Below are 44,388 nucleotides of genomic sequence, written 5' to 3'. Positions count from 1 at the left end.
CTGAGAACGACTGCGCCGGTGCTGCCGACGTAGCGGGGGCCGTAGCGGTCGGCCAACACGCCGGTCGGAATCTGGATGGCGGCGTAGATGTAGAAGAAGGAGGCGTGCAGCGTTCCGAGTTGGGCGGCTGACGTGTCGAAATCCGCCGTGAGCTGCTCGGAGAGCACGGCCGTCGAGAGCCGGTGCAGATTGGCGAGCAGGAAGATCGTTGCGAGCGCGCCGAACGCCAGCCACCGTCGCTTCTTCGGGTCGGATAGAACGTTCACTTCTGACACGTTTTCCACAGGTTGTGGTAAGTGTTGTGCCGCCAGTCCCGAACGGCTGAAACTATCGCGGAACGACGACGGGAACGCCCGCCTCAGGCGAACGACAGCTCTTCGCGGGGTTTCACTTCACCGAACAGCCAGTCGGCATGGTCGAGGGCGTACTCGCGGTGTTCTTCCTCGATACAGCCGATGGCGTCTTCGAGCAGTACGGGGCGGTAGTCCCGGAGTCCGGCGCTGCCAGCGGTGTGCAGCACGCAGACGTTCGCCAGCGTGCCGCAGAAGACGAGGGTATCGATGCCGTGCGTATCGAGATGCCCCTCCAACTCCGTCCGATGGAAGGCATCGTAGGTGTGTTTCACGACGACCGTGTCGTCGTCTTTCGGGTCGAGCTCATCGACCAGTTCGGCCTCCCACGATCCCTCGACGACGTGTTCGCCCCAGCGGTCGAACTCGTCGTAGTAGTGGTTCCCCTCGAACTGTTCTGGTGGGTGGACATCGCGGGTGAAAATCAACGAGGCGCCGGCTGCGCGGGCGTCACCGACCACTTCCGCACAGGGCGTGATGGCTTCCTCGCTGCCCGGCGCATACAGTGACCCGTCTGGATGACAGAAGCCGTTCTGCATGTCGACGACGATGACGGCGGTGCTGTCTGGGTCGAGGTTCATAGCCGACCGTTCGGACGCGTCTCGCAAAACGGTTATCCCGGCATCCCTTCGTCCGGGCGACTGCCGTGGCTTTTTGCTCGTCCCGCCCGTGTATCGGGTAATGGATAGACGACCGCTGGCGGCGGTCACCTTCGCGTTGCTGTTGGTGCTCGCGGGGTGTACCGTCGGCTACCAGTCCGACGCGCCCGAGCCATCGGAGCCGCCGGCCGACGACCACCTCGGCTACTACGACGGCTACTGGTACAACGACACGTTCGATATCGACCCGTCGACGGGCCTCTCGCAGGGCGAACAGCGCGCCGTCTTCTCCCGAGCCATGGCGCGCATCCAACTGCTGCGGGGACTGGAATTCGAGGAACGCATCGACATCGAACTCATCACCCGCAAGCAGTTCCGCGAGGAGTACGGCGGGCAGGCGTTCCCGACCCCAAACGAGAGCGTTCGGCAACTGGACAACGTCCAACACGAGGCGCTGTTTCTCGTCAACGAATCCGAGGACGTGGTCGCCGTGCGACAGGGGAACCGTGGCGACACCGTCCTCGGCTTCTATCAGCCCAGTAACGAACAGATCGTCATCGTCAGCAAGAGTCGCCCGGCGACGCTGACCGACGAGATCACGCTCGCACACGAACTGGTACACGCTCTCCAAGACCAGCGGTTCGGGCTGCCCTCGACCGGCCGAACGCTCGACGGCGTCAACGCCCGCAACGGCCTCATCGAAGGCGACGCGACGCTCGTCCAGAAACGCTACGAGCGCCGGTGTGCGAGCGGTGCGTGGCAGTGTGTTTCCGTCCAGGGCGGCGGCGCCGGAGGCGGTTCGCCCGGTGCGTCGTTCCACTTCGGCGTCTACTTCGTCGGCTTCTTCCCGTACGCCGAGGGGCCGTCGTTCGTCCAGTATCACGAACAGCGCGGCGGCTGGGACGCCATCGACGACATGTACGGCGCGGTGCCGACGGACGCCGCCGAGGTGATATACCCCGAAACGTACGCCACGGACGCCTACGGCAACGCGACGGTGACCGATCGCGCCGACGCCGACTGGCAGCGCATCACCACGCCGCGCGGCGATTATGCCGAGATCGGCCAGTCGGGCCTGGCGTCGATGTTCGCCTACACGGCCTTCGAAGACCGCACTCGGGGGGTCATCTCGCGGGACGACTTCCGAAATCTCAACGAAAACGGCTCCCTCAACGACATTCGGCAGTTCCGCTACGATGTCACCTACGCCGAAGGGTGGTACGGCGACCGCCTGTACGCCTACACGAGCGGCGGCGACACCGCCTTCGTCTGGAACGTGACGTTCAACGGCCCGGCGAACGCCACGGAGTTCCAGCGCGGCTACGAGCAGGTTTTCGAGTTCTGGGGCGGCGAGCGGGTCGGCACCCGAAACGGTGGGACGGTCTGGACGTTCGGCGACGCTGACCGATTCGGCGGCGCGGTCTGGATACAGCGGACGGACAACAGCGTGATGGTCGTGAAAGCGCCACGAGCGGGCGAACTCGACGACGTGTACGCACCGGTGGGACAGGCGAGAGTGAGCGCTCGCACGGGCGCGAGCGCCGGCGCGAACGCGTAACTTTTTCGCAGTGCCCCGAGACGTGCCCGTATGTTCGATATCGTCCCTGAGTCCGCAATCGTTGAGGGGCGGGCGACGGACGCGTACTTCCTCCGGACGGAGGAGGCGCTCGAACACGCCGGGCGGAACCCGACGGTCGTCGCCGAGGTGACCGCAGACCAGTTCCCGACCGGCGAGTTCGAACTGTTCGCCGGCGTGGCCGACGCCGCGCGCCTCTTCGAAGGACTGGATGTCGACGTAGACGCGATTCCCGAGGGCACGCTGTTCGACGGCGGCCCCGTGATGCGCATCGAGGGGCCGTATCTGGAGTTCTGCCGCATGGAAACGTCGCTTCTGGGCTTTCTCTCACACCCCTCCGCGCTGGCGACGGCGGCGCTCGAAGCTCGGCGTGCGGCCCTCGAGACATCGCTTCTCAGTTTCGGCGCGCGCCACGTCCACCCCTCCAGCGCCGGGATGGTCGACCGGAGCGCCCTGCTTGCGGGCTTCGACGGCTTCTCACACGTCGCTGCCGGCGACATGCTGGAACGGGAGCCCTCGGGGACGATGCCCCACGCGCTGATGGTCTGTTTCGGCCCGGGCAATCAGGAGGACGCCTGGCGCGCTTTCGACGAGGCGGTCGACGAGGATGTCCCGCGAATCGCGCTGTGTGACACCTACGACGACGAGGTCGACGAGGCGCTGCGGGCCGCCGAACTGGGCTTCGATAGCGTCCGGCTCGATACGACCGGGTCGCGGCGCGGCGATTTCCGCCACATCATCCGCGAGGTACGATGGGAACTCGACGTCGAGGGCCACGAGGATGTCGATATCTTCGTCAGCGGCGGTATCACGCCCGAAGCCATCCGCGAACTGGACGACGTGGCGGACGGCTTCGGCGTCGGCAGTTTCATCACGAACGCCGACCCCGTCGACTTCGCGCTCGACATCGTCGAAATCGAGGGCGACCCCGCCGCGAAACGGGGCAAACTCTCCGGCGTGAAGGAGGTGTATCGGACGCCCGACGGCGGCCACCACATCGCCCTTGCCGACGAGCCGGGGCCGGAGGACGGCGACCCGCTGATGGAACCACTCGTCCGCGACGGGGAAATCGTCGCGGAGTTCGACCTCAACGAGGCCATCCAGCAGGCGGCGGCCGACGCCCGGCGCGTCGGTTTCGGGTCGGAGTCGTAGAGCGTGGCCACCCCACCGAACGTCTTAAACGGGTGACTCGCCTAGCCAGAACTGGCAGAGGAAGCCCGGTTCCCGTGGGCGCGCCCTCGACACGCGGGACGGCGGCGTTGCCGCCGTCTCATCCCGTGCCGTAGGCACGTGCATGAGGAAAGTCCCCCCACCCTCCGGGCAGGTGACCGGGCGCAAGCCCGGAGCGGGAGACCGCTGGCACTGGAACAGAAACGAGACCGCTTCCACCGAGTGATGAGGCGCGTGGGCCACATGGCCTGCGGCGCTTGCGGCCCCGCCGCAAGCGCGCGAACCGACCCGCAAGGGAAGGGAGTTAACCCGCCGAACGCGCGTGGTCGACCGACCATGTCTGGGCGAGCGGCGTCAGCCGCGAGCCGACGCGGAAGCACGGATGGAACGGCGAATCCTCACCGGTGCAAGCCCGTCGCATTAGGTAGCCCGGAGACGCGACGGGTGCTCAGCCGAATGTCGGGTCGAAACAGAAGGGGGCTTACTATCCTCAGCCGTTTTCACCATCCAGCGGCCGCACTGGTGTCCGTTTCACCCTGCCGAAACGCACGAACAATCTTTTAAATTATGTGTGTAGCAACGCGCAATGGAGGTGCAGGCACGCGTCGTCGCCGTCGCCGCGATACTGCTGTTGTCCGGCTGTCTCGGTGCGACCAGTCCCGGAACGCTCAGCACATGGAGCGACGACCCGGACAACCACTGGCGCGACGACGTCGTCACGGTCAGCTACGAAACGCCCGAGGGGACGACTCGAGAGTACGAACCGCTCGTCCGTGAGGCGCTCGATTACTGGACGGCACACAGCGCCGAGTACGCGGGCTACGACGTCGCGCTCCGGCTGGCCGACGACGGCGAGCAGGCTGATATTCACGTCTCCTTTGTCGACTCGGTCGTCGATTGCGGGGCCCACTCCGGTAGTGGCACCGCTGGCTGTGCGCCGGTTCTCACAGACAGCCAGGCCGTCGACCGGCCGGCCGACGTGCAGGTGCGGGCCGGCCTCTCCAACGAATCGACGATTCGAATACTCGAACACGAACTCGGCCACACGCTCGGCCTCGAACACGGCGACGCCCCCGGCGATGTCATGCAGTCGACGACGCGCGTGACAACCGTGCCACAGCGGAACGCGACGAACCGCTCGCTCCCCTGGCAATCGAGCGCGCTCAGCGTTCACGTCGACCTCGACGACGCCCCCGCGGGTGAGCGCGAGCGCATGCGCCGCCAAGTCAACGCGGCACTGCAGTACTACGCGGCCGGCGCCGACGGCACCGTCCCCGAGAACGTGACCTTCGACCGAACCGGCTCACGCAGCGATGCCGACGTTGTCATCGATTTCGAGTCGACGGCTGACTGCCACTCCGGGGCCGGCTCCTGCGGCACCGTCCAGGGCACCGACCCCGATGGAGACGGAGCCGTCGAGTATCACGACACACTGACCGTCGTTCTCGTCGGGCTCGATGCGGACGCGGTTGGCTGGCACGTCGCCCGGTGGCTCGGTACCGGCTTCGGCCACACCACGGAGTCGGCGTATCCCGACCCGCTCCGACAGCCCACGACCCGCGAGGAGCGCCGCGGCTACTGGTGGGCGTGAATCGAGAACGCGGTTCGACCGTTACTCCGCCGGTTCCTCAATGATCGGACAGACGCGCTCTACAGCCTGGTCGACGAAGGCGGCGTACTCGGCCGTCAGCTGGCCCGTCGATACCATCGAGGTGAGAAAGCGGTTCTCGAGGCGGTCTGAGGCGTCCTGGGCCCCATCGAAGCGGTCGTCGACGCGCTGTCTGGCGGCGGCGACGTCCGTTCCAGTCGTCCGTTCGAGCGTGTTCAGTGGGAACTGCGTCACAAGCCGCACCGCAGTCAGGCTTTCACGCTGGAACGATGACCCAGCCGAGATGACGCTGAGAACCCGTTCGGTGGCCTTCCGTTGCGTCTCCGTGGCATCCGGTAGCGGGGACGCGTCGCCCCCTGGCAGTATCTGTTGCATAATACGTTCTCGCCTCCCCGACATGTGTGCTGGCGTGATGTATAAACCTTCGGCAAAAATTGATGGGTTGTTTTTACCAATGTCGGCCCAGCCACCTCTTTTTCAGGGGTAAATATCATTCACGTTTATTCGCGACCCATCTGCTTCGTCCGGCCAGTTCGGCACTCCCCGCTACGCCTCGAAGTCGTCCTCGAACCAGAATGTTCCGTCGCGCTGTATCACGTCGCCGTCGATTTCGATGAACGACTCCTCGGAGACATCCGTAATCAGGTCGACGTGGACGGCCGACTGATTGCCTTCCTCGCCTTCGGGGAGGTTCGCATCGTAAGCGCGGCCGACGGCGAGATGGACGGTGTCGCCCATCTTCTCGTCGAAGAGGATGTTGTCGGTGACGCGGTCGATGCCGCGGTTCATGCCGAGGCCGAGTTCGCCGAGCCGTCGGGCGCCCTCGTCGGTGTTCAACACCGTCTCCAGTGCGTCCTCGCCCTGTTCGGCGGCGAACCCGACAACCTCGCCGTCGTCGAACGTCAGCCGGACGTTCCGGACGCGTTTCGCGTTGATGGTCATCGGCACGTCGAAGAACACCTCGCCCTCGGTGTCGTACGGCGCGGTGAACACCTCACCGGACGGGAGATTGTGTGAGTCGTACGCCACCGAGGCCGCGGAGTTGACCGCGGTTCGCCCCTCGACCGACATCGTCACGTCCGTTCGCGGGTGGTCGTCCCGTTCCGTCACGATCCGTACCTCGCTGCCCTCGTCGAGTCGCTCCTTCACGTTGGCCATGCGTTCGGACAGCATACCCCAGTCACGGAGGACGGCGTCGTAGACGAAGTCCTGGTACTCATCGTAGGCCATGCCGGCCTGCTGGGCGAGGCTCCGTGTCGGGTGGACAGTCGAGACCCAGTCAGTGTCCATTCGGGCCTCCCGAACCTCGCTGTGTGCCTTCGAGTACGCCTGCCGCGTCTCGCTTTCGACGTCAGCCGTCGCCGTGGTGTTTCGCCCGCCACCGAGTCGGAGATAGGCGTCGGCGTTTTCGAGCAGGGCAAGCGCGTGGTCGCCGGCCTCGAACGCCCCGTCGTGGGCCTTCAGATACGCCCGGGACAGCTCGTCGGAGCCGTAGGTCGAGACGATGTTCGCGCCGACTGCCCCGAGTTCCTCGGCGACGGCGACCCCGAGGTCGTGGGCGTCCTCGGCCACGTCGACGATGACGTCGTCGCCGGCCTCGATTCGGGCGCTCCAGCCGACAAGCACTTCGGCGTGTTCGCGTGCGCGTTCGTCCATACCGACACGTCGGTTTCGTGCCTCAACGTTCTTTCCGTCCCGCTAGCGGCTTGCGAACGTCGACGCCCGTTATCTCGAAGCGGGCGCCGTCATCGTCGCCGTCGGTCGCCTCAATCGACCAGCCGTGTGCGTTCGCGATGCGCTCGACGATACGCAGGCCGAAGCCGGTGCCGGAATCACTCGTCGTGTGCCCGGCTTCGAAGACCTCCTCTCGTTTGTCGGGTGGAATGCCCGGCCCGTCGTCTTCGACGTAGAAACCGTCTTCGAGCTCTCCGACGATGACCGTCGGTGGGTCGCTGTCGTCGGCCGCTCCGTGTTCCGCAGCGTTCCCGAAGAGATTCTCGAACAGTTGCCCAACGCGACTCCGGTCGGCCTCGAACGTGACGTTCGAGGTCACCTGGAGGTCGGCGCCCGCCGACTCGACGTTCTCCCACGAGCGCTTTGCGACCGTTTTGAGCTCGAGTGGTTCGATGTCGGCGACCGACGTCCCCTGCCGGGCGAGCATCAGCAGGTCGTCGATGAGTGACGCCATCCGCTCGTGGGCCTTCTCGACGCGGTCGAGTTCCTCGCTGTCGTGTTTCTCCGAGGCCAACTCGAGGAAGCCCCTCGCGACCGAAAGCGGGTTCCGAAGGTCGTGGCTGATGACGCTTGCGAACTCCTCGAGCTGTTCGTTCTTCTGTTCGAGTTCGGCCTCTCGCTCTTTCAGATTGGTGATGTCGCGGGCCTCCGGAACCAACAACACGACGCGGCCGTTCTCGTCCCTGATCGGCCGCACCGAGTAATCGACGATGACCTCTTCTCCATCGGTGCCGGAGATAGTGAGTTCGTTCCGGTAGAAATCTCCGTTCCGCGCCTGCTCGGCCGATTCCCTGGCGATGGCCCTGGAGCGGTCGTCGTACTGGAACCACAGCGTCTCCCAAAATTTCTCCCCGACGACCGCGTCGCGGTCGGCGCCGACGAACTCCAGCGCAGTGTCGTTGGCCTCGAGGAGCGTTCCGTCGGGATCCAGAAGCCCCGTGAACTGGAACGTCTTGTTGAAAATCGCCTCGTAGCGCTGCTGGCGCTCCGCGCGGTCGAGTGCGACCGTCGTCGTCGTCGCCAGCATCTCCGCCAGTATCTTGTCGGTCTCGTCGAAGGCGTCGAGATCCGGCGAGGAGGTGATGAACACGCCGTGGTCGCCGAGCGGGTGGACGATACCGCTCCGTGCTGGCGACTTCTCGTCGGAGATGCCGTCTCGGTCGCCGATCGTGTCCATGACGAGCGTCTCACCGGTTTCGTAGACGCCCCAGATGACGTCCGAGGTGGCCGTCTCGCCGCGGGTGTAATCCGGCACCCCTCCGAGCTGTTCGCGGACGCCCTGCGCCACGTCGACGCCTTCGAGCGTTCCATCCCCATCATCGAAGTGGATACCGCTGAAGTGTAGATCGAGTGTCTTCTCGGCGGTTTCGACTGCGACCGCCGCCACCTCTTCGCGCGTCTCTGCACGAATGAGCTTGCGCGTCCGACGTTGCAGGTCGTGCAGGCGCCGTTCGCGCTCCTGCTGGTCGGTGATGTCCTGTATCGTCCCCCGAACGAGGGGTTCGTCATCGACCGGGGCGCCCCGCAATCGAACCCAGCGAATCTCGTCGTCGACCGTGATGACGCGCGCCTCGAAATCGAACGACTCCGCACCTTCGATCGCCTCGCCGAGCGTCTCGCGAACCTCGTCTCTGTCCGCCGGGTGGTAGAACTCGATCGAGGTCTCGACGTCGGGGTCGAACGACTCCGCCGCGCCGTGAATGCGCCGCACTTCGTCAGTCCACTGGAGCGCGCCGGTCTCCATGTCGACCTCCCAACCGCCGACGTGGGCAAGTCGTTGGGTCTTCTCGAGCAGGTCGTTCTTGCGCTCGAGCTCCGCTTCCCGCTCTTTCTGTTCGGTGATGTCTTGGACGCTCGCCAGCACGCGCGTCCGGCCGTCGATCTCCGCTGGCTTCAGCGTCGACCTGACGTGGATGGGCGTGCCGTCGCTGCGTTCGTTCATCCACTCGACGGTTCGTGGCCCCTCTTCGACGGTCTCTTCGAGCAATCTGTGCACGTTCGCAACCGTGTAGGGTGACTCGTTGACGCTGGCTTCGGCAGTCGTGAGCGAGCGGATTTCCTCACGGGAGTATCCCATCAGGTCGCAGTACTGCTCGTTCGCGTCGATGAACGCTCCCGTCTCCGGGTCGCGGATGGATATCGCGACCGCTGCCTTGTCGAACACTTCCCGATAGTTGGTCTCCGCCCGGGTCTGGGAGACGAGCGTCTGAATCCGCTGTAACAGAAGGTCAAAGCGATCCTGATGACCGTCCTTCGGCATGTACGCGTCGGCGCCTGCGGAGATGGCCTCTCCCGCGAGTGTCTCGCTGCCGGCGCCGGTGAACAGCACGAACGGGAGCCGTGGATACCGCTCTCTGACGGCGTCGAGGAACTCCAGCCCGTCCATATCGGGCATATCGTAATCGCTGACGATGCCGTCGATGTCCAGCGTTTCGAGCCGTTCTAATCCCTCCCCGGCGCTCTCGGCTGTGGTGACGCGCATCTCCTCACCCTTCCGTTCGAGATGCGTCGCCGTGATCTCCGAGAATGCCGAATCATCGTCCACGAGTAGCACGTGAACGTCCCCATCTGGCATTGGCATACAGTATGCTGACACATACATATAATCTATTCCGTGTTCTCACAACGCGAACACAGCCGGTGAAGCGGCATGAACCGATATCGAGTCAAAAACCGGCATCGAATCGACCGACTGTGCGTCAGTCGTCGGCGGGCGTCGGCGAAGCGTCCAAATCGGAATCCTCGGCGTAGGGATACCACGTCATCTTCGTGTTGCCGAGGTACGGGTCGTCGTACGAGGTTTCCTCGGCTTCGGCCATGCCGTTGAGCTCCTCTTCGTCGTGGCGGGCGATGAAGTCACGGAAGGACTCGCGCTCGATGGCGTCGCCGTCTCCCTCTCGTTGTTCCGATGGAACAACGCGCTCCTCGCGTTCGTCCGCGTAGATGCTGAGGAGGTTCCGGATGTAGCCGGGCACCTCGTCTGCGGCGACGCGCATCTCGACCCAGTCGGCGAACTGCGGGTTCTCCCCGAGGCCACCGCCGAGGCCGATATCGAAGGCCTCGACCGGTTCGCCGTCCTTGCGGGTCTTCATACCGCGCAGGGAGATGTCGGCGATCTGCGGCTGGGCACAGGACGCCGTACAGCCCGACAGGTGGATGTGGAAGTCCGAGACGCCCTCGGGCACGTCGACGTTGTTCTTCAGCCAGCGCGCGTAGCGCACCATCCGATTCTTTGTCTCCACGATGGAGAGCGAACAGTACTCGGTGCCCGTACAGGCGATGGAGCCGCGCATGAACGGATGCGGCTCGGGCGAGTACGTCTCCAGAAGTGGCTCATCGAGGAAGTCATCGAGGTCGTCGTCGGCGATGTCGGCGACGATGATGTTCTGGCGCTGGGTCAGCCCGACCATCTCGGAGCCGTACTCCTCTGCGAGGTCTGCCAGCTCGATGACATCGTCGGCGCCCATCCGGCCGACGAGCACGGAGAGGCCGACGAAGTTCTGGCCGTCCTTCTGGTCGAAGACGCCGACGTAGTCGCCAGTTTCGTCGACTTTGCCGGCGTTGTAGTTGTACTGGTCACGCAGGTTCTCGCCGGCGGTCTTGAGCTCGAAGTCGACGTAATCCTCCTGGAGGACACGCCGGATCTTCTCGGGGCCCCACTCGTCGACGAGGAACTTGATGCGGGCGTTGAAGCGGTCTTCACGGTTGCCATGGTCACGGAACAGGCCGGACATGCCGGCCGCGACGTCGGCAACCTCGTCCTCGGTCACGAAGACATCGATATCGCGAGCGAAGCGGGGCTCCTTTCGCGCGAGGCCACCGCCGATGCGGACGTTGAAGCCCTTCACTTCCTCGCCGTCATCAGAACTCTCCGAGTTCTGATTGCTCGACGAGCTTCGCTCGTCGGTGTCGATTTCCTTGACCGCGGGCTCGTACGCGAGGTCGTTGATGTCACCCTGCCCGGAGCCGCGGGTGTCGCCGGTGACGGCGACCTTCCACTTCCGGGGGAGGTTCGCGTAATCCTCGTCGCCTTTGAACGTGTCGTGGAGCTCCTGGATGACGGGCCAGGCGTTGAGATGCTCGTCGGCGTCACGGCCGGCGACGGGCGAGCCGACGATGTTCCGCCAGGAGTCACCGCAGGCCTGAATCGTCGAGAGGTCATGTTTCTCGAGTTTCTCGAAGAGGTCGGGGATGTCCTGGAGCTGAATCCAGTGGAGCTGGATCGACTGTCGGGTCGTCCAGTCACAGTAGGCGCCCCCGAACTCGGGGTTCTCGACGGGGCCGGTGGCGTACTCGTTCGCGATTTCGCCGACGACGCGGAGCTGCTCGGGCGTCATCCGTCCGTTCGGCGTTCCGATACGCATCATGAAATACGACTCCTGGCCCTTCCGCTGGTGGTACAGCCCCCACCATTTGAACCGCTCGAACCAGGCGTCGTGTTCGTCTTCGGGGATGGAACTCCATCCCTCTTCGGCGAAGCGGAAGAGATGGTCTCGGATCTCCTCTCCGTAGACCTCGTCCTTCCAGCCTTCGACTTTGCTCGGCATGTGCGTACCGTACAGTCCCACCCATATACACCCCTCCATGTCGTCAAGGCTCCCCTCGTCTCACCTCTACCAGAGAATGTTGCCGGTTACTCCGACGCGGCGTGTGGCGTGGCCAGTCGCGTCCGCTGTTCGGGGATGTGAACGCTCGTGGGGTCGACTGCGTGGAAACCGCCGGCTTCGGGGTCGACGACGCGCCCGAGCGTCAGCCAGTCGGTAACGCCCTCCGTGCCGCAGTTGATACAGCGGCCGGCGATACGCCCCTCGATGTTCGGATGGTCGACGCTGATTTCGACGAACCCTTCGGCGAGGAAATCGGCCATCTCGCAGCCGCAGAAATCGTGGCGAGCGAGCCACCAGAGGTCGCTGACGTTCACCTGGCGGCTGTCGTTGACGCTCAGCCACGCGCCGTCATCGAGCTGGTGTACCGACGTGGTCATACCTACTGAAGACGTTCCGGCGGGGTAAGGCCGTCGGCAGCAACAGGGGTTGCCGCCCGTGATAGAATCTGGTGACGGTCGTTTCCGACGAAGGTCGGCGCAGTGGTGCGGTTTCTTCCATAACACGCCGTCGGAGAAAGGGGCAGAACCATCCGGAACACGGGAGCACGGGTAGAGTTTACAGCTGTGGAGTTGTTTAAGATGTTAAGAAGCATACGGGTAACTGATGACAGACCGACAGCGGGAGACGGCGCGTCAGCATACGTCTGCTGACGTCGCTCCCGAACTGTACGAGGATGATTTACGATGAGTGATGATTTCGACGACGACACGGACGCCGAAGAGGATATCGACACCAGCCACCTCGACAACGTCGACGATGGCTGTGGCTGTACCGAGATCTGGGAGCACATGTCGGACGAGCGCGACCAGTCCGCCGACTGATTCTCCACACGTCGCGCGCGCTCCGCTTTCACACAACGGCGAGACGTTTTTCACCCCCGTCTCCGTACCGGACGGCAATGACGCAAGACCCGGACGGTGAGCCGCCGGCCGACCGCGAATCACCGGTCGGTGAACCGGTCATCCGTCGCGACCCGCGGGTCGCCGGGGAGAGCGCCGTTCAGTTCGACCCGAACGACCCCGAGAGCCTGGCGGAGGCCGCCGACACCGTCCGACAATTTGCCTCGAACACCGCCGGCAGCGAAGATAACGTCTTCATGCTCCGCGGTGCGGCCGCCTGTGCCGCTCTCGTCCGCGGTACCGGCTCGTACAAGGCCGCCGCCGAACGCGCCGACGGCGAGGCGACCATCTCCTTCATCCGCAAGTGGGCGCGCGTCCACGACCTTCCGCGGTCGATTCGCCGCCACGTCGCGCTGGGCGAAATCGCGCCAACCGGCGCGAAACACATCGCACGCGTCTCCGGCGAATCCCGCTTTCTGCTCGCGTGGGCGGCGCTCGACCACGACCTCACCGTTCGAGAGGTTCGCTCTATCGCCTCCCGCGTCAACGAGGGAATGAGCGTCGAGGAGGCGCTCGACGCCGAGGGCATCGACCTCGGTTCGCTGTCGGTGTCGCTGCCGCCCGAGACGTATCGGGAACTCCGGCGTCACGCCGCGCTCGAGGACACCGACCCCGACGAGATTGTCGAGAAGGCGCTGGACAACTATCTCTAGAACTCCCACTTTTTGCACGCTCCGGCGGTTCGCGGCCCTCCGGCCGCGAACACGCCTCCGCGGTCTGATGACGGCAAAAACTTGGGAAAATATGCGCGCTGCGTGGCGGCCGCAGGCCGCCACGACCATTCGGTTGCGGGCGGTGCCCGCAACCCGCTCCTCCGTGCCGCGGCGCCTCCGGCGCCGCGTTAGTCGTCGCGCGGATGCTGCTTCGTGACTTCTGTTGTGTCCCTCGAATCGAAAGGATTTACCGCCAACCGCGGTAATCCATGGATGCGGGCCGATAGCTCAGCCCGGCAGAGCATCTGGCTTTTAACCAGATGGTCGGGGGTTCAAATCCCCCTCGGCCCGCTTTTGTGAGGAGTCAACGCCGAATAGTGTCGAGCGTCAGCGAGACCTATTCGGCTCGAACACGACGAGCAAAGCGGCCCTGGATTTGAACTCCGGAAGTCGCGCACAGCGAACGAAGTGAGCGAGCACGTCTTCCTCCAGTTCAAATCCCCCTCGGCCCGTTTTTGTGACGAACAACACGTCGAGCAGTGCCGAGCGACAGCGAGGCCTGCTCGCCCACGCGTGAGTCACAAACGGTCTCGTGGGAATTTGAACCACGCGAGACGAGCGAAGCGAGTCTCGCATCGGGTTCAAATCCCCCTCGGCCCCACTTGCGTGGAGAGAACCAAACCCCCCGAATCAGAACCCCCTCTGTTCCACTGGAACAGCCACTATATCCCAACAAGACGCCCGGTAGCGGGGGCTCTCGGGTGAGACAGAAAATTCCTGACTACATTCACTCCGGTCTCCGGCCCTACATTACGCTGGCGCGATAGCGGTCGGGGAGCAGGCCGAGCACCTTCGAGACGAGCCACCAGCGCCGGGTGACGTAGGCGACGTTCTTCTCCTTCTCGATGGCGCGGGTAATCTGGCTGGCCGCGGTCTCCGGCGAGCACTCCCAGAAGCGGTCGGCTTCAGGCGACATCGGCGTGTCAACGAACCCTGGCCGGATGTCCGTCACGGCGACGTCGTCGTCGTCGGCCCGGTAGCGGAGGCCTTCCAGATACCGCGAGACGTAGGCTTTCGAGGCGCTGTAGGCGGGCATCGTGGGGCTGCCGACCTCGCTTGCGACCGACGAGAGGCCGACGAGGTGGCCGCCGTCGCTGGCTTCGAACTGCTCCATCGCGGCGGTCGCAAGCGCCGTGAAGCCGCGGACGTTCACGTCGATGGTGTCGCGTTCGTCCTCCCATTCGAGGTCGGGATTGTAGCGGCCGATGCCCGAGGAGAGCACGACGAGGTCGACGCCACCGAGTGACTCGACGAGGTCATCGAACCGCTCGCGAGCGTCGGCCTCGGTGACGTCGATTTTGGCGACGTGGGCGCCGCCGATGTCCTCGCCGACCGCCTTCAGCCGCTCGATTCGGCGGGCGGCCAGCCCGAGGTCGTAGTCGCGAGACAGCTCCTTCGCCAGCGCCCGGCCGATACCGGACGAGGCGCCGACGATGATGGCATTCGGCATATACGCCGGGGTTGCGGCGCGGTGGCTTAAAACGGCCGGACGCGGCTCACACCGAGTGTCAGGCCGTCGTAGGCGAACTGGATGCCGTCGTAGTCGGCCTCCAGTTCGAGGAAGTCCTCGTGCGTGCGTGCGTAGAGATGCTCGATTTCGGTCAGAAGCGTCCGGTCGGGGTCGACGCGCTCGATGCGCTCCAGTATCTCGGCGTGTGTGAGCTCATCGCCCAGTATCGCGCCGTCGACCTCAGTGAGAATCTGCGTCCCGGCCGGCGTCTCCGTGAAGTAGCCGCACTCGAACACCGCGAGGTCGATGTCGTCGGGGAGTTCGTCCTCGTCGAGATAGTGCGCGTCGTCGGTCGCAAGGACGACGGTCGTCTCGCCCTGCCGGAGGACGAACGCAGTCGCGTCCATGTCGAGGTTGCCGGATAGCGAGTACGGCACCGCCTCGATGGTCGTCTCGCCGATGGTCAGTGGTTCCGCATCGAGGAAATGCGTCCCGGCGAAGCCGACATCTTCGATGAAGTGCCGAACCCCGTCGTAGAGTTCGCAGGTGCGCTCGTAGACGCGTTCGGTCGTCACGAGCGTCGGGCGGTCGGTTCGGGCCGTCTCCACGAGCCCGTGGTCTGGGTCGTCGAACATCCGTTCCATCGACCGCGACTGGACGATCCGGAGCCCCGCGGAGTGGTCGGGATGCCAATGCGTCAGAAAGATGTATTCGAGGTCGTCGATGTCCTCGCGTTCGAGGTTCTCGAAGACGAACTCCGGGGCGTCGACCATCGCGGCCAACTCCTCGATATACAGGGAGTTACCGTGTCTGGCGTGTGGAATCCCGTCGGTGCGTGCGCGTTCGCAGACCCGACACCGGCAGGTCGGCGTCGGTATCGGGGAGTTCCCCCCGCTGCCGAGCACCGTGAACGTGAGCATGTCGGATGGTAGAACCGAGTTTACAAAAAGCCGACCCGACCGATGGGACGAATAGGCAGCAGAGCGAAGACCAACTGTGAGACGCACCGAGCGCGCGAAGCTTGCGGCCGTCGTCTTCGTCGTCCTCTTCACCCAGCTTCTGGTGTACCCTGGCGTCGACGAACTCGTCGCCGCGTTGGGTGGTGCACCGACCATCGACGCCGGCACCGCCTTTCTCGGCGTCCAACTGCTCGCATTCGTCTGCTTTTCGGCCGTCTGGGGACTCCTCTCCGACCGCGCGGGGCGGCGCATCCCGTTCATCGTCGCCGGTGCGGCGGGGGGCACCGTCGCGTATCTGGCGCTCGCCGCGCTCATCGTCACCGGCGTCGGTGATTTCCGAGCGGCACTCCTGCTCCGATTCATCGAGGGGGCGTTCACCATCGGCGCCTTCTCGCTTGCCATCACGATGCTGATGGATTTGGACGGCGGTCACGGCCGGAACATGGGCGCGGCCGGCATCGCCATCGGCGCCGGCGCTGCCCTCGGCGCGCCCGTTGGCGGGCAACTGTATGCGCTCGGGCCGCTTGCGCCGATTCTCGCCTCCGCGCTGCTCCTGTTCGGCGTCGCGGTCGTGATGGCGACAGTCCCCGACCGCGCGCCGACGCGGGCGGGCGGCCTCGACGACGTTCTTGCCGGCCTCCGCCGAACGCCGGGACTGCTCGTCCCCTACGCGTTCGGCTTTGCAGACCGCTTCGCTGCGGGCTTTTTCGGCCTCGTCGGCACGTTCTACCTCCGGCAGACGTTCGCGCTCGACCCCGCGATGACCGGGCTCGTCCTCGCCTGTTTCTTCGCCCCGTTCGCGCTGTTGCAGTATCCGTTCGGCAGCCTCTCCGACCGCGTCGGCCGCGTCGTTCCAATCGTCGTGGGGTCGGTCGGCTACGGGCTCGGCATCACCGCCGTCGGCGTCGCGCCCTCGCTCGCGGTGGCCGCCGCCATGCTGGTGTTCGTCGGCGTGCTTGGCGCGCTGGTCGCCCCGGCGACGATGGCGCTCGTGACGGACATGGCCGCAAGCGACGGCCGCGGCGCCGCGATGGGCGGGTTCAACATCTTCGGCAGCCTCGGCTTCCTCGGTGGGATTCTCCTCGGCGGGGGCGTCGCCTCCGAGTACGGGTTCCTGGCCGCCTTCGCCGTCGCCGGCGGCCTCGAAATCGGCGTCGTGCTCATCGCGCTCCCGGTGTTGATTCGGGTCGTCCCCGACCCGACGGCGACGTTCGGTGGCTCGGAGTGACGTATCAAAACTACCATGCTGTCCCGCTGTGAGGAACCCGATATACGGTGGTTCCTATGACGGAAAAACGCGAATACAAAGACGACTACCCCGACAAGACGCTGTATCTCCCCGGCCCGACCGAGGTGCGCGAGGACGTCATCGAGGCGATGTGCGAGCCGATGTTCGGCCACCGCATGGATCGGATGACCGACCTCTATACGACCATCGTCGAGGACACAAAGGAGTTCCTCGACACCGACAACGATGTCGTCGTGCTGTCGGCCTCCGGCACCGAGTTCTGGGAGGCGACGACGCTCAACCTCATCGACGACCGCATGCTCGTCCCCACGAGTGGCTCGTTCAGCGAGCGGCAGGCCAACGTCGCCGAGCGCCTGGGCAAAGACGTCGACCGCATCGAATACGAGTGGGGCAAGGCGGTCAACCCCGACGACGTCCGCGCGGCCCTCGAGGAGAGCGACGAGGGCTACGACGCCGTCGGCATGGTGATGAACGAGACCTCCACGGGCGTCCGCAACCCCGTCGAGGAGATCGGCGACCTGCTCGGCGACTACCCGGACACCTACTTCGTCGTCGACGCCATCTCCTGTCTCGGCGGCGACTTCATCGACATCGAGGGCCACAACATCGACGCCATCTTCACCTCGACCCAGAAGGCCTTCGCGATGCCGCCGGGGCTTGCGGTCTGTGCGGTCAGCGACGCCGCTTACGAGCGCGAAGTAGAGAAGGAGTCCGCCTCGTGGTACGGCGGTTTCCAGCGCACGCTGGACTACTACGACCGGAAGGGCCAGACGCATTCGACGCCGGCTATCCCGCTCATGCTCGCCTACCGCAAGCAGATGAAACACATGCTTGAGGAGGGCCACGAGGCGCGCGACGAGCGCCACCGCGAGATGGCCGAGTACACCCGCGAGTGGGCTCGCGAACACTTCGGGCTCTACCCCGAGGAGGGCTACGAATCCCAGACGGTCACCTGCGTCGAGAACACCCGCGATATCGACGTCGCAGAAACCGTCAAAACCGTCTCCGAGGAGTACGACATGGCCTTCTCCAGCGGCTACGGAGACATCGGCGAGGAGAGCTTCCGCATCGGCCACATGGGCGAACACACCGTCGAGAGCATCACGGAACTGACCGACGCCATCGAGGACGTCGCAGACCTCTGAGGGTCGTGCGACGGGTTCGTGGGAATCGTTCGAGCGTACGCACGACCGCAGCGAGGGGCTGATTTTTCACACAGGCCGTCGAAGCGCCGCTAAATGGAGGAGCCGCAGGACAACCCCTACGTCAGGGAGCCGCCGCTGGATTTCGACCCCGTCGAGGAACTCGACGAGGGCGAGGCCGAAGCGCAGGCCGAACTGCTCCGTGAGGCAGTGCGATACCACGATTACCGCTACTACCAGCTCGCCGACCCGGTCATCTCCGACCGCGCCTACGACGTCCTCTTCGACCGATTGGAGACGCTGGAGGAGACCTTCGACCTCCAGACGGAGACCAGCCCGACACAGCGTGTCGGCGGCGAGCCAGTCGAGGAGCTGGAAACCGTTGAACACGTGACGCCGATGCTCTCCATCGATTCCTCCGTCGAAGAGGCTGGCGTCCGCGATTTCGACCAGCGGGTACACGACCGGCTGGCCGAAACGGCCTACGACGGCCCAATCGAGTATCTCTGTGAGCCGAAGTTCGACGGGCTCTCCGTCGAGTTGCTCTACGAGGACGGAGAGTTCCAGCGCGCGGCGACCCGCGGCGACGGCGAGGAGGGCGACGACGTAACCGAGAACGTCCGTACTATCCGGTCGATACCGCTGAAGATTCAGGGCGATTACCCCGACTTCTTGGCCGTCCGCGGTGAGGTGTTCATGCCAAAGGAGGCGTTCCAGGAGTACAACCGCGAGCGCATCGAGCGCGGCGACGACCCCTTCGCCAACCCCCGGAACGCCGCCGCCGGCACGCTGCGGCAACTCGACCCGTCGGTGACGGCCGAGCGGCCGCTGGACTGTTTCGTCTTCGATATCCTCGATGACGGCGGCTACGGCTTCGACACCCGAATCGAGGAGCACAAAGCCGTTGCCCAGTGGGGGTTCCACGTCGACGACCACACCCGACTCGTCGAGGATATCGACGGGGCAATCGAGTTCCGCGACGAACTGTTGGACATCCGCGACGACCTCGATTACGAGATCGACGGCACCGTGTTCAAACTCGACCGCAAGGACGCCTGTGACCGCCTCGGGGCTACCACGCGAGCGCCGCGGTGGGCCTTCGCCTACAAGTTCCCCGCCCGCACCGAGAAGACGACGGTTCGGGACATCGTCGTCCAGGTGGGTCGGACGGGTCGGCTCACGCCGGTCGCGCTGCTCGATCCTGTCGAAGTCAGCGGCGTCGAGGTCTCGCGGGCGACGCTGCACAACCCCGAACAGATCGCCGAACTCGGCGTCGGAATCGGCGACAGAGTGCGCATCAAACGCGCCGGCGACGTAATTCCCTACATCGAGGCGGTGCTGGAATCCGAACGCGAGGGGCATTTCGCGTTCCCCGACTCCTGTCCCGTCTGTGAGAGCCCCGTCGAGCGGGAGGGCCCGCTGGCGTTCTGTACCGGCGGCGTCGCCTGTCCGGCACAGCTCCGTCGCGCGGTCGAACATTACGCCTCGCGCACCGGTCTCGACATCGAGGGGCTCGGCGAGAAGGCCGTCGACCAGCTGGTCGAAGCGGGGCTGGTCGGGTCGGTGCCCGACCTCTACGAACTATCTGTTGAGGAGTTGGCGGAACTGGAGGGTTGGGGCGAAAAAAGCGCCGAGAACCTCGTCGAGGAACTGGAACGCAGCACGGAGCCGCCGCTTTCGGATTTCCTGTCGGCACTCGGAGTTCCGGAGGTCGGTTCGGCGACCGCCGCCGACCTCGCGCGTCATTTCGGCACGCTTGATGCCGTAATGGACGCCTCTGCTGAGGAACTCAAGGCGGTGGAGGGCATCGGCCCGACAGTCGCCGAGGAGATCGCCGAGTTCTTCGACAGCGAGCGGAACCGCGAGGTCATCGCCCAACTGCGCGCCCACGGCGTCGAGCCCCAGGAGGCCGAAACCGAGGGTGAGGCCCTGGAGGGGCTAACGTTCGTGTTCACGGGCTCGCTGGAGGGGCTCACCCGCGAGGAGGCCCAGGAACTGGTCGAGCGCAACGGTGGGTCGGCCACCTCCAGCGTCTCCAGCAACACGGATTATCTCGTCATCGGCGAGAATCCGGGAACGACGAAACGCGAGGCCGCCGAGGAACACGACGTCACGATGCTGGCTCAATCGGCGTTCGAGGCGGTGCTGGCGGAACACGGCATCGAGGTGTAGGGGTCGTGCCGCGACGCCGTGTATAAGGCCCGCCGGCACCGAGGGCCGTCGATGGGAGTGTTCGATACGATTCGGCAGGTGCTCGGGTGGGGCGCTGAGACGGATGCGGCCCGCGCGGCCGACCCCGACGAGCAAACCGAGTTCAAACTGGAGAGCGTTCTCGACGGCGAACTCACCGTCGAGGACGACACCACTTACTGGTATCCGATGTGGCCGGAGGGTGACACCCACCCCTGGGTTGAGCTGTCCCCTCCGTTCTAAACCTTTGGCGACCGACGAGAACCGCGGGCTTCCCTGCCTGCAATTTCACTTTCACTCGGCTGTTAACGAGGCTTTATGTATCGGGCGGACACAGATAGCTCCATGGCAGCAAGCGCAGACCTGGAAGACCTTCCGGGCGTCGGCCCGGCGACCGCAGAGAAACTCCAAGAGAACGGCTTCGACTCGTTCCAGAGCATCGCCGTCGCAAGCCCCGGCGAGCTCTCGAACACCGCAGACGTCGGCGAATCGAACGCGAACGACATCATCCAGGCCGCACGAGAGGCCGCCGACATCGGCGGCTTCGAGACCGGTGCGGCCGTCCTCGAACGCCGCGAACAGATCGGGAAGCTCAAATGGCTCATCCCGGAGGTCGACGAGATGCTCGGCGGCGGCGTCGAAACCCAGTCCATCACCGAAGTGTACGGCGAGTTCGGGGCCGGCAAATCGCAGGTCACCCACCAGCTCGCAGTGAACGTCCAGCTCCCCCCGGAACAGGGCGGGCTCGAAGGCCGCTGTATCTTCGTCGACAGCGAGGACACGTTCCGCCCCGAGCGTATCGACGAGATGGTTCGTGGCCTCGAAGACGAGGTCATCGAGGCCGCCATGGAACAGCGCGACATCGAGGGCGATCTCGACGATGAGGAGGCCATGGAGGAACTCATCCAGTCGTTCCTCGATAAGATTCACGTCGCGAAGGCGTTCAACTCCAACCACCAGATCCTGCTCGCCGAGAAGGCCAAAGAGATCGCCCAGGAGTACGAGGACGACGAGTATCCCGTCCGCCTGCTCTGTGTCGACTCCCTGACCGCTCACTTCCGTGCTGAGTACGTCGGCCGTGGCGAACTCGCTGACCGACAGCAGAAACTCAACAAGCACCTCCACGACCTCGACCGCGTCGGCAACCTCTACAACGCCGCCGTCCTCGTCACGAACCAGGTGCAATCGAACCCCGACTCCTTCTTCGGCGACCCGACGAAGCCCATCGGTGGCAACATCCTCGGGCACAAATCCACCTTCCGGATGTACCTCCGGAAATCCAAGCAGGACAAACGCATCGTCAAGCTCGTCGACGCGCCGAACCTCCCCGACGGCGAAGCCGTCATGCGTGTCAAGGGCGAGGGTCTGAAACCAGAATAAGCGCCAGCTACCCGGCGCTACAGAACGCCTTTCGCTTCCAGCAACTCCTGCAGTTCGGTCATCGACGCGACGACCACGTCACAGTGCGGTTCGACGGCCGGTTTCGGCACGTAGCCGACGGCCAGCCCCGCGACTTCGAGCATCGGGAGGTCGTTCGCACCGTCGCCGATGGCGACCGTCTCGTCAAGCTCGACGCCGACCTCACTCGCGAGGTCTTCGAGCGCCTCGTCTTTCGTCCCCTCGATGAGCGGCCCCGAGGCCTCGCCGGTCAGTTTCCCGTTGCGCATCGGGAGGCGGTTGGCGACGATGGTGTCGACGCTGACGCCCTCGGCTTCGAGTGCAGTGGCGACGCCGCGGTCGAACCCGCCCGTGAGGATGGCGACGTGGTGGCCGGCCGCTTTGAGCGCCGCGATGACGTCGGCGGCGCCGGGCCGGAGCTGGACGCGCTCGAAGGCCGCCTCGACGTCCGCCTCGGGGAGGCCATCAAGCAGTTCGGCGCGGGCGTAGAGACTCTCCGCGTAGGAGATCTCGTCGTTCATGGCCCGTTCGGTGATGTCGTCGATCTCCTCGGCGACGCCGGCCTCCTCGCCGAGCAGGACGGTCATCTCCGAATCGGAGAGCGTCCCGTCAAAGTCGAACGCAATGAGCATACCCCCTCTGGGTGTCGGGGGGTCACGAAAGCGTCGGTTGGCGTCGGCCGCCTACTCCCGCCGCTCTCGCCGTCGCTTGACGTGTTCCGGCACGGCAGCGGGGTCGGCGTCAGCCCACTCCGTCCACAGGACGAGCAGGCTCGGCAGGACGACGACGCTGCCGATGAACGCGTAGACGATGGTGAGTGCGGTGATGATGCCGAACTGCTGGAGCGGGACGAGCAGTGCGAGGCCGAGGATCGCGATGCCGCCGGCCGTCGAGGCGGTCGACCCGAGCAGGGCGCCGCCGGTGCCGAACACCGCTCGCTCCAGCGCCTCCTCCATGCCGACCTCACGGTTCAGCTCGTAGATGTAGCGTTCGGAGACGTGGATGGAGTAGTCGATGCCGAGCCCGACGGTGAAGCTCGTGATGAGCGCGGTCATCACATTGAACGGAATGCCGAGCGCCGCCATCGACCCGGTAATCCAGGCGACGGCGAAGACGACGGGCAGAAGCGTCACCACGCCGAGGCTGGCGTACCCCTCGACGCGCCGGTAGACGGCTACGAGGACGCCAAGGACGACGAGTATCGTGATGACGAAGCTGTCGATAACCGTCGAGAAGAGGTCGTCCGCGACGGCCTGGTTCTCTATCGGCTGGCCGGTCGGCGTCGCTTCGAGGCCATTGCCGTCGACGGGGTCGGCGGTCGGGCGAATCTGGTCGGCGATGGTCGCCTCGCCGGCCGTCCCGTCGACCGGTATCACGAGCCGGAGTGCGACGTACTCACCGTCCTCGCGCTGTACCCAGTTCGCGGCCCCGTTCGGCGCCGCCTCGTAGAAGGCGTCGTAGACCCGGGCGAGGTTCTGGTCGGGAACGCCGTTACCGTCCGTATCTGCTGCTTCGAACACCTCGGCGAACGCCTCGTCGTCCTCGGCCAGGTCTTCCATCACCCGCACCGGGCTCTGCGTTCCCGGTCGGTTATCCGGCAGGACGAGCACGACATCGGTTTCGTTGGCTGCATCCGAGGCCCGCTGGACACGCTCAAGGGTGTCATCCCGCGTGATATCGCCCCTGACGAGTATCTGGGTCGTCGTTCCGCTGTAGACGTACGTCGCGTTGTTGGCAAACTCGATGTTGTCCGCCGCGGAGTACTCGCCGGGTGCGAGCGGCCCGAGCGACTCCATCCACTCGGGAACCTCATCCACGAGGAGGTCGGTCTGCTCGAAGGTCGTATCGACGGTCGCGGCACCGCCGGCTGCCACGAACGTGACGAGGAGCGCGGCCGCAAGCACGCCCTTCGGCGAGGAACGGGCGGCGGCAAGCGGTGCGGCGAGGGCGGCCGAGAGCCGACCGCCGCCGGTACCGAACGCCTGCAGGCGCCGGTCATGTCCCCGCGCTTCCAGGCGCTCGTCGAGTTCGACTTTCAGCGCCGGCATCAGGAACCCGAAGACGACGAGTGCGCCGATGATACCGACCGCGCTGACGATGCCGAACTGCTGAATCGGGCCGATGTCGCTTGCGACGTTCGAGAGGAACCCTGTCGCCGTCGTTATCGTGACGAGTGCGAGCGCCGCGGTGACGCCGCCGAGGCCGACGGCCATCGCCTCCCGAACCGACGGCTGCCGTTCTTCCCCACCGAATTCGAAGCCACCCACATTGGCGCTGGCCGGAGGCCCTTCCGGCGGTCGCTCCTCCCGATACCGCATGAAGACGTGGATGGCGTAATCGATAGACAGCCCCATCAGAAGCACCGGGACGGCGACGAATAGCTGATTGAACACGATACCTGTCCACCCCATGAAGCCGAACGTCCACACGAGCACGAGGCCGACCCCGAAGAGCCCGAGTGCCACGTCGTAGAAATCCCGGTAGGCGTACAGCAACACGAGGAAGATGAAGAGGAACGCCAGCGGCCCGACGATGCCGAGGCTGTCGAACGACGACCGCCGGAGTTCGTCGTCGACGACGCCCTCGCCGATGACGAGCGCCTCGCCGTCGACTTCCTCGTCGACGATATCGGCCATCCGCGTTTGGGAGCGGGCCAGCTCTTCCGCCGGCGTGTCATCGCGGTGTGAGACGACGATGGCTGTCGAGGTCGCGACGCGCTGATTCGCCTCGTAGCTCGTCGGCACCATCGAGAAGGCACCGCCCTCCGGCCACGTGTTCTCGACATCGTCCAACACGAGCCCGACGGCGTAGGCGGTGTAGAGCTTCCGTTCGAACGTCGAGAGGTTCGCGACGGCCGCCATCTGCCGGTCAAGGGAGGGCCGCGGCTCAACGGTGATGTTGCTGGCGTCGACGCCCTGATCGCGGCGTATCTTCACGATGGCAACGACGTTTGCGATGCCAAGCGGCTGTTGGTCATCGACGAGCGTCGGCCCGATGATGGGGTCGTTTCTGATGCGCTCTTGGGCGCGTAACTGCTGGCGGTATCGCTCTTTCGTGAGGACGTTCTCGTCGTCACGGACGACGACGAAAGAGCCCGTGGAGTTGGGTGCCTGCCCACTCAACTCCTGGTCGATGTAGTTGCCGGCGTCGTGTTCTGGCGTCCCGCCGCGGAACTGTTCGAGCGTCGTATCGAGGACGACGCCCGGCAGGCCGAGTGCGAGAATGAAGACGACAGCCAGCGTGACAGCGATGACTTTCCGACGATGCTCGTAGACGACGGATTCAGCGAAACTCTCCAGCTTCATGCGGCCACCGACACGGCTTTCCAGACGATGCCAGCGGGTTCCGTATATAGCCATCGCCGCTCATGGACGGCCTTTAGGGTGGCCGGCAGCTGGATGGCACTCTCGTGTGTATTGGGACGGTGACTATGGTCTGGATATGCAGAAACGTGTCCAGAATATCCGGTTTCGTCGCCGGCAGAACGAGGCGATGAAGAAAGCGTTATCCCTGCCGGACGGGAGCATACGCGCATGAAGGTACTCGTCACGGATCCTATCGCTGAGGCTGGGCTCGACGTGTTGCGCGACGCCGGCCATGAGGTCGTCACGAACTACGAGGCGGAAGGTGAGGCGCTTCTCGACGCCGTTTCAGATGCGAACGCGCTCATCGTCCGCTCCGGCACCGAGGTCACGCGCGACGTGCTCGAGGCCGCTCCCGACCTCGTCATCGTCGGTCGCGCCGGCATCGGCGTCGACAACATCGACATCGACGCTGCGACCGACCAGGGCGTCATCGTCGCCAACGCCCCCGAGGGCAACGTCCGCGCCGCGGCCGAACACACCGTCGCCATGACGTTCGCGACCGCGCGCTCGATCCCGCAGGCACACGCCCGCCTGACGAACGGCGAGTGGGCGAAAGGCGAGTTCCTCGGCACCGAACTCAACGGCAAGACGCTCGGCATCGTCGGCCTCGGCCGCGTCGGCCAAGAGGTCGCGAAGAAGCTCGACTCCCTCGGCATGGCTCTCGTCGCCTACGACCCCTACATCTCCGAGGAGCGCGCCGAACAGCTCGGCGCCGAACTCTCCGAACTCGACGACGTGCTCGCACGCGCGGATGTCCTCACCATCCACACGCCGCTGACGCCCGAAACCGAGAACCTGATCGGCGAAGCCGAACTCGCCGAGCTGGAAGGTGGCTACGTCGTCAACTGCGCTCGCGGTGGCATTATCGACGAGCCCGCGCTCGCTGCGGCCGTCGACGACGGCGTTCTCGCCGGTGCCGCCCTCGACGTGTTCGCCGAGGAGCCGCTTCCGGAGGACAGCCCGCTGCTGGACGTCGACGACATCATCACGACGCCGCATCTCGGCGCCTCGACGGAGGCCGCCCAGGAGAACGTCGCCGTCTCGACGGCCGAACAGGTCGTCGCCGCGTTCAACGAAGCGCCCGTGATGAACGCGCTGAACGCGCCCTCGATGGACGAATCCGCCTTCCCGCGCGTCGAGCCGTATATCCACCTCGCGGAGACGGCAGGCAAAATCGCTGTCCAGGTGCTCGACAGCCGCGTCGAAAGCGTCGAGGTCAGCTACGAGGGTGACATCGCTAAGGAGGACATCGACATCGTCACCGCTTCCGCGCTGAAAGGCGTGTTCCGCCCGCTGGAGTGGCAGGTCAACGCCGTCAACGCGCCGCGAATCGCCGAAGAGCGCGGCATCGAAGTGAGCGAGACGAAGCGCCGGCAGGCCGAGGATTTCCAGTCGCTCGTCACCGTCACCGTCGGCGACGGTGAGGAAGAGATCGCCGTCTGCGGGACGCTGTTCGCCGAGGACGACGCCCGTATCGTCCGCGTCGACGGCTACCGCGTCGACGCCATCCCCGGCGGCAAGATGATGGTCGCACGCAACACCGACGAACCCGGCGTCATCGGCCACATCGGTACCGTGATGGGCAAATACGACGTCAACATCGCGGGGATGTTCAACGCCCGCGAAGTCCACGGTGGCGAGGCGCTCACCGTCTACAACGTCGACCAGGAAGTGCCCGATGAGGCACGTCGGGAACTGGAATCCGACGAGCGCATCATCGAGACGAAGTACATCAGCCTCAACGGCTAGACAGGGCGCTCGTTCAGAGCCAGCCCGTCACACGACTCCAGAAACTGCCTTCCGATCGCTCTTTCTCGGTGATGAAGGCGTTTCACGGCGCTCCTCGCTGCGCCGCAGTTCGGCTTCGAGCGCGGCCACCCGCTTGTCGGTTCGAGGCGCGTTCGCCGGTATCGAGGCCATACCCCATGTGTGGTACACTGTGTCAAAAATCTAGCCAGACAGCCGTCATATCACCGCTCTGTGAGGCGTGTGGTGTGAACGCACGCCTCTCGAGTCGGTGTCTCAGGGAGGTTTAAACAACGTGCGATGGGTGGAGGAACGCCTATCCCGCTCGAATGTAACGATTCGATAATGTCAGAAGAGTCGACCGGTCTGGGAGGTTCCGATTCTGCGCGGTCGGAGCCTCGAATCGGGCCGGAGTCGCTACACGGTTCGAATCCGACGCCGCCACAGCTCGAGAACGGCGATGGGTGGAGCGCCGACCCACTGCTTGTCTCCGGCTGTGACGCCTACGTCGACGGGGAGTATCTATATCAGGATTACGTCTACGACGACCACGGTGCCGACACGCGGTCGGTACTCGACCAGCCGCCGGACGGCCACACGCTCGGCGGCTTCTACTCCCGGGCGACCGGCGACTATCGGTATCCGACCGACCCCGACACGTACGCGTTCAACGCCGCGGACTTACTGGAGTTCCGCGCTCGCCCGAGCGAGAACGGCGTCACGTATCGCATCACGCTGAACACGATGGTTGACCCCGAGGCCGCCGCGGTCGCAATCGGCATCGACACGGGCGACGGCGATGGCCGAACCGACTGGGGCTATGGCTTGGGCGAGCTCGGCGCGTCGGTCGATCACCGGCTCGTGACGTGGGGCACGGGTGCAGAGTTCGACGGCGAACCGCTCGATTCCGACCGCGTTTCCGTCGACGTTCGTCGCAACCAGATCGAGGTCGAGGTACCGCTCGACCCCGGCGAGGAGACGTGGCGCCACTACGCCGTCGTCGGCCTCTGGAACGACGAACAGGAATCCTTCCAGGAAATCGCGGTCGACGCCGACCGGGCCGTCCCCGGCGGCCGCAAGTCCGGGCAGTCGCCGCCGCCGGTGTTCAACGTCGGCTTCCGCTTCGAGGAGCCCATCCAGCGCAACATCGACCTCGGGGAACTCCTCCCGCGGCTCGCGATGATCATCGCGAACGCGCCGATGGAGGTGCTCCAGCAGCTCGACGACCCGGCGCAACTGCTCGGCACGCTTGGCGACGCGCCGGAGCTTTTCGATATCGACAACCCACTGAAACTGTTCAACCCGCTCGATACGCCGCTCGGCATTTCCGGGCTCATCGATGTCGCCGAGCGGCTCTTACCGCTCAACGACATCGAGGGCATCCCGCGCGTCATCGGCGTCGGCAACTGGCAGGAACACGGCCAGTCGACGGCGCTTGCGAACCGTGACATCTCCCAGTATCACGCCGATATCGATTTCGGGAAGCTCCAAGATGGCGTCGAAGAGCGGAACACGCCCGATTCGGGCTTCGTTTCCTATCTGTACCCCTCCCGTTACGACTTCGGCGAGGGCGTCGACCCATACGCGAACGTCCTTGAGGGTCGCATCCAGCCCTACGCCGCTTACATCCCCGAGGATGTCGAGGAGCCGGCGCCGATGGTGACGATGCTGCATTCGCTCGGGAACTGCTACACCCAGTACCCAGTCTACATGCCCTCGCTCGTCGAGGCGCTGGCCGAACACACCGGCGGCGTCGTCTTCATGCCCCAGACCCGCAGTCCCGGTATCTGGTACAAGGAGAAGGCCGAACTCGATGTCTTCGAGGCGTGGCGCGACCTCGAAACCCACATCGACATCGACCGCAACCGAGTGTCCGTGGCGGGCTACTCGATGGGCGGCTTCGGTGCCATCATCATGGCGACGAAGAATCCCGACCTGTTCGGCCGCTGTTTCGGCGTTGTCGGCCCGCCGGCCGAAGATCCGCTGAAGGCGCCGACGAACAACATGATCGCGACGCCGTCGATACTGATGAACGAACTGCTCGGCGGCGAAGGCGGCGGTCGGCTGTTCTCCATCTTCACGGAGAAACCGGAGAACGCCCTCCGGCTCACGGAGAACCTCCGGCATGTGCCCCTGCTGCTGTGGCACGGTGGCGCCGACCCGCTCGTGCCACTTCTGGGCCCGACGAACTACGCCAGGCGGCTCCGGTCGCACGGCTACCGGCACCAGATCGATGTCTTCCCGACGGTCGACCACTTCTCGCTGGCCGTCCGTGACCGCTGGGACAGGGGCCCGGAGTATCTCGCCGACACCGAAACGCCCGACCATCCCGACCGAGTCACCTACCGGCGCGTCCCGGAGTTCGACTACCCCGAACTCGATATCCGGCACGACAGCGCCTACTGGGTCACGGATATCGAGGTGCGCGAGGGCCACTCCAGCGGCCTCGTCGATGCCACGTCGCTGGCCGACGGCTACGCCGACCCCGAGCCCGAACAGTACACCACCACGGGCACCCAGCCCATGGCATACACCGGCACGGGAATCAGATGGGACGAGTCGGAATCGGTTCGCGCCCCGACAAATACGGTCGAACTCACCCTTGAGGGCGTCTCCGAGGTGACACTTTGGATCGAGGCCGTGGAACTCGACCCGAGAGCGGAGCTCACGCTCGAAATCGACAGCAACATCGGGACGACGGTGGTTCTCAGGGGGTCGTTCGGCAGCCACGAGGTCGCCGTCGACGCCGGCGAGTCGACGCTCGTCGTGCCGCCCCTCGCCTGACGAGTGACCCCCGCTCACTATCGAACGGTTTCACCGACCCACCGGATGGCTCGGGTGGATATTTAAACTGGCCAATAAACGTTGGGCTAACACATTTCCCTATCGGAGGACTCTATAGCGATATGTCCAACGAGCACCGCGACCACGAGGCGGAAGCGGGTGACTCCGACCCAGCCTCGCCTCCCCGCCCGGGCCCGGATGCGCTGTACGGCCCGAACCCCACCCCGCCGCAACTGGAGAACGGTGACGGGTGGGCGGCAGAGCCGTTGATGGTCGCCGGCTGTGACGCCTACCGCGACAGTGAGTATCTGTATCAAGACTACGTTTACGACGACCGCGGCGCTGACACCCGTGCGTGGACGGCCGGCGCTCCGTCCAACGCCGCCTCGCTCGGCGGCATTCTCTCACAGCCGACCGGCGACTACCACTATCCGAACGACCCCGACACCTACGGCTACAACGCCGCAGACCTACTGGAGTTCCGCGCCCAACCCACAGAGGACGGGATCACGTATCGCATCACGCTGAACACGATGCTGGAGCCGGACGCGGCCGCAGTCGCCATCGGTATCGACACGGGCGATGGGGATGGCCAGACTGACTGGGGCTACGGCCTGGGCGAGCTCGGTGCGCCGGTCGACCACCGGCTCGTGACGTGGGGCACGGGCGCGGAACTGGACGGCGAACCGCTTGAAGACGGCCGCGTCTCCATCGATGTTCGTCGGCGACAGATCGAGGTCGAGGTACCGCTCGATCCCGACGAGGAGACGTGGCGTCACTACGCCGTTGTCGGCCTCTGGGACACGGAGAGCGGGTCGTTCATGCAGGTCGGCGTCGATCCCACCGAAGAGCTACCCGGCGGTGGCCACGACGATTACGACCTCCCGCCGGTGTTCAACGTCGGCTTCCGATTCGACGAGCCGTATCGCCGGCATCTCGGCCCGGCCGAAGTCGGCCGTGGTCTCTTCGACCTGCTCGACGTGTCCGGGCTCGGACACAACCTCGTCGAGCTGTTCCTCGACCGGTCGCCACGCGTGCTCGGCGAGGGGAACTGGCGCGAACACCAGCAGGCGACGGCGCTCGCGAATCGTGATATCTCCGAACTCCACGCCGACATCGACTTCGGAAAACTCCAAGAGGGCATCGAGGAGCGGAACGTCCCCGACGCCGGGTTCAACTCCCTGATGTACCCCTCCCGCTACTATCTCGGCGAGGGTATCGACACCGACCACGACATCTTGGAGGGGCGCATCCAGCCGTACAACGTGTACGTCCCGGAGAACCTCAAGGAGCCAGCGCCGCTCATCCTCCTTCTGCACTCGCTGAGCTGTTCGTACACACAGTACGCCGTCTACATGCCGAACCTCGTCAAGCAGTTGAGCGAGGCGACGGGCGCCGTCGTGTTGATGCCGCAGGCCCGCGGCCCCGGTCGCTGGTACAAACGCGAGGCCGAACTCGACATCTTCGAGGCGTGGCGCGACCTCGAAACCCGCATCGACATCGACCGCAGCCGGGTGACCATCGGCGGCTACTCGATGGGTGGGTTCGGTACCTGTATGCTCGCCGCGCAGTGTCCCGATCTCTTCGGACGCGGTTTCTCGGTCGTTGGCCCGCCCTCCGAAGACCCCATCGAGGGAATCACCGGCGGCCTCTTCAAATCCCCCTCGCGGCTCACGAGCGACATCTTCGGCGGCGAGGGCGGTGGCGACATCCTCAACATCTTCACCGACAACCCAGAGAGTGCGATGGAGGTCACGGCGAACCTCCGGCACGTCCCGATGCTCATCTGGAACGGTCTCGGCGACCCGCTGGTGCCGATTCTCTCGCCGGACAACTACGCCGGCCGGCTGAAGAGTCACGGCTACCGCTACCAGTTCGATGTCTTCCCGACACAGACGCATCTCTCCTTCGGCCACAACGACGAGTGGGACGGCATCCCCGAGTTCATCTCCCGCGGGAAGGTCATCCGGAACCCCAGGCGGGTCACCTACCAGCAAGTGCCCAAACTCGACCATCCCGAGGTCGGCCTCGTCCACGACGGCGCCTACTGGGTCTCCGATATCGTGACCCGGGACGGCGAGAACACGGCCCTCGTCGACGCCATCTCCCTGGCCGACGGCTACGCCGAACCCCGAATCGGGTCGTTCAGACGCTACGGCCGCAAGCCAAAACGGCATCTCAGCCGCGGCGTCCAGTGGGAGACGCCGACCATCGACTCGCGCCGGCCGCCGGCCAACCGCATCGAGGTGTCGCTCGACGGCGTCTCCGAGGTGACGCTGTGGGTCGATGAGGCCGGCCTCGACGCCGACGAGGAGATGACTATCGAGGTCGAAAGCGACGGCCCTGCGACGCTGCATCTCGCGACCGCCTTCGAGACGATAGCGATTGACGTGCCCGAAGGCGAGACGACGAAGAAGGTGTTACTCGAAGAGCCGCCGGCAGAGCCGGGCGCGGAAGCCGCCTAGAACAGGCTGCGAAGCCGACCGAACAGCCCGCCTTTATCGTACGTTTCCCCGGCCAGGTGTGCCAGGACAGCGCCGGTGTCGTTGATAACCGGCTCCGGTTCGCTGCCCGCTTTTGCGGCGGCGTCGGGGTCTTTCAGCAGGTGCCCGGTCGTCAGACAGACGACGTCTTCGCCCTCGCCGCCGACGCCCTGTTCGCGGAGTTTCCGCAGGCCTGCGACTGAGGCGGCGGAGGCGGGTTCGACGCCCACGCCCTCGCCGGCAAGCGCGCGCTGGGCGTCCGTGATTTCCTCGTCGCTGACGGCGACGGCCGTGCCGCTCGTCTCGCGGATGCCCGGCAACGCCTTCGGCGCGTTGACGGGGTTGCCGATGCGGATGGCCGTCGCGATGGTCTCGACGCCCTCCCAGCGTTCGGTCTCCTCGGCGCCTTCCTCGATGGCTTCGACCATCGGCGCGGCGCCCTCCGCTTGCACGCCCGTCAGTTTCGGCACGTCGCCGGGCGCGAGGTCGCCCGCGGCGACCATCTCGCGGAAGCATTTGTAGAGGGCGGCGGTGTTGCCCGCGTTGCCGACCGGCAGCACGATGCGGTCGGGGAAGCGGCCGTGGTCGTCGCGGAACTCCTCTAAGATCTCCAGGCCGATGGTCTTCTGGCCCTCAAGACGGAAGGGGTTCAGCGAGTTCAAAAGATACGCCTCGCCGCGGTCGGCCAAGTCCTGAACGATGTCGAGACAGGCGTCGAAGTTGCCGTCGACTTCGAGGATGCGGGCGCCGTGGAGACTCGCCTGTGCGATTTTGCCCGCGGCGACCTTGCCGGCCGGCAACAGAACGAGCGTTTCGAGGTTCGCGCGAGAGCCGTAGGCCGCAAGCGCCGCCGAAGTGTTGCCCGTGGAGGCACACGCCAGCCGGTCGACGTCGAGTTCCTGAGCGACGCGAACGCCGACGGTCATGCCGCGGTCTTTGAACGACCCGGTCGGGTTCATGCCCTCGTGTTTGACGCGGAGGGTTCGGACGCCGAGTTCGTCCTCGAGGTCGGGCACCTCGTGCAGCGGCGTGTCGCCCTCGGGGAGCGTGACGCCGATCTCGAACGGCAGCGCGGCGTTGTAGCGCCAGACGCCGCTACCCTCGAACTCCTCGAAGGTGGGGTAGCGGTCGTAGCGGGCCTCCAGAAGGCCACCGCACTCCTCGCAGGTGTAGATGATGCCCTCGAAGGGCGGGTGTTCGTGGCCGCACTGGATACAGTGGAGCCAGACGCCGTCGTTCGCTACGTCGGGGGCCGTCGGGTCATCCGGGAGCGTGAGGTCAGCCATTGGCGAGTGATGGCAGGCAGCGGTCAAAAAGGGGCCGTTTCGCGCCGCCGACGGCGCCTCAGTCGTCCCGAACGTAGCCGTAATGCTGCATACACGACCGCATCTCCGCTTCGTCCTCGTGTTTGTGCAGCGTCGTCGGCGAATCGCAGTAGTAGATATCGCCGTCGAACCGGAGCGTCAGCTCCTCGGGATTGCCGAGCACCTCCGTCTGGACGACGAGTCGCTCGCCCTCCCGAAGGCGTTCCAACAGTTCATCTGCGGTGTATTCGCCCGCTTCGACGACGTTCGAGCCGCTCATACTTCGTCCCATGCGCTACTGACACTTGAATCGTCCACTCCGTCAGCCGCATGTCTGACATACGGTAACACTTAACAAGACAAGGCGAGAATCGCCTCTTGTGGGGCGGTATCGCCCCGGATTCACCATGCCAGCGCCACCGGAACACGACCGCGACGACGCGCTCCCCGTCAGGCGGAGCCAGTGTGTGGTCATCGAACTCGAAAACGGCGAGGTCATCATCTACGATACGGAGAACCACAGCGCGTGGCTCCAGTCCGACGCCGCCGTCGAGCTATAGGCGCTGGCTTGCGACCCGCTACTCGGGGAACTCGTCGATCTTCTCGTGGACGTATTTCGCCCACTCGTCAAGCGTCTCGTGCATCAACTGTCGGGCTTCTTCGGGCGGCGTCGCGCGATACTGGTAGACGTGGCCGCCGCTGTCGAGCAGGCGTCGCCGTCGTTCGACGAGCTCCTTATCGAGCAGCGTCGTCAGCCCACGGTTCACGTTACTGCGGTCGCGGTCGACCTCCTCTGCGAGTTCGGCGACCGTGCTATCCGGCGCATCGAGCAGTTCCATATAGAGGCGTGCCTCGTGCTCCTGGATACCGAACACACATCGGAGCACCTCCTCGAACCCCGGCTCGGATTCGAGCATCAGGTCGCGAAACCGCGAGGGATCCGGGTCTGTTTCCATACCCGTTCAACGAACGCCCCGGCGTTAAAGCCAACGTGTGCGCCGTGACCACACAACCACATTCTCGGCCCAATAGTTTACTTCCGACTTCCGAGAGTGAAACATGGCATCAGAAACTGCCACGGCGAGCAGTATCGAAACGGACGCAGTCGCTGGCAACTGGAAAGCCGGCGTCACCGGCGGTCTCATCGGCAGCGCCGTCTTCGGCGTCATGCTCACGCTGCAGATGACGAACGTTATCGAAATCGCCATCCCGTCGATGTACGGGCTGGCGCCACCGGCCAGCGGCCTGGCCGGGTGGTTCGTTCATATGAGTCACGGCGCTGTCCTTGGCGTCGCCTTCGCGGGCTTCGTCGGCGCTGTCGGTCTCGACGGCGAATCGGCACAGAAACAGGTCGGAGCCGGCCTCGCTTACGGTATCGTGCTGTGGGTCGTCCTCGCCGCTGTCGTCATGCCCATCTGGCTGTCGACGGTCGGGTCGCCGGCGAGCCCGCCATTGCCGAATTTCAACCCACAGAGTCTGATTGGCCACGCCATCTACGGCGCCGTACTCGGTGCAACCTACTACGCGCTCGAAGACCTCTAGAGCAGGTACGTCAACAGCCCTTTCTGGGCGTGCAGACGGTTTTCGGCCTGATCCCAGACGATGGCGTTGTCGCTTTCCATCACCGCGTCGGTGACCTCTTCGCCGCGGTGGGCGGGCAGACAGTGCATGAGCAGGCGGTCGTCGAGCCACGCTTCGGTTATCTGGAAGCCGCCCTGTGAGAACGTCTCCAGTTTCTCGGCGCGTTCGGACTCCTCGCCCATGCTCACCCAGACGTCCGTGTAGATGATGTCGGCGCCGTCGACGGCTTCCTCGGGGTCGGTCGTCGTCTCCGGGGGCTCACCGAGTTCGGCAGCACGTTCGAGCACCTCGTCGTCGACGTCGTACTCTTCCGGCGTCGCGACGACGAGATCGAGCCCCACGAGCGCCGCCCCGAGGACGAACGACTGACAGACGTTGTTGCCGTCGCCGATCCAGGCGACGCGGGCGTCGAAGCCGTCGAAGCGCTCCCGAATCGTCAGCAGGTCGGCCAGCGTCTGGCAGGGATGGGCGTCGTCCGTGAGGCCGTTGACGACGGGCACCTCGGCGTACTCGCCCAGCTCGACGACGTCCTCGTGGTCGAAGACGCGCGCCATGATGACGTCGACGTACCGGGAGAGCGCCCGTGCGGTGTCCTTGACGGGCTCGCCGTGGCCCAGGTGGATGTCGTCGGGGCCGAGGAAGACGGCGTGGCCACCCAACTGCGTCGCGCCCGTCTCGAAGGAGACGCGCGTTCGGGTCGACGGCTTCTCGAAGATCATGCCGAGGCTCTTGCCGTCCATCGCTTCGGCCGTCTTGCCGCGGGCGTGTCGCTCCTTCAGGTCGACCGCCCGTGTCAGCACTTCATCGAGCTGTTCACGCGTCAGGTCGTCGATGTTCAGGAAGTTCATTGTAACTCCTCCGCGACGGATTCGAGCACCGCGACCGCGCGGTCGAGTTCGCGCAGTTCGAGGTGTTCGTCCGGCGCATGGTCGAGGTCGGAGTCGCCGGGGCCGTAGGTCGCCATCGGGCACTCCCACTCGCCGGCGAAGATGTTCATATCTGCCGTACCCGTTTTCCGGAGCAGACGCGGGTCACCGCCCGCTTCGCGGATGGCGACACGGAACGCCCGCCCGACCTCGGTGCGGGGGCTCTGCATCGTCGGTTCGACCGCGTCCTTCCAGTTGACGGTGCCGGCCGAAAGCTCCGCGTCGGCCAGTTCGCGCACCTCCTCGGTCGAATACTCCGGTGGGACACGGAGCTGGACGTCCATCGTCGCCTCGACGGCGAGGCCGTCCTCGCTGACGCCGCCCTCGATGGTGACGGGTTTTGGCGTCACGCGCTCGAAGACCGGTTCGTACTCGTCGGTCTCGAACCGCTCCTCGACGGCCGACCACCAGGCGATGGCGTCCTGAATCGCGTTGTTCTCCGGCCGGGAGGTATGCCCCGATTCGGAGGTCGCGACGTAGGTGCCCTGGAGGATGCCGCGGTAGCCAAGCGTGATGCCGTCCCAGCCGGATGGTTCGCCGTTGACGACCGCGTCCGGTACGTCGCGGTCGTCGATGAGATGGCGCGCGCCGCGGGAGTCGACCTCTTCGCCGACGACGCCGACGAAGGAGACGCCGGTGCGGACGGCCGCGACGGCAAGTGCCGCGAGCGGCCCTTTCGCGTCGACCGAGCCCCGACCCCACAGTTCGGGGCCTCCCGCTCCGGCGGCTTCGCCGCCTTCGCCTCGGGCCTCCTCCGGAGGCCCGCTCTCCTCGATGCGGACGGGGATATCCCCCGGTACCGTGTCGATGTGGGAGGTGTAGAGGACGGAATCGTCGGCCGGCGCCCGGACGTTCCCGACCTCGTCGATGAAGACCTCGCGGCCGTGGTCGTCGAAGAAGTCCGCCAGCGCCTCGGCACACTCGTCTTCCTCGGGCGTGGGCGACGGGATGGAGACGAGCGTCTCCAGCAGTTCTCGCGCCTCCTCGTCGGCCTCGAGCGTGGCGCTCATGTGATGATGTCCTCCAGCGCCGACACGACGGCGTCGGCGTGCTCGCGCTCGATGGTCAGCGGCGGCAGCAGGCGGACGACGCTGCGGCCCGCCGGTAGCGCGAGGATGCCATGGTCGATTGCGAGGTCGCGCAGTATCGGATTCGCGCCCCGTTTCACCTCAACGCCGACCATCAGGCCGTTGCCACGCACGTCGCGCACCTCGTCGCCGAGTACGTCATCGAGTTCGTCGGTGAGATACGCCCCGACTTCGGCGGCGTGCGACGGGATGTCCTCGTCGACGATGACGTCGAGCGTGGCGCCTGCCGCCGCGGAGACGACCGGCCCACCGGAGAACGTCGAGCCGTGATTGCCGCAGTCCTCGGCAATCCAATCGCGGACGAGCGTCGCGCCGATGGGCAGCCCGCTGCCGAGCCCCTTCGCCGTCGTGAGTACGTCCGGAACGATATCGTGGGCTTCGGCGGCCCACAGCGACCCCGTCCGGCCGAGCCCGGTCTGGATTTCGTCGAGAATCATCGCGGCGCCGGCTTCTGTTGTCGCTTCACGAACTGCCTGCAGATACTCGGTCGGAGCGGGATTGATTCCCCCTTCGCCCTGGAGCGGCTCGACGATGACGGCGGCCGTCTCATCGTCGATGGCCTCCCGCATCGCCTCGCTGTCGCCGTAGGGAACGAACTCGACGCCGCCGGCCAGCGGGCCGAACCCCTCCTTGTACTCGTCTTTCCACGTCGCGGCGAGTGAGCCCATCGTCCTGCCGTGGAACCCCTGCATCGTCGCGATGATTTTCGAGCGACCGGTGGCGTGTCGGCTGAACTTGAGTGCGGCCTCGTTGGCCTCGGTGCCGGAGTTACAGAGCCAGGTGTTGTCGATATCGCCCGGCGCGACCTCTGCGAGCTGTTCGTACAGCGCCGTTCGGGGCGCGTTCGGATACGACGCCTGGACGTACAGCAGGCGCTCGACCTGGTCGGTCGTCGCCTCGACCACCGTCGGGTGGCAGTGACCGACCGGCGTACAGGCGTAGCTCGCGCCGAAATCCAGGTACTCGTTGCCGTTCGTGTCGTAGAGGGTGACCCCCTCGCCACGCTCGATGCTGATGGGTTTCTCGGAGAAGACGAAGCCGCTCATTGTTATTCGAGTGCGCTCGGAAGGATGTGGGTGCCGCCGCCGTCGACGGCCGACCGAATCGGGTTCTCGGCGTTGGCGCTGGCGACGATAACCTCGCTTGCGCCGCCTTCGAGCGCCTCCGTCGCCGCCATGACCTTCCGGCCCATGAACCCCTCGGCGGCGGTTTTCAGTTCGTCGTACTGTTCGGGGGTCTCGACGCGCTCGATGAGCGTCGAGGGGTCGTCGGGGTCACGGTAGATGCCCTCAACATCGGTCAGCGAGACGAGCGTCCCGCCGAGTGCCGCAGTCACGGCCGCCGACGCGCGGTCTGCATCCGTGTTGACCGCGACCAGATGGCGAGACTCCGTCTCGCTCTCCGCCGACCGTTGCTCGGCGGCATCGTCGGCCAGCATCGGTGGCGACGCGACCGGCGTGTAGCCGTCGTCCAGAAGCGACCGCAGAAGGTCGCCGTTGACCGCCTCGATGGTGCCGGAGTGGTCGCCGCGGCGAATCTTCTTCGTGCCGTCCTCGACGACGCGAACGGCGGATTTCCGGGGGCCGTACAGGAGCTGGCCGTCGACGCCCGACAGTCCGACGGCGTCAACGCCCTGGTTCTGTAACCCCGTCACGAGGTCGGTGTTGACGAGGCCGGCCATCGCCATCTTGAAGGCGTCCATCGTCTCTTCGTCGGTGAACCGCCCGACGACGCCGCTCGGTGTTTCGACGTATTCGGGTTCCATACCCATCCTCTCGAGCGTGTCGTCGACGGCGGTCGACCCGCCGTGAACGACGGTGACCGCCGTTCCCTCCTCGCGGAGGGCGGCGATGTCGGCGAGTGCGCCTTCGGGTTCGACGGCGCGCGCGCCGCCGATCTTGACGACGACCGTCATGGCGCGCCCACGGGATGGAGTCCCGAGAAGTCGAGGCCGGCCGTCTCATCGAAGCCAAGCGCGATGTTGGCCGCGTGGACGGCCTGGCCCGCGGAGCCTTTCATCATGTTGTCGATGGCCGAGAAGACGACGACGCGTTTGTTCCGCGGGTCGAGTTCGAACCCGACCTCCGCGTAGTTCGAGCCCGCGACCGCCTTCGGCTCCGGGTAGCGGTAGACGCCGGAGCCGCCGGCGACGAGCCGGACGAACGGCTCGTCTTCGTAACTGCCGCGGTACGCGCCCCAGAGGTCGCCCTTCGAGACGGGTTCCTCGGGGTAGACGTGACACGTCGCGGAGGCACCGCGGGTCATGTCGACCGCGTGGGCGGTAAAGGACACGCTCGTGCCGAGATACTCCTCGATTTCCGCCTCGTGGCGGTGGCCCGTCGGCGCGTACGGGCGGACGACGCCCGAGCGCTCGGGGTGTGAGGAGGCGTCGCCGCCGCCGGCGCCGCCCTCGGAGGAGCCGACCTTCACGTCGACGACGACCTGCTCCGTTCCGGAGAGGATGTCGGCGTCGAAAAGCGGCTTGAGGCCGAGGATGGCGGCCGTGGCGTTACAGCCGCCCGACGCGATGAGGTCGGCGCCGGGCAGGTTCTCGCGGTTGAGTTCCGGTAGCGCGTACTCAGATTCCGAAAGCAACTCCGGCCGGTCGTGACCGTCGTACCACTCGTCGTAGGATTCCTCGCGGTTGAGGCGGAAATCCGCGCTGAGGTCGACGACGGTGTCGGCTACATCGCGGAAGGCGTCGATCTGCTGCATCGTGACGCCGTGTGGCGTACACGCGAAGAGCACGTCGACGGAGTCGAGTTCCTCGGGGCTGGAAAAACGGAGGTTCATGCCCCGGAGGTTCGGGTGGATGGAGCCGACGGTCTTGTTCTCGTAGCTCCGGCTCGTGGCCTGGGCCACTTCGAACTCGGGGTGGCCGTCGAGCAGGCGGAGGAGTTCGCCGCCGGTGAAGCCGCTGCCGCCGATGACACTCGCCGTCGTCATGCGGTCACCTCGACGCCCTGCACCTTCGCTTCCAGCCAGTCGACGACTGCGCTGGGGACGTCGACGTCGGTGACCTCGTTGAGTGCCTTGAACTCGACGGTGTGGTTGACCTCGTGGACGGTGTAGGAATCGCCCGTCTCCATGAGGTCGACGCCGAGGAGGCCGCCGCCGACGGCCTCGGAGGCGCGTTCGACGAGGTTGGCCATTTCCTCGGTGATTTCGAGTTCCTCGGTGTCGGCACCTTGGGCGGCGTTCGTCAGCCAGTGATCCGACGAGCGGGCCATCGCGGCGATGGGTTTGCCGTCCGTGGCGACGACGCGGATGTCACGGCCGGGCTTCTCGACGAACTCCTGGATGTAGAACACCTTGTGCTCGTAGTGGCCGAGGGTCTCTTTGTGCTCGAGGATGGCCTCGGCGGCGTCGCGGGAGTCGATCTTCGCCATGAGGCGGCCCCATGACCCGACGACGGGCTTGAGCACGCAGGGGTAGCCGAACTCCTCGATGGATTCCATGGCCGCCTCCTTGGTGAAGGCGACCTCGGTTGCGGGCGTCGGGATGTCCTCTTCGGCGAGGACGAGGCTGTTCCGTGCCTTGTCGGCGCAGATCGCCGCGGTCTCCGGCTCGTTGACGACCGGGATGTCGTACGATTCGACGAACCGGGTGATGTAACGCGACCGGCTGGTCGCGAGACAGCGGTCGACGACGATATCGACGTCGTCGAAGGCCTCCGGCGCCTCGTGGACGCCGAACCGCTCCTTCCGGACGTCGATCTTCGTCACGTCGTGGCCGCGGTCGCGGAGCTCGCTCAACAGGAGCTTCTCGTCGCGACGGATGCGCGAGTAGAGGACTCCGACGTTCACGAGTCGTCACCTCGTGGCGACTCGTGAGCACGAAGCGCCGGAGGCGATTCGGCGTTCATGCGCCCTCACCTCGCGACCGCGCGTTCGCGCGGCCCGCTACGCCGACGTGCATTGCCTTACTCCCCCCAGTCCTCTTCCAGCTCGGGTGCCGTCTCCAGCTCGACAGGGTCGTCTCCGACCACTTCGAGTTCGGCACCGCAGGTCGCACAGTCGACGATCTCTCCGACTTCGAGGTCGTCATGTAGGTCCAGATCGGCCCCACACTCGGGACATTCTGCCATTGTACCTCCTACTCACCGTCGAAATCACTTAAAGGCTTCGAACTTATCAGAATAATATAATAACGCATACTGGTCTCTATCGGTGCAAACGCGGCGTTTCGAGCGGTCGCAGGTTCCCGTATATCAGGAATGTGGTAGTATGTCCCCGGACGGGGACGGTGGTGGTGCCAGCGGCACCGGAATCGGTCGTCGTCGCTTACGCATACGTCGCCACCTCCTCGCGAAGCGTCGCTTCGGCGTCTTCGAGCGCCTCACGCCGCGTCGCAAGCGCCTCGGTATCGGCCGCGATGCCGTCCTCGACGCGAGCCAGCGCCGCCGCAACCGTTTCGGGTGCGGGCCCGCCGACGGAGTCACGTGAGGCGACGCTTTCAGCGGGGTCGAGCGCCGCCTCGACGGCGTCCCGGTCGACGCGCTCGGCCAGCGGCGTCCCGAGGATGTCTTGGGCCGCCGCATCGAGCGCCTCGTAGTCGGCGCCCTGTTCCGCCGCGCTACCTCGCGGGTCGCTGCGCTCCCCGCTCGATCTTTCCGCGGCGCGTTGCGTCGCGTTTGCCACCATTTCATGCGCTGTCCGGAACGGCACGCCGTGCATCGCCAGCAGGTCGGCCACGCCCGTCGCGGTCGAAAAGCCCTCGCCCGCGGCCGTCGCAAGCGTCTCCTCCGACCACTCGGCCGTCGCAACCGCGCCCGCCGCGACCGCCGTCGCCTCCGTCACCGCATCGACCGCCTCGAAGGCGTGTGGATGGGCACGCTGAAGGTCGCGGTTGTACGCGCGGGGGAGTCCCTTCAGGATGGATAGCAGGGCGTTCAGCCCCGCTGCCGCGTCGCCCGCGGCACCCCGGACGAGTTCCATCGTGTCGGGGTTTTTCTTCTGGGGCATGATCGAGGACGTCGAGGAGTAGTCGTCCGAGAGCTCAACGTAGTCCTTGTTCGAGAAGACGACGAGGTCTTCGGCCAGCCCCGAAAGCGTCGTCGCCAGGGCGGCGACAGCGCCCGTCGTTTCCACGAGGAAATCGCGCGCCGAGACAGCGTCCATCGAGTTCTCGACGACGCCGTCACGGCGCTCCGCGCCTGGCGAGGCTCCGCTCGCTACGCTCGCGGAACTCCCGTCGAAGCCGAGCAGCTCGGCCGTCCGCTCGCGGTCGATGTCGAAGGGCGTGCCCGCGAACGCCGCGGCGCCCAGCGGCGAGCGATTGATGCGCTCGTAGGCGTCGAGCAACCGCTCGGTATCGCGGGCCAGCGCCGACTCGTAGGACTGTAGGTAATGAGCGACGGTGGTCGGCTGGGCGGGCTGGAGATGCGTGAAGCCGGGCATCACCGTCTCGGTGTGCTCGGCGGCCACTTCGGCCAGCACCTCGCGAGCCTCGATGGCCGTCTCGACCGCATTCAGGACATCCTCGCGGAGCCGATAGCGGATGCAGGTCGCCACCTCGTCGTTGCGGGAGCGCGCGGTGTGCATCCGTCCGCCGCGCTCGCCGACGCGCTCGATGACGGCCGTCTCGATAGCCGCGTGGACGTCTTCGCCGTCCGGAAGCGCGCTGTGGCCCGCCGACTCGATGTCGTCGAGCGCTTCCAGAATGGCGCCCGCGTCCCCGTCGTCGATGATGCCCTGCTCTTCGAGCATCACGACGTGGGCACGGTCGACGGCGAGGTCGGCCGCGAAGATGCGTTCGTCGGCCGCGAGGCTCGACAGGAACCCGCGGGCCGGGCCCCCGCTGAACCGCTCGCGGCGGACGACGTCCTCGCTACCCTCGTCAGCCATCTGTTACTCCTCGTTTTGCGTGTTGATGACGCGGTTCGCCAGGCGCTCCTGGAAGCCGTGGTATTTCGCGACGCCCGTCGCGTCGTTCTGTTCGATACCGCCCGTGACATCCTCGGTGTTGAACGAGGCCGCCTCCGCCGAGTAGACGGCGTATTCCGAGGAGCGACCGACCGGGCGTGCTTGCCCGCCTTCGAGTCGAACCGTCACGCTGCCGGTGACACGGGTCTGGGTCTCCTCGATGAAGCCTTCGAGTGCACCGACGAGCGGCGCGTTGACGAGACCCTGATACCCCTTCTCCGACCACTCGTGATCGATCTGCGTTTTGAACGAGCGCTCTTCCTTCGTGAGCACGAGGTCTTCCAGCGCCGCGTGGGCGTTCAGGAGGACGGTCGCTGCCGGATGTTCGTAGTTCTCGCGAACCTTCAGCCCGAGCATGCGGTCTTCCATGATGTCCGAGCGGCCGACGCCGAACTCGCCTGCGAGGTCGTTCAGTTCCTCGATGAGCGCGACCGCTTCCATCTCCGTCCCGTCGAGGGAGACGGGGTAGCCGTTCTCGAAGCCGATTTCGAGTTCCTGTGTCTCGCCGGACGGGGCCGTCGTCCACTCGTAGATGTCCTCCGGCGGCACGTAGCTCGGTTCCTCGAGCTCCGAGCCTTCGATGGAGCGGCTCCAGAGGTTCGTGTCGATGCTGTATTTGCCCTCGTCGCCGCCCTCGACGGGCAGGTCGCGCTCTGCGGCGTACTCCTGTTCGAACTCGCGGGTCAGGCCGAGTTCACGGACGGGCGCGATGACCTCCATGTCGGAGTCACGCCAGACGGCCTCGAAGCGCAGTTGGTCGTTGCCCTTCCCAGTGCAGCCGTGGGCGAGGCCCGTACAGCCCTGTTCCTCGGCGACTTCGAGGATGGCTTTCGCGATGACGGGGCGGGCAAGCGCCGTGCCGAGGGGGTAGCCCTGGTAGGACGCGTTCGCGCGCACGCCATCGAAACACAATTCGGCGAACTCCTCTTTCGCGTCGACGACGTAGTGTTCGAGGTTCAGCGCCTCTGCAGTTTCTTCGGCTTCTTCGAACTCGGCGTCGGGTTGGCCGACATCGACCGTGACGCCGATGACTTCGTCGTAGCCGTACTCCTCTTCGAGCAGCGGAACGCAAACTGTTGTGTCGAGCCCACCGGAGAAGGCGAGCGCGACGCGTTTGTTATCTGACATTATTATGGTGTGTTGGTACTGTCAACCGGACAGGTATCGTTGAAATCGGGGCGAGTGCGACGAGGGGAGTGGGGACTATTCGGGCCTAACGGCCCGGTCGTCGCGGTCGCTGGAGAATGAAAGAGCCACCGCTTGGAGCGGACGTGCTTGAGCGGTGGGTCTGCGTCATGTACTTGCTTCTATTCTCAGAGCGGTATTAAACGCTTGTGGAACGGCACGTATGATTTGGCACGGTATCTCGTGGCGCACGAGACTCCGAACGAAGTGAGGAGTCTCGAGAGCGAGCGGGGAGCGCAGCGACCCGCGAGCTGCGGGGGGTGGCAGTGCCAGAAGTGAGGAGTCTCGAGAGCGAGCGGGGAGCGCAGCGACCCGCGAGCTGCGGGGGGTGGCAGTGCCAGAAGTGAGGAGTCTCGA

General features: G+C 65.5%; 37 protein-coding genes, 1 tRNA gene, 1 other RNA gene and 1 pseudogene. 17 read left to right on the top strand and 23 right to left on the bottom strand.

Features of this window, described 5'->3' with window-relative positions:
• Window positions 1–266: MFS transporter (locus ACI8UR_RS04805; protein WP_415087608.1), on the bottom strand; the 266-nt coding region annotated here is incomplete at its 3' end.
• Between the two features lie 92 nt (window positions 267–358).
• On the bottom strand, window positions 359–931 hold the full coding sequence (locus ACI8UR_RS04800) for a cysteine hydrolase family protein (RefSeq protein ID WP_411715025.1): 573 nt from the start codon (window positions 929–931) through the stop codon (window positions 359–361).
• Window positions 932–1,031: 100 nt separating this feature from the next.
• Between ACI8UR_RS04800 and ACI8UR_RS04795 the strand changes: the two genes are divergently transcribed.
• The 4 genes from ACI8UR_RS04795 to ACI8UR_RS04780 all read left to right on the top strand — a co-directional run bounded on the left by ACI8UR_RS04795 (window position 1,032) and on the right by ACI8UR_RS04780 (window position 5,286).
• On the top strand, window positions 1,032–2,507 hold the full coding sequence (locus tag ACI8UR_RS04795; protein WP_411715026.1) for an Hvo_1808 family surface protein: 1,476 nt from the start codon (window positions 1,032–1,034) through the stop codon (window positions 2,505–2,507).
• 30 nt (window positions 2,508–2,537) lie between these two features.
• Window positions 2,538–3,677: a nicotinate phosphoribosyltransferase gene (locus ACI8UR_RS04790; protein ID WP_411715027.1), complete on the top strand. Its 1,140-nt coding sequence runs from the start codon at window positions 2,538–2,540 to the stop codon at window positions 3,675–3,677.
• Between the two features lie 53 nt (window positions 3,678–3,730).
• Window positions 3,731–4,191: RNase P RNA component (gene rnpB, locus ACI8UR_RS04785), an RNA gene on the top strand.
• A 90-nt stretch (window positions 4,192–4,281) separates the two neighbouring features.
• Complete coding sequence (locus tag ACI8UR_RS04780; protein ID WP_411715028.1) at window positions 4,282–5,286, top strand: matrixin family metalloprotease; 1,005 nt, start codon at window positions 4,282–4,284, stop codon at window positions 5,284–5,286.
• Window positions 5,287–5,307: 21 nt separating this feature from the next.
• On the opposite strand, the gene ACI8UR_RS04775 is transcribed toward ACI8UR_RS04780, so the two are convergent.
• The 5 genes from ACI8UR_RS04775 to ACI8UR_RS04755 form a co-directional block, all read right to left on the bottom strand.
• On the bottom strand, window positions 5,308–5,679 hold the full coding sequence (locus tag ACI8UR_RS04775) for a hypothetical protein (protein ID WP_411715029.1): 372 nt from the start codon (window positions 5,677–5,679) through the stop codon (window positions 5,308–5,310).
• Between the two features lie 171 nt (window positions 5,680–5,850).
• Window positions 5,851–6,960, bottom strand: a complete 1,110-nt coding sequence (locus ACI8UR_RS04770) for an aminopeptidase (protein ID WP_411715031.1) — start codon at window positions 6,958–6,960, stop codon at window positions 5,851–5,853.
• Between the two features lie 22 nt (window positions 6,961–6,982).
• Window positions 6,983–9,613 carry a PAS domain S-box protein gene (locus tag ACI8UR_RS04765; RefSeq protein WP_411715032.1) on the bottom strand — a complete coding sequence of 877 codons (2,631 nt, stop codon included), beginning with the start codon at window positions 9,611–9,613 and terminating at the stop codon, window positions 6,983–6,985.
• 124 nt (window positions 9,614–9,737) lie between these two features.
• Window positions 9,738–11,585 carry a nitrite/sulfite reductase gene (locus ACI8UR_RS04760; RefSeq protein ID WP_411715033.1) on the bottom strand — a complete coding sequence of 616 codons (1,848 nt, stop codon included), beginning with the start codon at window positions 11,583–11,585 and terminating at the stop codon, window positions 9,738–9,740.
• A gap of 86 nt (window positions 11,586–11,671) precedes the next feature.
• Entirely contained in the window at window positions 11,672–12,022 is a 351-nt protein-coding gene (locus ACI8UR_RS04755; RefSeq protein ID WP_411715034.1) for a hypothetical protein, read from the bottom strand.
• A 306-nt stretch (window positions 12,023–12,328) separates the two neighbouring features.
• On the opposite strand from ACI8UR_RS04755, the gene ACI8UR_RS04750 reads away from it, so the two are divergent.
• The 3 genes from ACI8UR_RS04750 to ACI8UR_RS04740 all read left to right on the top strand — a co-directional run bounded on the left by ACI8UR_RS04750 (window position 12,329) and on the right by ACI8UR_RS04740 (window position 13,548).
• On the top strand, window positions 12,329–12,466 hold the full coding sequence (locus ACI8UR_RS04750) for a hypothetical protein (protein ID WP_411715036.1): 138 nt from the start codon (window positions 12,329–12,331) through the stop codon (window positions 12,464–12,466).
• A gap of 77 nt (window positions 12,467–12,543) precedes the next feature.
• Window positions 12,544–13,197 (top strand): hypothetical protein, encoded by a 654-nt coding sequence (locus tag ACI8UR_RS04745; RefSeq protein WP_411715037.1) that lies wholly within the window; start codon window positions 12,544–12,546, stop codon window positions 13,195–13,197.
• A 277-nt stretch (window positions 13,198–13,474) separates the two neighbouring features.
• A tRNA-Lys gene (locus tag ACI8UR_RS04740) sits at window positions 13,475–13,548 on the top strand.
• A gap of 454 nt (window positions 13,549–14,002) precedes the next feature.
• Here the strand turns inward: ACI8UR_RS04740 and ACI8UR_RS04735 are convergent.
• Both ACI8UR_RS04735 and ACI8UR_RS04730 read right to left on the bottom strand, forming a co-directional pair.
• Window positions 14,003–14,707 carry an SDR family NAD(P)-dependent oxidoreductase gene (locus tag ACI8UR_RS04735; RefSeq protein ID WP_411715669.1) on the bottom strand — a complete coding sequence of 235 codons (705 nt, stop codon included), beginning with the start codon at window positions 14,705–14,707 and terminating at the stop codon, window positions 14,003–14,005.
• A 26-nt stretch (window positions 14,708–14,733) separates the two neighbouring features.
• Window positions 14,734–15,627 (bottom strand): MBL fold metallo-hydrolase, encoded by an 894-nt coding sequence (locus tag ACI8UR_RS04730; RefSeq protein WP_411715670.1) that lies wholly within the window; start codon window positions 15,625–15,627, stop codon window positions 14,734–14,736.
• Window positions 15,628–15,703: 76 nt separating this feature from the next.
• Here ACI8UR_RS04730 and ACI8UR_RS04725 point away from each other — a divergent pair, with 76 nt between their 5' ends.
• The 5 genes and pseudogenes from ACI8UR_RS04725 to radA all read left to right on the top strand — a co-directional run bounded on the left by ACI8UR_RS04725 (window position 15,704) and on the right by radA (window position 21,627).
• Complete coding sequence (locus ACI8UR_RS04725; RefSeq protein ID WP_411715671.1) at window positions 15,704–16,894, top strand: MFS transporter; 1,191 nt, start codon at window positions 15,704–15,706, stop codon at window positions 16,892–16,894.
• Window positions 16,895–16,950: 56 nt separating this feature from the next.
• Window positions 16,951–18,060, top strand: coding sequence for a pyridoxal-phosphate-dependent aminotransferase family protein (locus ACI8UR_RS04720; RefSeq protein WP_411715672.1), 1,110 nt, complete (start codon window positions 16,951–16,953; stop codon window positions 18,058–18,060).
• Window positions 18,061–18,153: 93 nt separating this feature from the next.
• A complete protein-coding gene (ligA, locus tag ACI8UR_RS04715; protein WP_411715673.1) occupies window positions 18,154–20,229 on the top strand; it encodes an NAD-dependent DNA ligase LigA in 2,076 nt (691 codons plus the stop codon).
• A gap of 126 nt (window positions 20,230–20,355) precedes the next feature.
• Window positions 20,356–20,490: pseudogene (gene pspAB, locus ACI8UR_RS04710) on the top strand (PspA-associated protein PspAB); the annotation flags it as partial.
• Between the two features lie 102 nt (window positions 20,491–20,592).
• A complete protein-coding gene (gene radA, locus ACI8UR_RS04705) occupies window positions 20,593–21,627 on the top strand; it encodes a DNA repair and recombination protein RadA (RefSeq protein WP_411715674.1) in 1,035 nt (344 codons plus the stop codon).
• Window positions 21,628–21,644: 17 nt separating this feature from the next.
• Here the strand turns inward: radA and serB are convergent, their stop codons facing one another.
• Together serB and ACI8UR_RS04695 are read right to left on the bottom strand one after the other, a co-directional pair.
• Window positions 21,645–22,277: a phosphoserine phosphatase SerB gene (serB, locus tag ACI8UR_RS04700; RefSeq protein WP_415087607.1), complete on the bottom strand. Its 633-nt coding sequence runs from the start codon at window positions 22,275–22,277 to the stop codon at window positions 21,645–21,647.
• Window positions 22,278–22,328: 51 nt separating this feature from the next.
• Window positions 22,329–24,950, bottom strand: a complete 2,622-nt coding sequence (locus ACI8UR_RS04695; protein ID WP_411715461.1) for an efflux RND transporter permease subunit — start codon at window positions 24,948–24,950, stop codon at window positions 22,329–22,331.
• Window positions 24,951–25,178: 228 nt separating this feature from the next.
• Here ACI8UR_RS04695 and serA point away from each other — a divergent pair, with 228 nt between their 5' ends.
• The 3 genes from serA to ACI8UR_RS04680 all read left to right on the top strand — a co-directional run bounded on the left by serA (window position 25,179) and on the right by ACI8UR_RS04680 (window position 32,005).
• Complete coding sequence (gene serA, locus ACI8UR_RS04690) at window positions 25,179–26,759, top strand: phosphoglycerate dehydrogenase (protein ID WP_411715460.1); 1,581 nt, start codon at window positions 25,179–25,181, stop codon at window positions 26,757–26,759.
• A gap of 342 nt (window positions 26,760–27,101) precedes the next feature.
• The gene (locus ACI8UR_RS04685; RefSeq protein WP_411715459.1) at window positions 27,102–29,540 is read left to right on the top strand and encodes a prolyl oligopeptidase family serine peptidase; all 2,439 of its coding nucleotides are present in this window, start codon (window positions 27,102–27,104) and stop codon (window positions 29,538–29,540) included.
• Window positions 29,541–29,662: 122 nt separating this feature from the next.
• Window positions 29,663–32,005, top strand: a complete 2,343-nt coding sequence (locus ACI8UR_RS04680; RefSeq protein ID WP_415087606.1) for a hypothetical protein — start codon at window positions 29,663–29,665, stop codon at window positions 32,003–32,005.
• Here ACI8UR_RS04680 and thrC read toward each other — a convergent pair.
• Window positions 32,002–33,309 carry a threonine synthase gene (gene thrC, locus ACI8UR_RS04675; RefSeq protein ID WP_411715215.1) on the bottom strand — a complete coding sequence of 436 codons (1,308 nt, stop codon included), beginning with the start codon at window positions 33,307–33,309 and terminating at the stop codon, window positions 32,002–32,004. The two genes, ACI8UR_RS04680 and thrC, sit on opposite strands and share 4 nt — an antisense overlap.
• Window positions 33,310–33,367: 58 nt before the next feature.
• Entirely contained in the window at window positions 33,368–33,607 is a 240-nt protein-coding gene (locus ACI8UR_RS04670; protein ID WP_411715214.1) for a hypothetical protein, read from the bottom strand.
• Between the two features lie 127 nt (window positions 33,608–33,734).
• On the opposite strand from ACI8UR_RS04670, the gene ACI8UR_RS04665 reads away from it, so the two are divergent.
• Window positions 33,735–33,887 (top strand): hypothetical protein, encoded by a 153-nt coding sequence (locus ACI8UR_RS04665; RefSeq protein ID WP_411715213.1) that lies wholly within the window; start codon window positions 33,735–33,737, stop codon window positions 33,885–33,887.
• 18 nt (window positions 33,888–33,905) lie between these two features.
• Here ACI8UR_RS04665 and ACI8UR_RS04660 read toward each other — a convergent pair whose 3' ends face one another.
• A complete protein-coding gene (locus ACI8UR_RS04660) occupies window positions 33,906–34,283 on the bottom strand; it encodes a helix-turn-helix domain-containing protein (RefSeq protein WP_411715212.1) in 378 nt (125 codons plus the stop codon).
• 103 nt (window positions 34,284–34,386) lie between these two features.
• Here ACI8UR_RS04660 and ACI8UR_RS04655 point away from each other — a divergent pair, with 103 nt between their 5' ends.
• The gene (locus tag ACI8UR_RS04655; protein WP_411715211.1) at window positions 34,387–34,869 is read left to right on the top strand and encodes a DUF6789 family protein; all 483 of its coding nucleotides are present in this window, start codon (window positions 34,387–34,389) and stop codon (window positions 34,867–34,869) included.
• Here the strand turns inward: ACI8UR_RS04655 and argF are convergent.
• The 9 genes from argF to ACI8UR_RS04610 all read right to left on the bottom strand — a co-directional run bounded on the left by argF (window position 34,866) and on the right by ACI8UR_RS04610 (window position 43,974).
• The gene (gene argF / locus ACI8UR_RS04650; RefSeq protein WP_411715210.1) at window positions 34,866–35,756 is read right to left on the bottom strand and encodes an ornithine carbamoyltransferase; all 891 of its coding nucleotides are present in this window, start codon (window positions 35,754–35,756) and stop codon (window positions 34,866–34,868) included. The genes ACI8UR_RS04655 and argF overlap by 4 nt on opposite strands.
• Window positions 35,753–36,844 (bottom strand): [LysW]-lysine hydrolase, encoded by a 1,092-nt coding sequence (locus tag ACI8UR_RS04645; protein WP_411715209.1) that lies wholly within the window; start codon window positions 36,842–36,844, stop codon window positions 35,753–35,755. Before ACI8UR_RS04645 ends, argF begins: the two co-directional genes overlap by 4 nt.
• Window positions 36,841–37,968, bottom strand: a complete 1,128-nt coding sequence (locus ACI8UR_RS04640; protein ID WP_411715208.1) for an aspartate aminotransferase family protein — start codon at window positions 37,966–37,968, stop codon at window positions 36,841–36,843. Before ACI8UR_RS04640 ends, ACI8UR_RS04645 begins: the two co-directional genes overlap by 4 nt.
• A 2-nt stretch (window positions 37,969–37,970) precedes the next feature.
• Window positions 37,971–38,837, bottom strand: coding sequence for an acetylglutamate/acetylaminoadipate kinase (locus ACI8UR_RS04635; protein WP_411715207.1), 867 nt, complete (start codon window positions 38,835–38,837; stop codon window positions 37,971–37,973).
• The gene (argC, locus tag ACI8UR_RS04630; protein ID WP_411715206.1) at window positions 38,834–39,868 is read right to left on the bottom strand and encodes an N-acetyl-gamma-glutamyl-phosphate reductase; all 1,035 of its coding nucleotides are present in this window, start codon (window positions 39,866–39,868) and stop codon (window positions 38,834–38,836) included. The genes ACI8UR_RS04635 and argC overlap by 4 nt, the downstream gene beginning before the upstream one ends.
• Window positions 39,865–40,728, bottom strand: coding sequence for a lysine biosynthesis protein LysX (lysX, locus tag ACI8UR_RS04625; RefSeq protein WP_411715205.1), 864 nt, complete (start codon window positions 40,726–40,728; stop codon window positions 39,865–39,867). Before lysX ends, argC begins: the two co-directional genes overlap by 4 nt.
• Window positions 40,729–40,844: 116 nt before the next feature.
• The gene (lysW, locus tag ACI8UR_RS04620; protein ID WP_411715204.1) at window positions 40,845–41,009 is read right to left on the bottom strand and encodes a lysine biosynthesis protein LysW; all 165 of its coding nucleotides are present in this window, start codon (window positions 41,007–41,009) and stop codon (window positions 40,845–40,847) included.
• Between the two features lie 196 nt (window positions 41,010–41,205).
• Window positions 41,206–42,768, bottom strand: coding sequence for an argininosuccinate lyase (gene argH / locus ACI8UR_RS04615; protein ID WP_411715203.1), 1,563 nt, complete (start codon window positions 42,766–42,768; stop codon window positions 41,206–41,208).
• Window positions 42,769–42,771: 3 nt separating this feature from the next.
• The gene (locus ACI8UR_RS04610; protein ID WP_411715202.1) at window positions 42,772–43,974 is read right to left on the bottom strand and encodes an argininosuccinate synthase; all 1,203 of its coding nucleotides are present in this window, start codon (window positions 43,972–43,974) and stop codon (window positions 42,772–42,774) included.
• Window positions 43,975–44,388: the final 414 nt, after the last annotated feature.

Source organism: Natronomonas sp. (assembly GCF_047616845.1).
Taxonomy (GTDB): domain Archaea; phylum Halobacteriota; class Halobacteria; order Halobacteriales; family Haloarculaceae; genus Natronomonas.
The sequence above is the reverse complement of the archived record's forward strand: the minus strand, read 5'-3'. Positions and strand labels throughout refer to the sequence as shown.

Coding starts and splice junctions, on each gene's coding strand:
- ACI8UR_RS04800 (WP_411715025.1), bottom strand. CDS start 931: ATGAACCTCGACCCAGACAGCACCGCCGTCATCGTCGTCGACATGCAG.
- ACI8UR_RS04795 (WP_411715026.1), top strand. CDS start 1,032: ATGGATAGACGACCGCTGGCGGCGGTCACCTTCGCGTTGCTGTTGGTG.
- ACI8UR_RS04790 (WP_411715027.1), top strand. CDS start 2,538: ATGTTCGATATCGTCCCTGAGTCCGCAATCGTTGAGGGGCGGGCGACG.
- ACI8UR_RS04780 (WP_411715028.1), top strand. CDS start 4,282: ATGGAGGTGCAGGCACGCGTCGTCGCCGTCGCCGCGATACTGCTGTTG.
- ACI8UR_RS04775 (WP_411715029.1), bottom strand. CDS start 5,679: ATGCAACAGATACTGCCAGGGGGCGACGCGTCCCCGCTACCGGATGCC.
- ACI8UR_RS04770 (WP_411715031.1), bottom strand. CDS start 6,960: ATGGACGAACGCGCACGCGAACACGCCGAAGTGCTTGTCGGCTGGAGC.
- ACI8UR_RS04765 (WP_411715032.1), bottom strand. CDS start 9,613: ATGCCAGATGGGGACGTTCACGTGCTACTCGTGGACGATGATTCGGCA.
- ACI8UR_RS04760 (WP_411715033.1), bottom strand. CDS start 11,585: ATGCCGAGCAAAGTCGAAGGCTGGAAGGACGAGGTCTACGGAGAGGAG.
- ACI8UR_RS04755 (WP_411715034.1), bottom strand. CDS start 12,022: ATGACCACGTCGGTACACCAGCTCGATGACGGCGCGTGGCTGAGCGTC.
- ACI8UR_RS04750 (WP_411715036.1), top strand. CDS start 12,329: ATGAGTGATGATTTCGACGACGACACGGACGCCGAAGAGGATATCGAC.
- ACI8UR_RS04745 (WP_411715037.1), top strand. CDS start 12,544: ATGACGCAAGACCCGGACGGTGAGCCGCCGGCCGACCGCGAATCACCG.
- ACI8UR_RS04735 (WP_411715669.1), bottom strand. CDS start 14,707: ATGCCGAATGCCATCATCGTCGGCGCCTCGTCCGGTATCGGCCGGGCG.
- ACI8UR_RS04730 (WP_411715670.1), bottom strand. CDS start 15,627: ATGCTCACGTTCACGGTGCTCGGCAGCGGGGGGAACTCCCCGATACCG.
- ACI8UR_RS04720 (WP_411715672.1), top strand. CDS start 16,951: ATGACGGAAAAACGCGAATACAAAGACGACTACCCCGACAAGACGCTG.
- ligA (WP_411715673.1), top strand. CDS start 18,154: ATGGAGGAGCCGCAGGACAACCCCTACGTCAGGGAGCCGCCGCTGGAT.
- radA (WP_411715674.1), top strand. CDS start 20,593: ATGGCAGCAAGCGCAGACCTGGAAGACCTTCCGGGCGTCGGCCCGGCG.
- serB (WP_415087607.1), bottom strand. CDS start 22,277: ATGCTCATTGCGTTCGACTTTGACGGGACGCTCTCCGATTCGGAGATG.
- ACI8UR_RS04695 (WP_411715461.1), bottom strand. CDS start 24,950: ATGAAGCTGGAGAGTTTCGCTGAATCCGTCGTCTACGAGCATCGTCGG.
- serA (WP_411715460.1), top strand. CDS start 25,179: ATGAAGGTACTCGTCACGGATCCTATCGCTGAGGCTGGGCTCGACGTG.
- ACI8UR_RS04685 (WP_411715459.1), top strand. CDS start 27,102: ATGTCAGAAGAGTCGACCGGTCTGGGAGGTTCCGATTCTGCGCGGTCG.
- ACI8UR_RS04680 (WP_415087606.1), top strand. CDS start 29,663: ATGTCCAACGAGCACCGCGACCACGAGGCGGAAGCGGGTGACTCCGAC.
- thrC (WP_411715215.1), bottom strand. CDS start 33,309: ATGGCTGACCTCACGCTCCCGGATGACCCGACGGCCCCCGACGTAGCG.
- ACI8UR_RS04670 (WP_411715214.1), bottom strand. CDS start 33,607: ATGAGCGGCTCGAACGTCGTCGAAGCGGGCGAATACACCGCAGATGAA.
- ACI8UR_RS04665 (WP_411715213.1), top strand. CDS start 33,735: ATGCCAGCGCCACCGGAACACGACCGCGACGACGCGCTCCCCGTCAGG.
- ACI8UR_RS04660 (WP_411715212.1), bottom strand. CDS start 34,283: ATGGAAACAGACCCGGATCCCTCGCGGTTTCGCGACCTGATGCTCGAA.
- ACI8UR_RS04655 (WP_411715211.1), top strand. CDS start 34,387: ATGGCATCAGAAACTGCCACGGCGAGCAGTATCGAAACGGACGCAGTC.
- argF (WP_411715210.1), bottom strand. CDS start 35,756: ATGAACTTCCTGAACATCGACGACCTGACGCGTGAACAGCTCGATGAA.
- ACI8UR_RS04645 (WP_411715209.1), bottom strand. CDS start 36,844: ATGAGCGCCACGCTCGAGGCCGACGAGGAGGCGCGAGAACTGCTGGAG.
- ACI8UR_RS04640 (WP_411715208.1), bottom strand. CDS start 37,968: ATGAGCGGCTTCGTCTTCTCCGAGAAACCCATCAGCATCGAGCGTGGC.
- ACI8UR_RS04635 (WP_411715207.1), bottom strand. CDS start 38,837: ATGACGGTCGTCGTCAAGATCGGCGGCGCGCGCGCCGTCGAACCCGAA.
- argC (WP_411715206.1), bottom strand. CDS start 39,868: ATGACGACGGCGAGTGTCATCGGCGGCAGCGGCTTCACCGGCGGCGAA.
- lysW (WP_411715204.1), bottom strand. CDS start 41,009: ATGGCAGAATGTCCCGAGTGTGGGGCCGATCTGGACCTACATGACGAC.
- argH (WP_411715203.1), bottom strand. CDS start 42,768: ATGGCTGACGAGGGTAGCGAGGACGTCGTCCGCCGCGAGCGGTTCAGC.
- ACI8UR_RS04610 (WP_411715202.1), bottom strand. CDS start 43,974: ATGTCAGATAACAAACGCGTCGCGCTCGCCTTCTCCGGTGGGCTCGAC.